The sequence below is a fragment of the Edwardsiella tarda ATCC 15947 = NBRC 105688 genome (assembly GCF_003113495.2).
GTDB classification, from domain to species: Bacteria; Pseudomonadota; Gammaproteobacteria; order Enterobacterales; family Enterobacteriaceae; genus Edwardsiella; species Edwardsiella tarda.
This window is the reverse complement of the sequence record NZ_CP084506.1, coordinates 3,450,655-3,508,150: the sequence shown is the minus strand read 5'-3', so window position 1 is coordinate 3,508,150 and position 57,496 is coordinate 3,450,655. Positions and strand designations below refer to the sequence as shown.

General features: G+C 55.6%; 52 protein-coding genes and 4 tRNA genes (2 of these 56 running past the window's edge). 34 read left to right on the top strand and 22 right to left on the bottom strand.

Features of this window, described 5'->3' with window-relative positions:
- On the bottom strand, positions 1-1,156 hold the 5' portion of the coding sequence (coaBC, locus tag DCL27_RS16240) for a bifunctional phosphopantothenoylcysteine decarboxylase/phosphopantothenate--cysteine ligase CoaBC (RefSeq protein WP_035597614.1). 62 nt of this gene lie to the left of the window's left edge; 1,156 of the gene's 1,218 nt are visible here — the first part of the coding sequence; it begins with the start codon at positions 1,154-1,156; the stop codon falls past the left edge of the window.
- Positions 1,157-1,341: 185 nt separating this feature from the next.
- Between coaBC and radC the strand changes: the two genes are divergently transcribed.
- From radC to mutM, 4 genes are all read left to right on the top strand, one after another.
- A complete protein-coding gene (gene radC / locus DCL27_RS16235) occupies positions 1,342-2,025 on the top strand; it encodes a RadC family protein (RefSeq protein WP_005290057.1) in 684 nt (227 codons plus the stop codon).
- A gap of 239 nt (positions 2,026-2,264) precedes the next feature.
- Positions 2,265-2,501, top strand: a complete 237-nt coding sequence (gene rpmB, locus DCL27_RS16230) for a 50S ribosomal protein L28 (RefSeq protein WP_005290060.1) — start codon at positions 2,265-2,267, stop codon at positions 2,499-2,501.
- A gap of 11 nt (positions 2,502-2,512) precedes the next feature.
- Complete coding sequence (gene rpmG, locus DCL27_RS16225) at positions 2,513-2,680, top strand: 50S ribosomal protein L33 (RefSeq protein WP_005290066.1); 168 nt, start codon at positions 2,513-2,515, stop codon at positions 2,678-2,680.
- Positions 2,681-2,778: 98 nt separating this feature from the next.
- Entirely contained in the window at positions 2,779-3,588 is an 810-nt protein-coding gene (gene mutM, locus DCL27_RS16220) for a bifunctional DNA-formamidopyrimidine glycosylase/DNA-(apurinic or apyrimidinic site) lyase (protein ID WP_035597612.1), read from the top strand.
- On the opposite strand, the gene coaD is transcribed toward mutM, so the two are convergent.
- From coaD to rfaQ, 6 genes are all read right to left on the bottom strand, one after another.
- On the bottom strand, positions 3,585-4,070 hold the full coding sequence (gene coaD, locus DCL27_RS16215; RefSeq protein ID WP_005290070.1) for a pantetheine-phosphate adenylyltransferase: 486 nt from the start codon (positions 4,068-4,070) through the stop codon (positions 3,585-3,587). The two genes, mutM and coaD, sit on opposite strands and share 4 nt — an antisense overlap.
- Entirely contained in the window at positions 4,067-4,843 is a 777-nt protein-coding gene (locus tag DCL27_RS16210) for a glycosyltransferase family 2 protein (protein WP_005290072.1), read from the bottom strand. The genes coaD and DCL27_RS16210 overlap by 4 nt, the downstream gene beginning before the upstream one ends.
- 3 nt (positions 4,844-4,846) lie before the next feature.
- Positions 4,847-6,121, bottom strand: coding sequence for a lipid IV(A) 3-deoxy-D-manno-octulosonic acid transferase (gene waaA, locus DCL27_RS16205; protein ID WP_035597610.1), 1,275 nt, complete (start codon positions 6,119-6,121; stop codon positions 4,847-4,849).
- Between the two features lie 174 nt (positions 6,122-6,295).
- Positions 6,296-7,390: a glycosyltransferase gene (locus DCL27_RS16200; protein ID WP_035597607.1), complete on the bottom strand. Its 1,095-nt coding sequence runs from the start codon at positions 7,388-7,390 to the stop codon at positions 6,296-6,298.
- Entirely contained in the window at positions 7,391-8,518 is a 1,128-nt protein-coding gene (locus DCL27_RS16195; protein WP_047060678.1) for a glycosyltransferase family 4 protein, read from the bottom strand. It lies immediately after the preceding gene.
- Complete coding sequence (gene rfaQ, locus DCL27_RS16190) at positions 8,515-9,591, bottom strand: putative lipopolysaccharide heptosyltransferase III (protein WP_005290080.1); 1,077 nt, start codon at positions 9,589-9,591, stop codon at positions 8,515-8,517. Before rfaQ ends, DCL27_RS16195 begins: the two co-directional genes overlap by 4 nt.
- Positions 9,592-9,721: 130 nt before the next feature.
- On the opposite strand from rfaQ, the gene DCL27_RS16185 reads away from it, so the two are divergent.
- Positions 9,722-10,693 (top strand): polysaccharide deacetylase family protein, encoded by a 972-nt coding sequence (locus DCL27_RS16185; protein ID WP_005290082.1) that lies wholly within the window; start codon positions 9,722-9,724, stop codon positions 10,691-10,693.
- A 61-nt stretch (positions 10,694-10,754) separates the two neighbouring features.
- On the opposite strand, the gene DCL27_RS16180 is transcribed toward DCL27_RS16185, so the two are convergent.
- From DCL27_RS16180 to rfaD, 7 genes are all read right to left on the bottom strand, one after another.
- On the bottom strand, positions 10,755-11,999 hold the full coding sequence (locus tag DCL27_RS16180; RefSeq protein ID WP_223931165.1) for a glycosyltransferase: 1,245 nt from the start codon (positions 11,997-11,999) through the stop codon (positions 10,755-10,757).
- A gap of 161 nt (positions 12,000-12,160) precedes the next feature.
- Positions 12,161-13,267 carry a glycosyltransferase family 4 protein gene (locus DCL27_RS16175; protein ID WP_005290087.1) on the bottom strand — a complete coding sequence of 369 codons (1,107 nt, stop codon included), beginning with the start codon at positions 13,265-13,267 and terminating at the stop codon, positions 12,161-12,163.
- Positions 13,248-14,501 carry an O-antigen ligase family protein gene (locus DCL27_RS16170; RefSeq protein WP_035597601.1) on the bottom strand — a complete coding sequence of 418 codons (1,254 nt, stop codon included), beginning with the start codon at positions 14,499-14,501 and terminating at the stop codon, positions 13,248-13,250. Before DCL27_RS16170 ends, DCL27_RS16175 begins: the two co-directional genes overlap by 20 nt.
- Entirely contained in the window at positions 14,498-15,436 is a 939-nt protein-coding gene (locus DCL27_RS16165) for a glycosyltransferase family 2 protein (RefSeq protein ID WP_035597598.1), read from the bottom strand. Before DCL27_RS16165 ends, DCL27_RS16170 begins: the two co-directional genes overlap by 4 nt.
- 7 nt (positions 15,437-15,443) lie before the next feature.
- Entirely contained in the window at positions 15,444-16,406 is a 963-nt protein-coding gene (gene rfaC / locus DCL27_RS16160) for a lipopolysaccharide heptosyltransferase RfaC (protein WP_005297088.1), read from the bottom strand.
- On the bottom strand, positions 16,394-17,470 hold the full coding sequence (gene rfaF, locus DCL27_RS16155) for an ADP-heptose--LPS heptosyltransferase RfaF (RefSeq protein ID WP_035597595.1): 1,077 nt from the start codon (positions 17,468-17,470) through the stop codon (positions 16,394-16,396). Before rfaF ends, rfaC begins: the two co-directional genes overlap by 13 nt.
- A 23-nt stretch (positions 17,471-17,493) precedes the next feature.
- Entirely contained in the window at positions 17,494-18,423 is a 930-nt protein-coding gene (gene rfaD / locus DCL27_RS16150; RefSeq protein ID WP_035597592.1) for an ADP-glyceromanno-heptose 6-epimerase, read from the bottom strand.
- A gap of 306 nt (positions 18,424-18,729) precedes the next feature.
- Here rfaD and DCL27_RS16145 point away from each other — a divergent pair, with 306 nt between their 5' ends.
- Together DCL27_RS16145 and tdh are read left to right on the top strand one after the other, a co-directional pair.
- Positions 18,730-19,926 carry a glycine C-acetyltransferase gene (locus tag DCL27_RS16145; RefSeq protein ID WP_005290100.1) on the top strand — a complete coding sequence of 399 codons (1,197 nt, stop codon included), beginning with the start codon at positions 18,730-18,732 and terminating at the stop codon, positions 19,924-19,926.
- A gap of 9 nt (positions 19,927-19,935) precedes the next feature.
- The gene (gene tdh / locus DCL27_RS16140; protein ID WP_035597589.1) at positions 19,936-20,961 is read left to right on the top strand and encodes an L-threonine 3-dehydrogenase; all 1,026 of its coding nucleotides are present in this window, start codon (positions 19,936-19,938) and stop codon (positions 20,959-20,961) included.
- A 65-nt stretch (positions 20,962-21,026) separates the two neighbouring features.
- Here the strand turns inward: tdh and DCL27_RS16135 are convergent, their stop codons facing one another.
- Positions 21,027-22,547, bottom strand: a complete 1,521-nt coding sequence (locus DCL27_RS16135) for a YifB family Mg chelatase-like AAA ATPase (RefSeq protein ID WP_035597586.1) — start codon at positions 22,545-22,547, stop codon at positions 21,027-21,029.
- Positions 22,548-22,835: 288 nt separating this feature from the next.
- On the opposite strand from DCL27_RS16135, the gene DCL27_RS16130 reads away from it, so the two are divergent.
- From DCL27_RS16130 to ilvA, 7 genes are all read left to right on the top strand, one after another.
- Positions 22,836-24,050 (top strand): MFS transporter, encoded by a 1,215-nt coding sequence (locus DCL27_RS16130; protein WP_035597583.1) that lies wholly within the window; start codon positions 22,836-22,838, stop codon positions 24,048-24,050.
- Between the two features lie 150 nt (positions 24,051-24,200).
- Positions 24,201-24,299 carry an ilv operon leader peptide gene (gene ilvL, locus DCL27_RS16125; RefSeq protein ID WP_071526333.1) on the top strand — a complete coding sequence of 33 codons (99 nt, stop codon included), beginning with the start codon at positions 24,201-24,203 and terminating at the stop codon, positions 24,297-24,299.
- Between the two features lie 139 nt (positions 24,300-24,438).
- Positions 24,439-26,088 (top strand): acetolactate synthase 2 catalytic subunit, encoded by a 1,650-nt coding sequence (gene ilvG / locus DCL27_RS16120; protein ID WP_035597580.1) that lies wholly within the window; start codon positions 24,439-24,441, stop codon positions 26,086-26,088.
- Positions 26,085-26,375, top strand: a complete 291-nt coding sequence (gene ilvM / locus DCL27_RS16115) for an acetolactate synthase 2 small subunit (RefSeq protein WP_005290111.1) — start codon at positions 26,085-26,087, stop codon at positions 26,373-26,375. Before ilvG ends, ilvM begins: the two co-directional genes overlap by 4 nt.
- A gap of 49 nt (positions 26,376-26,424) precedes the next feature.
- Entirely contained in the window at positions 26,425-27,354 is a 930-nt protein-coding gene (locus tag DCL27_RS16110; protein WP_005290114.1) for a branched-chain amino acid transaminase, read from the top strand.
- Positions 27,355-27,471: 117 nt separating this feature from the next.
- Positions 27,472-29,325 carry a dihydroxy-acid dehydratase gene (gene ilvD / locus DCL27_RS16105; RefSeq protein ID WP_035597577.1) on the top strand — a complete coding sequence of 618 codons (1,854 nt, stop codon included), beginning with the start codon at positions 27,472-27,474 and terminating at the stop codon, positions 29,323-29,325.
- Entirely contained in the window at positions 29,325-30,869 is a 1,545-nt protein-coding gene (gene ilvA / locus DCL27_RS16100) for a threonine ammonia-lyase, biosynthetic (protein WP_035597574.1), read from the top strand. Before ilvD ends, ilvA begins: the two co-directional genes overlap by 1 nt.
- Positions 30,870-30,900: 31 nt before the next feature.
- Here ilvA and ilvY read toward each other — a convergent pair whose 3' ends face one another.
- Entirely contained in the window at positions 30,901-31,800 is a 900-nt protein-coding gene (gene ilvY, locus DCL27_RS16095) for an HTH-type transcriptional activator IlvY (protein WP_005290129.1), read from the bottom strand.
- A gap of 53 nt (positions 31,801-31,853) precedes the next feature.
- Entirely contained in the window at positions 31,854-31,997 is a 144-nt protein-coding gene (locus tag DCL27_RS16090; RefSeq protein ID WP_005290131.1) for a hypothetical protein, read from the bottom strand.
- Between DCL27_RS16090 and ilvC the strand changes: the two genes are divergently transcribed.
- A complete protein-coding gene (gene ilvC, locus DCL27_RS16085) occupies positions 31,996-33,474 on the top strand; it encodes a ketol-acid reductoisomerase (protein ID WP_035597571.1) in 1,479 nt (492 codons plus the stop codon). The genes DCL27_RS16090 and ilvC overlap by 2 nt on opposite strands.
- A gap of 28 nt (positions 33,475-33,502) precedes the next feature.
- On the opposite strand, the gene ppiC is transcribed toward ilvC, so the two are convergent.
- Positions 33,503-33,784, bottom strand: a complete 282-nt coding sequence (gene ppiC, locus DCL27_RS16080) for a peptidylprolyl isomerase PpiC (protein WP_005290135.1) — start codon at positions 33,782-33,784, stop codon at positions 33,503-33,505.
- Positions 33,785-33,982: 198 nt separating this feature from the next.
- Here ppiC and rep point away from each other — a divergent pair, with 198 nt between their 5' ends.
- Positions 33,983-36,004, top strand: a complete 2,022-nt coding sequence (rep, locus tag DCL27_RS16075) for a DNA helicase Rep (RefSeq protein WP_035597567.1) — start codon at positions 33,983-33,985, stop codon at positions 36,002-36,004.
- A gap of 38 nt (positions 36,005-36,042) precedes the next feature.
- Here the strand turns inward: rep and gppA are convergent, their stop codons facing one another.
- Positions 36,043-37,545: a guanosine-5'-triphosphate,3'-diphosphate diphosphatase gene (gppA, locus tag DCL27_RS16070; RefSeq protein ID WP_005290140.1), complete on the bottom strand. Its 1,503-nt coding sequence runs from the start codon at positions 37,543-37,545 to the stop codon at positions 36,043-36,045.
- A 5-nt stretch (positions 37,546-37,550) separates the two neighbouring features.
- Positions 37,551-38,840: an ATP-dependent RNA helicase RhlB gene (gene rhlB / locus DCL27_RS16065; protein WP_005290142.1), complete on the bottom strand. Its 1,290-nt coding sequence runs from the start codon at positions 38,838-38,840 to the stop codon at positions 37,551-37,553.
- 146 nt (positions 38,841-38,986) lie between these two features.
- On the opposite strand from rhlB, the gene trxA reads away from it, so the two are divergent.
- From trxA to DCL27_RS15975, 18 genes are all read left to right on the top strand, one after another.
- On the top strand, positions 38,987-39,313 hold the full coding sequence (trxA, locus tag DCL27_RS16060; protein ID WP_005290144.1) for a thioredoxin TrxA: 327 nt from the start codon (positions 38,987-38,989) through the stop codon (positions 39,311-39,313).
- 431 nt (positions 39,314-39,744) lie between these two features.
- Complete coding sequence (gene rho / locus DCL27_RS16055; RefSeq protein WP_005297111.1) at positions 39,745-41,004, top strand: transcription termination factor Rho; 1,260 nt, start codon at positions 39,745-39,747, stop codon at positions 41,002-41,004.
- 280 nt (positions 41,005-41,284) lie between these two features.
- On the top strand, positions 41,285-42,373 hold the full coding sequence (wecA, locus tag DCL27_RS16050; protein ID WP_035597564.1) for a UDP-N-acetylglucosamine--undecaprenyl-phosphate N-acetylglucosaminephosphotransferase: 1,089 nt from the start codon (positions 41,285-41,287) through the stop codon (positions 42,371-42,373).
- 30 nt (positions 42,374-42,403) lie between these two features.
- Positions 42,404-43,444: an ECA polysaccharide chain length modulation protein gene (wzzE, locus tag DCL27_RS16045; RefSeq protein ID WP_005297114.1), complete on the top strand. Its 1,041-nt coding sequence runs from the start codon at positions 42,404-42,406 to the stop codon at positions 43,442-43,444.
- 80 nt (positions 43,445-43,524) lie between these two features.
- Positions 43,525-44,655 (top strand): non-hydrolyzing UDP-N-acetylglucosamine 2-epimerase, encoded by a 1,131-nt coding sequence (wecB, locus tag DCL27_RS16040; protein ID WP_035597561.1) that lies wholly within the window; start codon positions 43,525-43,527, stop codon positions 44,653-44,655.
- On the top strand, positions 44,652-45,914 hold the full coding sequence (gene wecC, locus DCL27_RS16035; protein ID WP_005297118.1) for a UDP-N-acetyl-D-mannosamine dehydrogenase: 1,263 nt from the start codon (positions 44,652-44,654) through the stop codon (positions 45,912-45,914). The genes wecB and wecC overlap by 4 nt, the downstream gene beginning before the upstream one ends.
- Positions 45,911-46,975: a dTDP-glucose 4,6-dehydratase gene (gene rffG, locus DCL27_RS16030; protein ID WP_035595384.1), complete on the top strand. Its 1,065-nt coding sequence runs from the start codon at positions 45,911-45,913 to the stop codon at positions 46,973-46,975. Before wecC ends, rffG begins: the two co-directional genes overlap by 4 nt.
- A 268-nt stretch (positions 46,976-47,243) precedes the next feature.
- Complete coding sequence (gene rfbA / locus DCL27_RS16025) at positions 47,244-48,125, top strand: glucose-1-phosphate thymidylyltransferase RfbA (RefSeq protein ID WP_035600429.1); 882 nt, start codon at positions 47,244-47,246, stop codon at positions 48,123-48,125.
- Positions 48,103-48,798, top strand: coding sequence for a dTDP-4-amino-4,6-dideoxy-D-galactose acyltransferase (gene rffC, locus DCL27_RS16020; protein WP_005290169.1), 696 nt, complete (start codon positions 48,103-48,105; stop codon positions 48,796-48,798). Before rfbA ends, rffC begins: the two co-directional genes overlap by 23 nt.
- Before the next feature lie 19 nt (positions 48,799-48,817).
- Positions 48,818-49,948: a dTDP-4-amino-4,6-dideoxygalactose transaminase gene (gene rffA / locus DCL27_RS16015; RefSeq protein WP_035600427.1), complete on the top strand. Its 1,131-nt coding sequence runs from the start codon at positions 48,818-48,820 to the stop codon at positions 49,946-49,948.
- Positions 49,948-51,198 carry a lipid III flippase WzxE gene (gene wzxE, locus DCL27_RS16010; protein ID WP_035600425.1) on the top strand — a complete coding sequence of 417 codons (1,251 nt, stop codon included), beginning with the start codon at positions 49,948-49,950 and terminating at the stop codon, positions 51,196-51,198. Before rffA ends, wzxE begins: the two co-directional genes overlap by 1 nt.
- A complete protein-coding gene (locus tag DCL27_RS16005) occupies positions 51,195-52,274 on the top strand; it encodes a TDP-N-acetylfucosamine:lipid II N-acetylfucosaminyltransferase (RefSeq protein ID WP_035600423.1) in 1,080 nt (359 codons plus the stop codon). Before wzxE ends, DCL27_RS16005 begins: the two co-directional genes overlap by 4 nt.
- Positions 52,271-53,650: an ECA oligosaccharide polymerase gene (wzyE, locus tag DCL27_RS16000; protein WP_005290177.1), complete on the top strand. Its 1,380-nt coding sequence runs from the start codon at positions 52,271-52,273 to the stop codon at positions 53,648-53,650. The genes DCL27_RS16005 and wzyE overlap by 4 nt, the downstream gene beginning before the upstream one ends.
- On the top strand, positions 53,640-54,380 hold the full coding sequence (wecG, locus tag DCL27_RS15995) for a lipopolysaccharide N-acetylmannosaminouronosyltransferase (protein WP_005290179.1): 741 nt from the start codon (positions 53,640-53,642) through the stop codon (positions 54,378-54,380). Before wzyE ends, wecG begins: the two co-directional genes overlap by 11 nt.
- Before the next feature lie 162 nt (positions 54,381-54,542).
- Positions 54,543-54,619: transfer RNA gene (locus tag DCL27_RS15990), tRNA-Arg, on the top strand.
- A gap of 57 nt (positions 54,620-54,676) precedes the next feature.
- Positions 54,677-54,752: transfer RNA gene (locus tag DCL27_RS15985), tRNA-His, on the top strand.
- A 14-nt stretch (positions 54,753-54,766) separates the two neighbouring features.
- Positions 54,767-54,853 (top strand) — tRNA-Leu (locus DCL27_RS15980).
- A 24-nt stretch (positions 54,854-54,877) separates the two neighbouring features.
- Positions 54,878-54,954 (top strand) — tRNA-Pro (locus DCL27_RS15975).
- Between the two features lie 622 nt (positions 54,955-55,576).
- On the opposite strand, the gene hemY is transcribed toward DCL27_RS15975, so the two are convergent.
- The gene (gene hemY / locus DCL27_RS15970) at positions 55,577-56,776 is read right to left on the bottom strand and encodes a protoheme IX biogenesis protein HemY (protein ID WP_005290184.1); all 1,200 of its coding nucleotides are present in this window, start codon (positions 56,774-56,776) and stop codon (positions 55,577-55,579) included.
- 2 nt (positions 56,777-56,778) lie between these two features.
- Positions 56,779-57,496 carry the 3' portion of a uroporphyrinogen-III C-methyltransferase gene (gene hemX / locus DCL27_RS15965; protein ID WP_035598209.1) on the bottom strand. The gene runs 449 nt beyond the window's last position, so 718 of the gene's 1,167 nt are visible here — the last part of the coding sequence; its start codon lies beyond the right edge, outside the window; its stop codon occupies positions 56,779-56,781.

Here is a 57,496-nt window from a genome sequence, read left to right as displayed (position 1 = left end):
GGGATTTGCTGCTGAGCGGTAACCGTTTGTCACCCTGGGGCCAAAAAAGATGTAAGGCATTGGTATCACTATTGAAACCTTGGCCATCTTGTGAAACATCGTTGGCACAGATCAGGTCTAGTCCTTTACGCGCCAGTTTTTGTTTGGCGTATTCTTCCACATTCTGGGTTTCGGCGGCAAATCCTACCACAAATGGACGAGCGGTGGTCATGGCTGCAACGCCGGCGACGATATCCGGATTTTTCACCAAGGTCAGCGTTAATGTATCGCCTTGCTGCTTTTTCATTTTCTCTGGAGCGACCTGCTGAGCTCGGTAATCGGCGACGGCGGCACAGGCGATGAAGATATCACTTTCAGCGGCATGCTGCGTGACGGCGGCCTGCATTTCCAGGGCGCTCTGTACATCGATACGTATTACGCCCGCGGGGGTTGGTAGAGTGACCGGTCCACTGACTAGCGTGACCTGTGCACCGCGCCGTGCCGCGGCCTCGGCGATGGCGAACCCCATCTTGCCAGAGCTGTGGTTGCTAATGAAGCGCACCGGATCCAGCGCCTCACGCGTCGGTCCGGCGGTGATCAGTACACGGTAAGCCGCCAGATCGTGGGTTGGATGGAAGTGAGCCTCGGTACGCTCGACCAATGCTAATGGATCGAGCATCCGTCCTGGGCCGACATCGCCACATGCTTGCTCTCCACTATCTGGTCCCCAGATCGCGATGCCACGTCGGGCTAAGATCGCGAGATTATCTTGGGTAGCGGCGGCGCGGTACATCTGTTGATTCATGGCGGGGGCAAGCGCGATGGGGGCGGCACTGGCTAAGCATAGGGTGGCCAGCAGATCGTTGGCCATTCCCGCAGCCAGGCGCGCGATCAGATCGGCGGTAGCGGGAGCCAGCAGGATCAGATCGGCCCACTTTGCCAACTCGATATGCCCCATGGAGGCCTCGGCCGCAGGATCGAAGAGATCGTCCGCGACAGGGTGTCCAGAGACCGCCTGTAGGGTCAGAGGCGTAATAAAAGCCTGTGCCCCTTGAGTCATGACTACGCGCACTTCTGCGCCCCGTTCACGCAAGCGGCGCACGATTTCCGGGCACTTATAGGCGGCGATCCCGCCGCTGATGCCTAATAGGATACGTTTACCGTGAAGTCCCGTCATGGTGTTGGTTCCGTGTGAAGCCCAAAGTGGCAAGATCTTACCATATCTCATCTTTTCTCGCCGATCCTGCAACCATCTTTGAAGCCATGCGCACAGTTGCGCGGTTTTTAGATATATTTATTGATGCTGTTTTTTTATACAGTTATTTTTCTTGCGTCCGTTGGCGCTGTCGGGAGGAGAGCTCGATGCAAGAAGATAAGCCATTTGTTTGGCCACAGGGATTGCCACCCAGAGAGAAGCTGTTGCTATTAGGTGCGGCCTCGCTCAGCGATCAGGAGTTATTAGCGCTATTTTTGCGTACTGGCGTGCCAGGCATGCATGTGTTTCAGCTAGCGCAACAGCTACTGATACGCTTTGGTTCGCTCCAGGGGATCTTGCAGGCGGATGTCGATACCTTCTGTGCTACACCAGGCCTCGGTGTGGCGAAGTTTGCTCAATTGCAGGCGGTGCTGGAGTTGTCGCGGCGGGTGTTGCAGCATCGAATGAGTGAGGTCAGCGCGATGACGAGCCCCGATTTGACCGCACTTTTTCTCCAAAATCTGTTTGCTGCGCTAGAGCGTGAGGCTTTCGTCGTGTTGTTTTTGGACAATCAGCATCGTGTTATTCGATCTGAGCAGATGTTTTCGGGTACTATAAACTGTGTGGATGTATATCCACGGGAAATCGTCCGGGAGGCGCTCAAGCTAAATGCTGTGGCGCTTATCCTGGCGCATAACCACCCGTCCGGTAATCCCGAGCCCAGTGTGGCGGACCGTTTGCTAACAGCCCGCGTGGCTAAGGCCTGTGCACTGGTGGATATTCAGGTTCTCGATCATATGGTCATCGGCTGCGGTCAGCGGGTTTCTTTTGCTGAACGTGGGTGGATTTAATCATATTTTTTCGCGATCCTGAGGGATCTTTAGCTGTTCGGGTCTTGAGCACATGCGCTCTAGAGCGTATACTACGCCACCTTTGAGAATCTAGGTTGTGGCGTTAAGAGCCTATCTCAGCAGGTTTCGACCTGACTCAGAGTCTACTCGGCGGAGTTTGCCGGGATGGGCTCTAAAGCCTGACGAGGCGGCCACTACCTATACGAAGCTCGAGCTGATTTGATTTTTGGAGAATAGACATGTCCCGAGTCTGCCAAGTTACTGGCAAGCGTCCGGTGACCGGTAACAACCGTTCCCATGCGCTGAATGCGACCAAACGCCGTTTTCTGCCGAACCTGCACTCACACCGTTTTTGGGTTGAAGGTGAGAAGCGCTTTGTAACTCTGCGTGTATCTGCTAAAGGTATGCGTATCATTGATAAGAAGGGTATCGAAGCGGTTCTGGCCGATCTGCGTGCCCGTGGTGAGAAGTATTAAGGATCTGAATCATGGCTAAAGGTATTCGCGAGAAGATCAAGCTGGTTTCGTCTGCTGGTACTGGTCACTACTACACCACTACCAAGAACAAACGTACTAAGCCGGAAAAATTGGAACTGAAAAAGTTCGATCCGGTTGTACGCCAGCACGTGATCTACAAAGAAGCTAAGATTAAATAATTTTAGTGGAATTGGAAAAACCCGGCTCTGCCGGGTTTTTTTTTGCCTATTTGCCCCTATCTATAATGGCATGCTGTCAATGTATTGAGTGAGGGGTCATGCCGGAATTACCCGAAGTTGAAACCAGTCGCCGTGGTATTGCACCACACCTGACAGGTAAAATGATCGATCGCCTGGTGGTACGCCAGTCGCGTCTACGTTGGCCGGTTCCTGAGGCATTGTTGGCACTGCATGATCGTCCGATACTCAGCGTCCAGCGACGTGTAAAATACTTGTTACTCGAGCTGCCTGAGGGCTGGATCGTCATCCATTTAGGCATGTCTGGCAGCGTACGCATATTGTCTGCCTCGACGCCGGCACAGAAGCATGACCATATTGATCTCCGACTCACGGACGGTATGTGCTTGCGTTATACCGATCCCCGTCGTTTCGGTGCCTGGCTCTGGTATGAAGATTTAGCAACAGCGAGTGTATTAGCACACTTGGGGCCCGAGCCGCTAAGCGATGCGTTCAATGCCGCGTATTTGTTGGAGAAGGCACGAGGGCGTCGTACCGCGGTTAAACCTTGGCTGATGGACAATAAGCTGGTGGTTGGCGTGGGCAATATCTATGCCAGCGAATCCTTGTTCAGCGCGCAGATCCACCCGGATCGTCTCGCGGGCTCATTGAGTCGCGACGAGATTGCGCTCTTAGTTCAGACGATCAAAGCGGTGTTACAGCGTTCTATCGATCAGGGTGGAACCACGCTACGTGATTTCTTACAGGCGGATGGTAAGCCAGGTTATTTTGCTCAGCAGTTACAGGTCTATGGCCGCGCCGGAGAGGCTTGTTTGACTTGCGGCACGACGATTAAGAGCAGTAAACACGGGCAGCGTACTACCTATTACTGCCCGCATTGCCAGCGTTAGGCGTCGTGCAGACGCGCGAGGAGTGCTTGTGCGACAGGTGGAGGCAGGAAGGCGTCAACGTCACCACCGTGACGTGCGACCTCCTTCACCAGGGAAGAGGAGATGAAGGACCACGCCTCCGCCGGCATCAGGAAGACGCTCTCAAGAGAGGGCATCAGATGGCGATTCATGTTAGCCAATTGTAATTCATACTCAAAGTCAGAGACAGCGCGTAGGCCGCGTACCAAAATGTCGGCCTGTTGGCGCTGAGCAAAGTGCGCCATCAATTCGCTGAAGCCTTGAACTTCGACGTTAGGGAGATGTGCCGTGACGTCGCGCGCCATCGCCACTCGTTCCTCTAAGGTGAACAGTGGGTGCTTGCTCGGGCTGGCGGCGATAGCTAGGATTACGCGCTCAAACATATGTGCGGCGCGTGTGACGATATCGAGATGACCATTGGTGAGTGGGTCGAAAGTACCCGGGTAGATTGCGGTGCGGCTCATGGCAACCTCTTTTCTGTATAGCCGTGCTGTAGTGCCCACAGCTCGGTGTATTTGTTGAACGTGTATTGTGCATTCACCATGGCTAACAGCCAACCTTGCTTGCCATCCAGAACCCCACCACGCAGTAGCAATGTCTTCAGTAGGGCTCCGAGCGTATGGCTGAAGATCCCCCAGAGCGAGGTGATCTTGCCCTGGGCATACCGTTCATGTGCCCAGGTGGTGGCATAGTGTAGCTGTTTCTGTTGAAAGCTGGCGAAGTCGCGGCAGGTTAAATGCAATAGATCGCCCGGCAAAGGATGGATCTGGGCGCCGTTGCAATCTAAAGACTCATGGACCTGATTGGCGTTATACCGGTAGTGCTGGCGGGGATAGAGACGGATCACGCGATCGGGGTACCAGCCACTATGACGCATAAAGCGTCCAAGGAAGAGATTGCGCCGGGCGATGCTGTATACCCGTTCACTTGCTGGTTGGGCGAGGACTTGCTGGATAGCGTCACGCAGTTCCGCGCTGACGCGCTCATCACTGTCGAGCATCAGGATATAGTCGCCGTTAGCATAATCTTGAGCCCGTTGGCGCTGAATACCGAATCCTTGCCAGTCACGATTCTCATAGACCTTGGCGCCGGCCGCGCGTGCGATTGCCTGCGTTTCATCGCTACTGCCCGCATCCAGAACGACGATCTCGTCTGCCCAGTCGATGGACGCCAGGCAGTCGGGTAATAACTCGGCAGCATTTTTGCAAATGAGGACGACGGAGAGACGTGGTGACATGGTTTAGTGACTCCGTAACGGCAGATAGGGTAATAGCAGCTGTAACAATCGCTGCAGCGCGCCCTGATTCTGGTGCAAGACTTCGACGGCGTGGCGGCCATACCACAAACGGTAATCTTCATCCGTCAGCAGGGTGGTGATCTCTCCAACTAACGCCTCGCCATCAGCGACAGAGATCAAGCCATCGGCCTGCTGTAGTTTGGCGCAAATATCCTTGAAGTTAAAGGTATGGGGTCCCATCAGTACTGGAATAGCGTGTGCTGCCGGCTCGAGGGGATTGTGCCCACCCCGCTCGACCAGACTCCCACCAACGAAGGCTAAATCGGCGATGCCATACAGTAACATCAGCTCCCCCATACTATCGCCGATGACCACCTGCGTCTGGGGCGTGGGGATCTGACCGCTACTGCGCATTAGGTAGTTGAAGCCCCCTTTTTGGGTCAGCTGCTCTGTCTCTTTAAAACGTTCAGGGTGACGTGGTACGAGGATCAACAGTAAGTCGGGGAACTGGGCGAGCAAGCGGCGGTGTGCTTGCAGCATGATGGCCTCTTCCCCTTGATGCGTACTAGCGGCGATCCAGACTTTACGGTGCGGAGCCCATTGGCGGCGTAGGGTAACGGCTCGGGCTGCCAGTTCGGGGGTAACGGAAATATCGAATTTGATGCTGCCTGTTACCGCCAGTTGACTTCGCTTGAGTCCGAGATCGATAAAGCGCTCGCCATCCTCTTGGTTCTGTGCCGCGATCAGGGTGATTTTCCCCAGCAGACGACGCATGAAGCCACCCAGTTTGCTATACCCCTGAGCCGAGCGTGCGGAAAGACGAGCATTGGCGATGACGAGCGGAATCTGGCGTTGATGCAGCGCGGCGATCATGTTGGGCCATAGCTCGGTTTCCATCACGATGACCAGCTTGGGACGCACGGTATTTAAGAAACGTCGCATGGCACCCGGCAGATCATAGGGAAGATAGACGTGATGGACATCCTTGCCAAAGGCCGACATCACTCGCTCCGAGCCTGTCGGGGTCATGGTCGTGACGGTGATCGGTAGGGTTGGATAACGGTGGCGCAGCGCGCGCACCAATGGAATCGCGGCCAGCGTTTCCCCGACCGAGACCGAATGCAGCAAGATCCCGCCCGGTACAACCTTGTTACGGCAGAAGCCATAGCGTTCGCCCCAGCGTTTGCGGTAAGCCGGTGATTTTCGGCTACGCAGCAGGAGTCTAAGCCAGATTAGAGGCTGAATGAGATAGAGCAGTACGGTATATAACGATTCCAAGCTTGTATCCGTTATCTTTATAGTATTGGCGGGCAAATTCTAAGCATTTACCTACTTTAATGCCATTATTTTACCGATTTTCCCCGGATTTCCATATTGCGAGCAATGGGGGAAGAGACACGATCACATGTATACGGTGTGCGAGATCATACCGTATAAGACACGGCTTGTTTTTCATGGTGCACCGAGGCGGCGGTAATGCATACAGACACTGTCAACATCGTATTTCAGTAGTGCATTGTTATCGATAGTTTGAGGATGGTAATAAATATCCAATAAAGTCTTGGCTAAAGCATGAACATCAGGGGAGCAGAGCCCTCGAGCTAGTTCACCTGTTAGAATTTCGGCCGGCCCACCAGGACACCGAGTACTGACAACGGCGGTGCCTAGCGCGAGTGCCTCAACAAGTACATTACCGAATCCCTCACTATCAGAACTGACGACCAGTAATCTTGCGTGACGGATCCAGGGATAAGGATTCGCCTGAAAGCCTTGAAATAATACGCGCTGCTCTAATCCTAATTTTTTAACCAGAGCGCGGAGCCGAGACTCTTGTTCGTGAGTCCCCTGCCCGAGTAAAACGAGTGGATCGGTGATGCCACTTTCTGCATAGGCTTCTAACAGCCGATCGTGACGTTTAGCCTGATGGAATCGTCCGACATGGATCAGGTAATCTTGTCCCAAAAGAGGGCAAGGCGCTTCACTAGCTTGGCGAATAGCCGCGAGATCGAATGGGTTGGGGATGACTTGTAGTTGCGCAGGCGTAATGTTGAATTGTGCGCATAGGTCATGCCCAACGGCTTGTGATACAGCGACGATACGACGATTTTGGTAAACTTGGCGGATCTTTTTCTGCTTTAGCCAACGGTCAAAACCATGACGGTGGCCAAGATAGGAGGTGGAGAAAACACCATGCAGACAAAACCATAGGTTATGGTTTCGTAGCGCCTCACTCCGTGCGACGATACGATCGGTTTTATGCAGATTAGATAAGACTAAATCGTAATGGCCATCTTGCTCGGCTCGGTAGATCTCCGCATCTAGTTGGCGTGCGCGACGCGATAGCTCCGTCAATTTTCGCCAAGGGAAGCGGCAATGATCATGGATCACTCGGTAATCGATATTGGCAGGCAGTGAATACTGACAAATGTCGCGTAAGGAAAACAGGGAGACCTTATCACCTTGGGTAAGAAACTGCTGGGCTAAGGTGAGTACTACCTTTTCCGCGCCGCCACCGGGTAGGCCGTCGATAATAAATAAAATACGCATTTACTTCACCAGCTGTTGATACAGCGTAATCAGTTGGGCAGAGAGATGTTCGGCGCTACAAGACATAATCTGTGAGCGAGCCTGTTTGCTTGCGTGAGAGCCTAGCGCTTGTGTGGGTAACGCCATGATCGCTTCACGTAGCGCGACAATGTCCAAGGCATCGCAGACATAGCCATTCTCACCATTACGGATAAACTCAGCGCCGCCACAGCCTGTGCTAGTGATCACGGGTAGACCGCAAGCCATTGCTTCTAAAATGACGTTAGGAAACGGGTCGTAGAGTGTAGGCAACAATAAACCATCGGCCATTTGGTAGAAGGGCAGCGTTTCTGTTTGTACCCCTAAGAAGCGTACACGTTCGGCGCAGCCTAAGGTACGCGCCAGTGCTTGATAACGCGCCTCTTCTTTATCCTTGCCGACCACCAGTAAGTAACGTGGCGTGGGAGCGAGTGCCTCAATTGCCGCCCGTAGCCCCTTGCGTTCAAAACCGGAACCGACATAGATCAGACAAGTGGCTTCCTGTGGGATCTGCCACTGGCGACGCAGTGTTGCCCGTAGCGTCTCATCAGGCGGCAGAAAACGCTGATGATCGATAGCATTATAGATGACATGGATCTTTTCATCCGGGAGGCCGAAATCCTCCATAATCTCCCGCTTAATCATCGCGGCGTTACAGATGACGGCGCGCAGTTCCGGTGCCTGATACATGGCGCGCTCTGCCTCCATCACATAACGGTGGTAGCGATCATGCCACAGGAGGCGGGCCTTCCATCCCGGTAGGATCCGCGCTCGCTGCATTAACCAGCGTTGGTGGACGCCATCCCCGGCACGATAGAGGTCACAGCCGGGAATACGCTCATGGCTTTGTACCAGATCGAAGCGCTGGTGTTGCCAGAGGGCGCGAGCGGCATGGGCGAAACCACGCTCCCGACTGATTCGTCCCCATTTCCTCGGATCGCAGAGATGAATATGCCAATCAGGTTTGATCGGGCCTTGCCATTGACGAGTGATAACATTTAGCTCGATGTCATGACTATCCAATGCCTCAAGCGCGCGAGAGACAAAACGTTCAGCACCGCCATCTGGACGATACTTCTGCCGTACGAGGGCCAGTCGAAATTGGGTCATGCGAGTAATCTCTTGGCCGCGCTAATGACGGCATCGCTGGGGATTAAGTCCAAATAGCGCTCCTCGGTTTGAGTATCGATGGCATCCGGGTCGGGCAATGCGCCAAAATCACCGGCCCAGATGACCTCACCTTGAGCTTGCCAAGGTCGCCAGAAGGTAAGTTTCGAGGGGCCGAACAAAGCGACTAGTGGTGTTTGCAACGCCGCTGCCATATGCATAGGAACTGAATCGACGCCGATAAACAAGCGGGCGTGGTCGATAGCCGCCGCTAATTGACGTAGTGTGAGTCGCCCCGCTAGGCTCGTGATATTGGCGCCGGGACAGCCCTGTATGATCCGCGCAATCATTGCTAATTCGCGTTCATCGGGGCCCGAGGTGAGTAGAATGTGTTGTCCGGACTGTGATAGCGCGTTAATGACCTCACTCATCCGCGACTCTTGCCAGCATTTAAAGAACCAGCGAGAGGTCGGTTGGATGACGATGTAACTTGTGGGCCACTCCTTGGGAAGAAGCGCTTGCACCTGTTGCCAGTCCTGTTGCGTATAGCCCATGGTGACGCGCGGATCGATGTCAGGTAGTGCTAGAGGCGCGAGGATCGTCAGATTCTGCTCGACGGTATGCAACCGCCCATGATCTGCTGTACTGATCAGGTGGGTATGGCTACGTCGCCATAGTGGATGGCGGCGCTTGGTAAAATCGAAGCCGAGACGCACGGGTGCCGCGCTAAGCCTGGTGACGATGGCGCTGCGCCATTGATCGGCCAGGTTGACCACCAGATCATACTGCTGTGCACGCAGTGTGCGCAGTAATCGCCACTCTTGGCCGAGTTGATAACGTATCCCCTGTCTTTTCCACTGGCGATCGATGCAATAGATCTGGTGGATGTCGGGGTTGGCAGAGAGCATTTCCCGTGTTTCTGCATACAGTAAAACATCTATCTCGGCGGCTGGATAGTGCTGCTTTAGCGTATTAATGACAGGTGTAATCAATAGCATATCGCCATGATGACGCAGCTTGATAACCAGAATACGCTGAGGAGAAAATGCGACGGGAAGCGTCGGGTTCGATGCCATGCTTTTGCCTTTTCCTGCGGTTTGACCTTTGATTTTAGTGGATAAGGTCGGTGGGGAGAAGTGTTGTGGCGGTTTTAAAGCAATTGTTCTACCATGGGCGAAAGATTAGGCTTGAGGAAGACGTATTAATATGAGCCAGCCTGCATTTATCATTACCATCGATACTGAGGGTGATAATCTGTGGCAGAACCACGATCGGATCACGACAGAGAATGCCCGTTATTTACCTCGCTTTCAGCAGCTATGCGAAAAATATGGCTTTAAGCCGGTTTATCTGACCAATTATGAAATGGCCAGCGATCCTACCTATGTTGCGTTTGCCCGTGATGTGATTGCACGCGGGTGCGGCGAGGTGGGTATGCATTTACACGCCTGGAATAGCCCTCCAGAAATTCCACTTACCGATAACGATTGGGCTAATAAACCCTATCTAATTGAATATCCTGATGATGTAATGCGGCAAAAAGTCGATTATATGACCCATTTATTGGAGGAGACGTTCCAAACGAAAATGGTCAGTCATCGTGCGGGACGTTGGGCGATGAATGCCTTCTATCTACAGTTGCTGCTGGAGTATGGCTATCGGGTGGATTGTTCGGTTACGCCACGCGTCGACTGGCGTGGTGCTAAAGGCGCACCGCAAGGGGATGGTGGGAGTGACTATCGGCACTATCCAGATAAAGCCTATTTTGTCGATACCCGTGATTTGCGCCTAGAGGGTGACTCTTCATTACTTGAAGTACCGATGAGTACGCGTCTCAAGCACTCGCCATTCTTTAATCAATTGCGTACAAGTTATGATCGCCTGCGTGGCAAGCGTCGTCCGCCGTCGGTTCAGTGGGTACGTCCTCGAGGCGGGAACCTGCCAGAGATGCAGCGCGTGGTGGATTACCATCTCGAGCAAGGTCGGGACTATGTCGAATTTATGCTGCATTCATCGGAGTTTATGCCGGGAGGAAGTCCGACCTTCCGCAATGCGCAGGATATTGAACAGCTGTATCACGATCTCGAGGCCTTGTTTACTTGGTTGGCGCCACGCGTACAAGGGGCGACCTTAGCTGAGTATTATCAGATGAAATGCGCACAGCGAGCGCCTGCGTAGTCATATTCACGTAGGTCGCTCATCACGTATGACAAGGGAGGCGAAAGCCTCCCTTAGTCGTTTAGCGACGGGTAGGATCCGTAGCCTCTTGTGCCCATGTCATCAGATGTTGGCAGAGGGCTTCGGCCAGTGCGTTGAAGTCTCTACTGGCTGCGGCATGCTCTTGGGCACCTTGGCTAAGACGCTGGTAGACTTCAGGATGGTGATAGAGATATTCGATGCTGTCGGCGAGTTGTACGGGCGATAGCATGAGTGGTGGCGTCAACCGATCGTGTTGTGGGTCGTATACTAAGGGAGCAAAGTGGGTTGAGGCACCACAAAGATCAGCATACTGTTGTACCGAGAGTTCGGGGGTTAGACACAGCCCAGTATGCTGGTGGCGTACCGTCTCTGGTAATCCATCGATATTGCTGGTGATCGTCGGGACACCATAGGTTCCTGCCTCGAGCGCGGCTAACGATGCGGTCTCATGCATGGATGGGCAGAGATAGAGATCGAGTCGTTCATAAAATGCTCCCATATCACTGACAAACCCCATTAGGGTCGTATTTTGTTCAACGTGTAGTGTTTCTCTCAGACGAGAGAGGTAGTCGGCTTCATTACCGACACCGGCGATATAACAGTGGTGCGGAATATTACGTCGCGCTAGCTCTTGGGAGGCCAGTAATAGGAGTCCAAGGCATTTCAGCGGCACCAGACGTCCGGCGCTGCCGAAGATGATGGGTTGACCGGTTACCCGTGGTGGTTTGATGGTGTGAGTGTGCGCTAAGCGGCGTGGCGCATTGGGTTCGATCGTGATCGGTTGAGTAATGTGATGTTTCAGCTCTAGCATCCGTTTACAGGCATGGGAGACGGCTAGGCAGTGGGTGACGTGAGCAAAGAAGCGTGTCGGTAGTGAAGGCGTGTGCTGATACCATGACATTCCATGCTCATAATAGACGATTGGGACGTTGGCAAGATAGCGCGCGGTACGCGCGTTAGAAAGATGCCACTCAGTAAACTGATTCCAGATTATGATGACGTCAGGATGGATCTGGCGAATGATACGTAGGCGGTTCCAGGCGCGAAAAATTTTGGGGCGGTTCGGTAGACTGAGCTGACCATAGCGCTTGATCGGGCGCAGATGTACCTGGGATAGGCCCTGTAATCGAGGACGTAATGCTGAGGCAATGCCTTGGTGCTCCATCACCAGTGTGTGCTGCATGTGCGGGTAGGCTTGCACAGCGTAGTGTAGAAAATCGCAAAACATTGTTTCGACACCACCGACATTGCGCAGATCGATCAGATGAATGAGATGGTAGGTCATATTCGAGTCATTATTCATATAATAATTTTTTTATAAAAATAAACTATGATAATAAATTACCATATAAATCTTAGCAGTAGATCTGCTTAGATACTATTTATCTATTCATCCTCTTATTTTATCGTATTATTCCCCCTCAGTATTAGCCTGAGGGGGGCAGATTATTTCGCTAATATCGCTTGGTAGAACGTGATCATTTCCTTCATCATGTGGTCAAAGGTCATATATTTCTGCGCATACTCATAGGCATTTTCGCGTAGAGTCGCGCGTAATTGGGGCTGTTCGATCAAACGACGGATGGCGTTAGCTAATGCCTGAGCATCATGAGCCGGGCAGAGGAGGCCAGTGTGCTCATTACTAATCATTTCCGGTAATCCGCCCGTGGTGGTGGCGACAATATTTTTCTTCATCAGGAAGGCCTGAGAGACTAAACGTGTCTGGGCCTCTGTTGCGACGGAGGCAATAACGACAATGTCAGCGATAGCCAGATAGTTTTCGATATCGTTGTGGTAGCCGAGAAAGCGGATCTGTTGACCGAGGTAGGGTTGAGCGAGATTAAGCACATGCTGTTTGAACTCTACCGTTTGACTGGTTGACTCTCCTACTTGGATACAAGTAAGTGGTAAGCCTTGATCCAGCAGTTTTTTGCAGGCTTCGATATAATAATTTTGCCCTTTATCTGGGCGGATCATCCCGATGTTGGCCACGACGATATCATCCGTGGCGATCCCCAGCTGTTGGCGTAGCGTCTGTACGTCATGAGATGGTGAGAAGCGGAGCGGATCGACGCCAGCGGGAGCGACCAGTGTCTTATCTTGGTTAGGGATGCCTAGCGTCTCCAGCATATCCTGAATCTTCTTGGCGGTCGTGATGATGCCGTGGTTGCCATGTTTCCATACCAGTCCATGCAGCCCGCTGATTTTTATCGGATCGGTCACATGGCGTGAACGGATCACCTTGACCCCTGTCAACAGCTTGACCAACGCACCATAGACCGCATCACGACTGCCATGACAATCCAAGATAGCAATCCGTTGTGTACGGATAAACCTCAGTAGCGGTGCAAGGGTCTTTGGGTGTATCGACCCGCGCACGCGAATAGCGAAGGTCGGTAAGTTTTTCTCCTGAGCCTTGGCGAGGATTGCCGAGCCAGGTCGAGCAATAATCCAGGTCGGGTAGCCATGCTGGTTGAGCCATTCGGCTTGCTCAACGATGCGTAACTCCTGGCCTCCCCAATCCATCGAGGTTTCAAAGTGGGCGATATTCATATTCAGCTCTCTGGCTTCCTAGTACTAATGATAGTGCGATGCAGATTAAATATAGTGTCGTTGCCTCTTGACTAAAAAATAGGACATCGCTGAGACCAAATCCGATGAGGCTGACGGTACATAAAAATAGCAATGGGTTTCGTTGTATCAGGCTGGTTAGAAGGAGTGATAGATAGACTATCATTAGCAGTAGAGTACCCCATAGCCCCTGTAATGAGAGAGTCTCAATGATCTCATTATGGAGATGTACGCCCAGGAATTGCATGATAAATGAGCTTATCTGTTTGTGCTCGACAGCGTTTTGAACAAGTGTATAGCGGCTTTCCGCTGATTGTCCTAGGGGGTGGTGTTTAAATACATAGATCCCAGCATGCCACATGGCGAAGCGGGAGCTAAACGAGCCAGAGGCGGTGGTAATGTTATAGCTTTTCGCCTCTTGGATTGCGGAGGCCATACGCGGCTCGATTATCGGTCGATAACTTAGTGCCATAATCCCTATCAGGACACCAAGGATGAGAGCGATAGCTTTCCAGCTAACTCGCTTACGTAACATCCAAAATGTCGTGGTTAACGCTAAGACTAAGTAGACTAAGATAGCAGCGCGTGTTTGTGTTAATAGAATGGTTATGGCTGAAGCACATAGATTAAATAATGCTAATAATAGACCTGTTGACCGACTTACCTGCTCCAGACATAAGTAAAGGCTAATTAAGAAAATAGGAGTGATGATATATGCGGTAGCGGTCGCCCTATTCGTTGATAGCTCAATCCGTCCCATGCCAAGAATAGAAAATTGATAAAGGGCATAGCCGAGTATTATGATCGGTAATACTTTAAGTAGAGTCAGGATGAATCGTGATTGTGAAAGTATTTTTAACGGTTCACGTAGCAAGAATACCGCATATATAATAAAAGCGCCGATAATCAACCTCTTACTTGTTGATTTGTAGGCATAATAGATACCATCCAACGTATGGTCATGATGCTGAAAATAGCAGGCCCAGAGGAGACGCGCGATACCAAATACGAGCAGGCTACCAGGAATGAGAAGGTTAATATAGCTGTTGCTATTTCCTTTATTATTAAATAGATTTAATATGATATAGATTATACATAGATAACCACAGATATAGAAAATATCTCTTGTCCAAGGGCTAGAGAACGAGGCGAGACAAAACCCAAGTATTAACATAAAAAAAATAATAGTAGAGATATATTTATTTTTCGTTATCATAAGAATGATCTCAATTTTAAAGCAAGGTACATTTTTTTTCTGCTAAATCTTACCTTAGGACATAGTAAATAATTAATACCATTGATTTTAACTAACTTTTCCGTAAGGTAAGGTGGTATTTTATGACTTCTTGTCCTGGAGATAAAGTCTGAAATTGATTTAACTAGGAGTGCTTCGAATAGATAACGTTGTGTCGAGTTTTCGATAAAAAAAGGTTCTATTCTATCGAATGCGTTAAATATTAGGAGAATTTTCTCTCCATACTTATCATCAGATAAACTATTCTCTCTTTTTCTATATTGATAGCAAATAGTGTCGCTATAGATGATCTTCTTGGCATTATGAATAGCGTAAGCAACGGTGACGATATCTTCATAGCAGACTAAATCAGGAAACATATCATTATCTAATAATGACCGGCGAATAAATTTGCCAGCAATATGTCCTTCGATAATCTTATGATTAAGGTAGAGTTCTTTGGCTGAAGACTTATCAATATGCTTTTCGTTATTGTTTATTTCTACATTTTTTAGGTTGAGCTCGCCTCTGACTTCCTCGATCGGCGTGATAAGCAAATCAAAGTTAATTTCTGTTACTTTTTCGAGTAGCCATGTCAAAGCGTTTTGCTTCAGTGCATCATCACTGTCAAGGATCGTGATATATTCGCCCTGACAATGGGTGAAAGCAAATTTCTTTACTTTACCAACATTATGAAAATTAACCGAGAATACTTTCTTGGTAAAGTTTTTCGCTGGGAAATTATTAATGATGTCTAAAGAGTTATCGGTGGAACCATCATTAACAATGATCGCCTCGACGCACTCAGGGCGACAATCTTTATCTAATGCCTGTTCGAGGCTTTGTAAACAGGTCAATATATAGTCGGCCGAGTTATGTACGGCAATAATGATGGATAATATCGGGTTAGCTATCACGTTTTTCTCAATTTATTTTGATTTGTTGACTCACGCGCACAGCGGTTAAATCCTGTAGGCGCCCGCTGGGCGAGATAAGCGATACCTGCTCCATCCCATAACCCCCGATCAGCCCCGGATCGGTAGGGCCATACAGCGTGATATTCGGCCGATCCAGCGCGGCGGCCAGATGACTGAGGCCGGTATCGACGGAGACTACTTGGCTGGCACCGGCCAGTACGCTGGCTACCTCGGCCAGAGTCATCTTCGGCAGTACCTCGACATGCGCAAACCCGGCGGCCAGACGTAGGGCGCGCTGACGCTCATGCTCTGCTCCCCATGGCAGCTTAATCCGTTGCGAAGTATGCTGGCCAACCCAGGCGATCAGCGCTCGCCAGTGTGTCTCCGGCCAATGTTTTTCATCGCGGGTCGTGGCGTGCAGAAACACCATATACTGGCCGGCATCGCCGGGTAGTTGCTGAGTAAAGTGCTGGGCTATGGCATAGTCACCATGCGGTGACGGCAACGAGTAACCTAGGCTTTGTGCCACGAGCTGGCGGGTACGCTCGACGGCATGTTGCTGACGAGGAACGGCATGACGGCGATCATAAAACAGGCTCGCCAGTGGCTCGCGAGCACTGGCGCGATCGAAGCCGTGTTTGATGCCGTATGCTTGGCGCGTGACCAGCAGCGCGCTTTTTAGCAAGCCTTGGGCGTCGATGATCGCATCGTAGCGTTCCTGACGCAGTAGGTGCTTAAATGTCCGCCACTCATGACGAGTTTGGGCGCTGAACGGCGCCTTGCGCCAGCGTCGAATGGCGACCGGGATCACGCGTTCGACCGCCGCATGCCAGCTAGGAATTTGGGCAAACCCCTCTTCGACCACCCAGTCGACCTGTAAGTCGGGGATCGCCCGTTGAGCGTCAGTCAGCGCAGGCAAGGTGTGAATGACATCTCCCATCGAGGAGGTTTTTACCATCAGGATGCGCACTGGACTTCCCCACTATTTGCCTGTGCGGCGTCGCGTAGCAAAGCGAGCAGCGTTTGTTCGACGCGATCTGGTGTGATATCGATCAGGCTCTGGTGGTAGCCGGTTTCGCCCTTCCCGCGTCGGACTTTATGATAGCCGGAGATCAGCCGGATCACTTGGGCATGTGGGCTCAACGGTGGCGTGAAATCTGGGCTACTGGGCCCATAGAGTGCCACTAGCGGTTTATCAAGGGCCGCGGCAACATGCATCAATCCAGAGTCATTGCTGACGATGGCTTGGCAGGCGGCGATCAGCGTCACGGCCTGGTCTAGCGTAGTATGTCCCGCCAGATTTAAACAGTACTCGCGACTCTCCTCCGCCAACGCTTGGCGAATGTCCTCACCAGCCGAGTGATCCTTGGCGGAGCCAAACAGAGCGATCTGATAGCCCTGGGTGATAAGTCGTTGTGCGAGTACGGCATAGTGATAGTGAGGCCAGCGTTTTGCTGGCCCAAATTCGGCGCCTGGGCAGAAGCCGATCACTGGACGATGATCGGTCAGATTGAAGGCGGCGGCGGTTTCGGCGATCTCTTCATCGCGTACCTGGAGAGCAGGATAGCGCAAGGGCTGGGGTAGATCGCTGGCGCGTCGTACGCGCGTGGCGGGGTAGGCCAGCGCTACATAACGTTCGACCATCCGTGGAAAGGCCGACTTATCGAGTGGACGCAGATCATTCAAGAGGCCATAACGCATCTCTCCCTTCCAACCGATACGCAAAGGAATACGAGCGAAGAAGGGAATCAATGCCGATTTGAATGAGTTGGGTAGCACATAAGCGCGATCATATTCTCGCTCACGCAGTTGGTGCCCCAGACGGTAGCGCTCAGCGAGCCCTAGGCTACCATGCCCCAGAGGCATGGGGATCGCGTCATGCACCTCAGGCATGCGCTCAAGGAGCGGACGGCACCAGTTGGGTGCCATCACATCGATTTCTGCCTCGGGGTACTCCGCCTTCAGGGTACGGTATAGACTCTGCGACATCATCATATCACCGACCCAAGACGGTCCGATCACCAGTATTTTCATACTGTTAGAAATTCCTTACGCTATTAGGGCTTACGGTTTAGCCATTCCATGTATTCGCGTACACCCTGGGCGACGGTTTTAAACGGTTGAGTATAACCGGCCGCGCGCAACTGAGTAGTATCCGCCTGAGTAAAGGCCTGATAATGTCCCTTTAGTTTATCTGGGAAGGGGATATAGACCACATTCCCCTTCTGGTGATAATCAACGACGGCATCGGCGACGGCCTGGAAGGATTCGGCGTTGCCGGTACCACAGTTGAAGATCCCAGAGACGCCGTTCTCCCAGAACCACAGGTTAACGTCTGCGACGTCGCCGACATAGATGAAGTCACGGCGGAAGTTTTCACTGCCTTCGAATAGCTTCGGCTCTTCACCATTATTGATCTGAGTATTCAGATGGAAAGCGACACTCGCCATGCCGCCCTTGTGGCCCTCACGTGGCCCATAAACGTTGAAATAGCGAAAGCCACAGATCTGCGATTCGACGTGCGGTAGGATGCGGCGCACATACTGGTCGAAGAGAAACTTAGAATAGCCGTAGACGTTCAACGGCCCCTCGTAGCGGCGATCCTCCACGAACTTATCGGTCATGCCGTAGGTGGCGGCAGAGGAGGCATACAGGAAGGGGATCTGGCGCTCTAGGCAGTAGTGCAACAGCTCTTTCGAGTACTGGTAGTTATTGTCCATCACATACTTGCCATCCCACTCGGTGGTGGAGGAGCAGGCGCCTTCATGGAATACCGCTTCGATATCACCGAAATCATCACCCGCAACGATCCCGGCAATGAAATCCTCTTTGTCCATATAGTCGGTGATATCCAGGTCGACCAGGTTAACAAACTTGGTACCATCCTTGAGGTTATCCACCACCAGAATATCGGTATAGCCTTTATCGTTCAATGCCTTAACGATGTTGCTGCCGATCATGCCGGCGCCGCCAGTGACAATAATCATGAGGTTTACCTTTCAATGAGCTAACGAGAGCGCGCGCAGCGCTGATAGATGGTGCCATCATAACATTTCATGGCTTGGCAATCAGCGCCGAGGGCACGCTTGTTAAGCAAAAAGCGTGTTAAGGAGACGGATTACGTCCCGTCAGCGGAATCACTTTGTGACCTATTCTCGCTTGCCCCGTCACGTGACGTGATAGATGCTGCATTTTTACCATTATAGAAGTTACGAACTCGTTTCAATACTGTTTCAGCAGTAAGATGCTGCTACGTACGCGGAAGCTAGCATATCGAACCCAGGAGAGACCCCATGTCTGCGGATTTTTACCAGCAACTTACACAGCAGCTCGAGACGACACGAGCTGACGGGTTGTACAAGAATGAGCGCATCATTACCTCAGCCCAACAAGCGGAGATCGCCGTGGCTGATGGTAGCCATGTCTTAAACTTCTGTGCCAATAACTACCTAGGGTTAGCGAATCACCCTGCGCTGATCGCTGCCGCTAAGGCGGGCATGGACAGTCATGGCTTCGGTATGGCGTCGGTGCGTTTTATCTGTGGCACTCAGGATAGTCATAAGGCGTTGGAGCAGCAAATTGCCACCTTCTTAGGCATGGAAGACGCCATCCTTTATTCCTCTTGCTTCGATGCTAACGGTGGTTTATTTGAGACCCTGTTAGGGCCGGAGGATGCGATTATCTCCGATGCGTTGAATCATGCCTCCATTATCGATGGCGTGCGTCTGTGTAAGGCACGACGCTATCGCTATGCAAACAACGATATGGCCGAACTGAAATCGCGGTTGACGCAGGCTCGCGCCGAGGGCGCCCGCCATATCCTGATCGCCACCGATGGGGTGTTCTCCATGGATGGCGTGATCGCCGATCTGAAGTCGATTTGTGATCTGGCGGATGAGTATGGTGCCTTGGTGATGGTGGATGACTCGCATGCGGTTGGATTCGTCGGCTCCCACGGGCGCGGTACTCATGAATACTGCGGAGTGATGGGGCGAGTCGATATTATCACAGGCACTTTGGGTAAAGCGCTGGGGGGAGCCTCTGGCGGCTACACCGCCGCGCGTAAAGAGGTGGTCGAATGGCTGCGTCAACGCTCACGCCCCTATCTGTTTTCTAACTCACTGGCTCCCTCGATCGTTGCCGCCTCGATGCAGGTGCTGACCCTCTTAGCTCAGGGAGATGCGCTGCGTGCTCGGCTGTGGGATAACGCCCGCCTGTTCCGTGAGAAGATGACCGCAGCCGGTTTTACCTTAGCGGGTGCCGATCATGCCATTATTCCGGTGATGCTGGGGGACGCTAAGTTGGCACAGCGTTTCGCCGACCTGCTATTACAAGAAGGGATTTATGTGACGGGTTTCTTCTATCCGGTGGTACCGCAGGGGCAGGCGCGTATCCGTACCCAAATGTCGGCGGCGCATACGCCAGCACAGATCGAGCAGGCCGTAGACGCCTTTATTCGTGTCGGTAAACAACTTGGCGTGATCGCCTAAGGAGGCATGATGAAAGCTTTATCCAAATTATATGCGGAAGAAGGTATCTGGATGACCGATGTCCCATTGCCGCAATTGGGGCATAACGACATCATGATCAAGATCCGTAAGACGGCGATCTGTGGCACCGATGTGCATATCTATAACTGGGATGACTGGTCGCAGAAGACGATCCCGGTACCGATGGTAGTTGGTCATGAGTATGTGGGTGAAGTGGTCGCTGTTGGCCAAGAGGTTAGCGGTTTTCGCATCGGCGATCGCGTCTCTGGCGAGGGGCATATCACCTGTGGGCACTGTCGCAATTGCCGTGCCGGTCGCACCCATCTGTGCCGTAATACCATTGGGGTCGGTGTCAATCGCCAGGGCGCATTCGCCGAGTATCTGGTGATCCCGGCCTTCAATGCTTTCAAAATTCCAGACAATATCTCTGACGAGTTGGCGGCGATTTTCGATCCTTTCGGCAATGCGGTGCATACGGCGCTCTCTTTCGACCTGGTTGGCGAGGATGTCTTGGTCTCCGGTGCGGGGCCGATCGGCATCATGGCGGCGGCGGTGTGCCGTCATGTGGGGGCGCGTCATGTGGTGATCACCGACGTGAATGACTATCGCCTCGATTTGGCGCGTAAAATGGGGGTCACGCGGGCAGTTAACGTCAGTCGCGACGCCTTAGCGGACGTGATGCAGGAGTTGGGCATGACGGAGGGCTTCGATGTGGGGCTAGAAATGTCCGGTGCGCCGGCGGCTTTCCGTACCATGTTGGAGACCATGAACCATGGCGGTAAGATCGCCATGTTAGGTATCCCACCGGGCAATATGGCCATCGATTGGAACCAGGTGATCTTTAAGGGACTGGTGATCAAAGGGATCTATGGACGGGAGATGTTTGAAACGTGGTACAAGATGGCGGCGTTGCTACAATCGGGTCTCGATCTAACCCCGATCATTACTCATCGTTACGCGATCGACGACTTTCAGCAAGGGTTTGCCGCGATGCGCTCGGGTCACTCTGGCAAGGTGATCCTCGACTGGGCATGAGTCCCGTGTAGTTTCTCCTTTTCATCATGTATTCCCCACCGTCTGCGACTTGCGGCGGTGGGCCATTACCCCCGTTGCAATGTCTGTAAGAGCCGATCGACGGCGCGATAGCTCAGCGCTTCAGCCAGATGGCGTTGGGCGATAGTCTCGACGCCCTCCATGTCCGCGAGTGTACGAGCGACCTTGAGCAGCCGGTGCCAAGCGCGTACCGATAAACCGAGGCGTGTCAGGGCCTGTTCTAGAAATTGTGCATCGTGTGTACTCAGGCGGCAGACACGATCGCGCTCTGCGCCCTCGAGATGAGCATTCAACTGACCACTGCGAGCATACTGCCGATCACGGACAGCGGTAACGCGTTGGCGTAGTGTGGCACTGTCTTCGCCCGTCGCTCGTTGGCTGGCCAATACTCCCGCGGGTAATAGGGGGACATCAATCGAGAGATCGAAGCGGTCGAGCAGCGGCCCAGAAAGGCGAGAGAGGTAGCGCAGTACCTGATTCGGTGTGGTGCGTCCTCCCGCACTGCTCCCAAATCCCGCATTGCTGGGATTCATCGCCGCAACCAATTGTACGCGGGCGGGAAAGCTGACTTTGATCTGGGCACGGGAGAGGTGGACAACACCTGACTCTAACGGCTCGCGCAGTGCATCTAAGGTACGTCGATCGAACTCGGCTAATTCATCAAGGAAGAGTACGCCGTGATGCGCCAGAGAGATCTCTCCAGGACGCGGCAAGGATCCGCCGCCGATCAGCGCTGCCATCGAGGCGCTATGGTGCGGTGCGCGAAAGGGGCGTACGCCATAGCGTGTCTGCGTCGAACCTGGATATGCCAGGCTGCTGATGGCGGCCTGCGCTAACGCCTCATCGCTGGTCATCGGTGGCAGGATCCCCGGTAGGCGATAGGCCAGCATCGTTTTACCGGTACCCGGTGGCCCAAGCAGTAGCAGATTATGCCCTCCGGCGGCGGCGATCTCCAGGGCGCGCCGCGCCTGCGCTTGACCGATGATATCAGCCATGTCCCCCTGCTGTGCATAGTCGTTACTGGGTAGACAGCGCGCTGGTCTTTCCAATGTGGCGTTTTCACTGAGGAAGGCGCAGACGGCAAGTAGGGATGGGGCGATGAAGGGACGCGGTGCAGGCAACAGCCCGAGCTCACCGGCGTTGCCACTGGGGGCGATTAAGGTTCGTCCCGCCTGTGTGGCTCTCAGTGCGGCCGGTAGAATACCGGGTACTGGGCGGAGTTCACCGGAGAGGGCGAGCTCACCCATAAACTCATATTGATGCTCGGCGTGCACGCTGGAGAGTTGCCCTGCAGCGAGCAATAGGGCCAGTGCCATGGGAAGATCGTAACGACCACCCTCCTTCGGTAGGTCGGCGGGAGCCAGGTTGAGGGTGATGCGCTTAGCCGGAAACTGGAATCCGCTGTTTAGGATGGCACAACGCACACGATCTTTTGCCTCACGCACCGCCGTCTCTGGGAGGCCAACCAGAGTAAAACCCGGCAATCCATTGCCGATATGTGCCTCGATCCTGACTTCGGGTGCTTGCATGCCGAGGGCGGCACGGGTGTATACGCTGGCCAGTGTCATGGTGACTCTCCTTATCGCTCCTATCATGGCGCAAGGGGATCGGCTGTGTGTGACTATCCAGTGAGGCTGTGCACCGTTACGCAAAAAGAGTTACGTAAACGTAACAAGTTTTCACACTTCAACACCAAAAATAACCCATTGCTGATTTACTCGGCACTCCCTCTCGCTTACTTTAACAAAAGTAATACAAAAAGCTGACACTCGGCCAACAATATAGACAATGATTCATGGCGCAGGGTGTGACAACAGCAGATATCACCTCACTACCCTACTGAAAGGAAACACATTATGTTTGCTTGGTCTCCCCAGCAACGGCACGTTGCTATCGCCAGTTTTTTAAGCTGGACACTGGATGCATTCGATTTTTTTATCTTGGTTTTTCTATTAAGCGACATCGCTAGCGCCTTCCATGTCGACGTAGAGCAGGTGACGCTGGCCATCTTGTTGACGCTGGCCGTGCGGCCGATTGGGGCGTTGATCTTTGGTCGAGCCGCTGAGAAGTATGGGCGTCGTCCTATCCTGATGTTGAATATCATCTGTTTTTCAGTCTTTGAATTGTTGTCGGCGGCGGCACCATCGCTGAGGATTTTCCTGTTGTTGCGGGTACTGTATGGCGTGGCGATGGGGGGGATCTGGGGGGTTGCCTCGTCATTGACCATGGAGACGATACCCGATCGCTCGCGTGGCTTGATGTCGGGTATTTTTCAGGCGGGTTATCCCTTTGGATATTTATTAGCGGCGGTGATCTATGGGTTATTCGCTCAGTGGTTAGGATGGCGCGGCATGTTTGTGATTGGCGCGATTCCGATCGTGTTGTTGCCCTATATTTACTTCTATGTGCCGGAATCGCCGGTCTGGCTAGCGGCGAAGGCGCACCGTCAGAGTGGCATGCCGTTATGGCCGGTGTTGCGACACAACTGGAAGCTGTGTATTTACCTGGTCGTGTTGATGGCAGCCTTCAATTTCTTCAGTCACGGCACGCAGGATCTCTATCCGACTTTCCTCAAAGTTCAGCATGGTTTCTCGGCTAATGTCATCAGTATCATCGCGGTTAGCTACAATATCGCCTCTATCGCCGGTGGGATTTTCTTCGGTACGCTCTCGGAGCGTATCGGCCGTAAGCGTGCCATCATGTTGGCTGCCTTACTGGCATTGCCGGTGATCCCGTTGTGGGCTTTCTCTGGCGGTTCACTGATGTTGGGGATCGGTGCCTTTCTGATGCAGTTTATGGTACAGGGTGCGTGGGGCGTTATCCCAACCTACCTGAATGAACTGGTGCCAGCGAGTGCGCGAGCGGTTTTACCGGGTTTTGTCTACCAATTGGGCAATCTTCTGGCCTCAGTGAATGCGACCCTTCAAGCTTCGATTGCCGCCCATCATGGGCAAAATTATGCGTTGGCGATGGCGATTACGGCGGGGAGTGTCGCCGTGATTATCGCTATTCTGATCTCCTTCGGGCGAGATACCCGTGGGGTAGCGATGGCGGAGAAAAGCTCCGAGTAAAATTAATCTTGAACCTACTGATAACTCAACGGTTTGTTCAAAATTGTGCCAGAAGTGGCGTAATCGGTGTACAAAAAAAGGTTGTCAGTGCGTGAACTTCTATGATAACTGTTTAAACACTGAGTAACGAAACAACAGATTTCACTATTTATGAGCCTACTTGTCCAAGTGATTAGCCTAGTCGTGATTAGCGTGGTGGTGATTATTATTCCACCGTGCGGGGCTGCACTTGGACGAATAAAGGCTTAGTAATCAGGCCTGAGTCAAAAAAGAGCCCCCGCACCATCCGGTTCGGGGGCTCTTTTTTTTTACGCTGTAACCGTTCGGGCAGGGATGTCAGGATTCAGAATAAAATTCTGTGATTTAGGGTTATATCGGAGAGTTAATCATGAATGGAGCGCAGTGGGTAGTACAAGCGTTGCGTGCTCAAGGGGTGAGTCAGGTATTTGGCTATCCCGGTGGTGCCATCATGCCGTTATACGATGCGCTGTACGATGGCGGCGTGGCGCACTTACTGTGTCGACATGAACAAGGAGCGGTGATGGCCGCGATCGGTTATGCCCGAGCCAGTGGCCGTGTCGGTGTTTGTATCGCGACCTCTGGCCCCGGCGCGACCAATCTGATCACTGGCTTGGCCGATGCCATGATGGATTCGGTTCCGCTGGTTGCGATTACCGGTCAGGTTGCTTCGAGCTTGATCGGTACCGATGCTTTTCAGGAGATGGATGTCCTGGGGTTATCGTTGGCATGTACCAAACATAGCTTTATGGTGACGTCACTGGCCGAGTTACCCGAGATCATGGAGCAGGCGTTTGCCATCGCCACCCAGGGGCGCCCGGGCCCGGTGTTAATCGATATTCCCAAGGATATTCAACTGGCGCAGGGCGAGCCTGCTGCGTCATTACGCAGCGTCGATGTGATACCGGATGCGTGTCCGTCGGAAGAGGTCGCACAAGCGCGCGCGCTATTGGCCGCCGCCCAGCGCCCGGTGTTATATGTGGGAGGCGGTGTGGGGATGGCCAATGCGGTCCCTGCGTTACGGGCATTGGTCGCATGTAGTGGCTTGCCCGTGGCGGCGACGCTGAAGGGATTGGGCGCGGCAGACGATGCGCATCCCGGCTATCTGGGGATGCTGGGCATGCACGGTAGTAAGGCGGCTAATTTAGCGGTGCAGCAGTGCGATCTGTTGTTGGCCGTCGGAGCCCGCTTCGACGATCGCGTCACTGGACGCTTGAATGCCTTTGCGCCACAGGCCCGTGTGATCCACCTGGACATCGATCCGGCAGAGTTGAATAAGCTGCGTCAGGCGCACGTAACCCTGTGTGGCGAGTTGACGCCGCTCCTGTCGGCGTTGACGATGCCGCTTTCCATCGCCCCCTGGCTGCAACACGTCGCACAATTAAAGGCGCAACACGTCTGGCGTTACGATCACCCAGGCGAGGCCATTTATGCCCCCTTGTTTTTACGCCAGCTCTCCGAGCGTAAGCCAGCACGGGCGGTGGTGACCACCGATGTGGGCCAACACCAGATGTGGAGCGCTCAACATATGCGTTTCGCGCAGCCGCACGACTTCATCACCTCCAGCGGACTGGGCACGATGGGATTCGGTATTCCTGCCGCCGTCGGTGCGCAGATGGCTCGTCCTGACGATTGTGTGATCTGCGTTTCTGGCGATGGTTCATTCATGATGAATGTGCAGGAGTTGGGCACCATCAAGCGGGCACAGTTGCCGCTGAAGATCGTCTTGCTGGATAACCAGCGGCTGGGAATGGTGCGCCAGTGGCAGCAACTGTTCTTCGATGCGCGCTACAGCGAAACCGATCTCTCTGATAACCCCGATTTTCTCACCCTGGCACAGGCGTTTGGCATTCCCGGGCAACGTATCAGCCGTAAGGCGCAGGTCGCGGATGCGCTGGAGGCCTTGCTGACGACACCGGGTCCGTACCTGTTACAGGTCACTATCGATGAATTCGAAAATGTCTGGCCGCTGGTGCCGCCGGGCGCTGGCAATGAATCCATGCTGGAGAGCGTATCATGATGCAGAACCCTTCATCCCAACACTATCTGGCGATCCAGGCGCGTCGTCGTCCGGAGATCTTAGAACGCGTGCTGCGTGTGGTTCGCCACCGCGGTTTTGAGATCTGTGCCATGCATATGGCCCAAGATGGCGAGTGCGACAGCGTCAATATTGAGCTGACCGTTGCCAGCGCTCGTCCCGTCAGCCTGCTGTCGTCTCAGTTGAGCAAATTGCTGGATGTGGCACAGGTTGAGGTGCGCGCCCTCGCTCCCCGGCCCATGATGCCTTGTCGTCAGGCGTTAGGCTGAGTTATCCCCCTTATTACATCAGGCGCAGGTCGCCACAAGGAATAGCACAATGACCACCAAGAAAGCGGATTACATCTGGTTTAACGGCGAAATGGTGCCCTGGGGCGAGGCCCGGGTTCATGTGATGTCTCACGCGTTGCATTACGGTACTTCGGTCTTTGAGGGGGTACGTTGTTATGACACGCATCGCGGTCCAGCCGTCTTCCGCCATCGGGAACATATGCAGCGTTTACACGACTCGGCACGCATCTATCGTATGCCGCTCGCCTACAGTGTCGATGAGTTGATGGCTGCCTGCCGAGAGACCTTACGCCGTAATCAACTGACCAGCGCCTATATTCGCCCGTTGGTCTTTATCGGCGATGTGGGCATGGGAGTGAATCCCCCGGATGGCTATCAGACGGATGTCATCATCGCCGCCTTCCCTTGGGGGGCTTATCTGGGTGAGGAGGCGTTAGATCAGGGTATCGATGCGATGGTCTCCTCTTGGCATCGTGCGGCACCGAATACCATTCCGACCGCCGCCAAGGCGGGTGGCAACTACCTCTCTTCATTGTTGGTAGGCTCAGAGGCGCGTCGTCATGGTTATCAGGAGGGGATCGCGCTGGATGTTCACGGTTACGTTTCCGAAGGGGCGGGCGAAAATCTGTTTGTGGTCAAAAACGGCGTGATTTTTACCCCGCCGTTTACGTCGGCGGCCTTACCGGGGATCACCCGTGACGCCATCATCACCCTGGCCAAGGCGCAGGGGCTGGAGGTTCGTGAGCAGGTGCTGTCGCGCGAGGCGCTATACCTGGCCGATGAGATCTTTATGTCGGGAACGGCGGCAGAGATCACCCCGGTGCGTAGTGTCGATGGCATTCAGGTGGGGATCGGACGTTGTGGCCCGATTACCAAGCGGGTACAGCAAGCTTTCTTCGGCCTGTTCAACGGCCAAACCGAGGATCGTTTCGGCTGGTTGGACGCGGTCAACTCCTAAACCCGGCGTGAGGCCGGATGAGGTAAACCCGATAGACAGGTAGGGCGCCGAGTGAGTGCGCGCCCATGGATTGATCTTTGCCCGCCGGATGCGGGCAACACTGGGAGTGAATTGTGCATGGCTAAGTATCGTTCAGCGACTACCACCCATGGCCGCAATATGGCCGGTGCCCGCGCGTTGTGGCGCGCGACCGGGATGACCGATGCGGATTTTGGTAAGCCGATTATCGCGGTGGTGAACTCGTTCACCCAGTTTGTGCCGGGTCATGTGCATCTGCGCGATCTCGGGCGGCTGGTGGCCACACAGATCGAGGCGGCTGGTGGCGTGGCCAAGGAGTTTAATACCATCGCGGTGGATGATGGTATCGCCATGGGGCATGGTGGCATGCTCTATTCACTCCCCTCGCGCGAGCTGATCGCCGATTCGGTGGAGTATATGGTCAACGCCCACTGCGCTGACGCCATGGTCTGTATCTCAAACTGCGACAAGATCACGCCGGGGATGATGATGGCGGCGTTGCGCCTGAATATTCCGGTGATCTTCGTCTCTGGTGGGCCGATGGAGGCGGGTAAGACGCGTCTCTCGGATCAACTGATCAAGTTAGATTTGGTCGATGCCATGATCCAGGGCGCGAATCCCCAGGTGAGCGATGAGGAGAGCGCGCAGATTGAACGTGCCGCCTGTCCGACGTGCGGATCCTGTTCCGGGATGTTTACCGCCAACTCGATGAACTGCCTGATGGAGGCCTTAGGATTAGCGCTACCGGGCAATGGTTCCCTGCTGGCAACCCATGCCGATCGCCGGACATTGTTTGAGGAGGCCGGGCAGCGAATCGTCGCATTAACGCGGCGTTATTATGAGCACGATGATGCCTCGGTATTGCCGCGTAGTATCGCCAACAAGGCAGCCTTCGAGAATGCCATGACGCTGGATATCGCCATGGGCGGATCGACCAATACGGTGCTGCATTTGCTGGCGGCGGCTCAAGAGGCCGAGGCCGACTTCACCCTGGCGGATATCGATCGTCTGTCGCGTCAGGTTCCCCATCTGTGCAAGGTCGCGCCCAGCACCCAGCGTTACCACATGGAGGATGTTCACCGCGCCGGCGGGGTGATGGGGATCCTCGGTGAGTTGGAGCGGGCAGGGCTCTTGAATCGCGGTGTCGTCAACGTGTTGGGATTGGATCTGACAGAGACGCTGGCGCGTTATGACATCATGCGCAGTGAGGATGAGGCGGTACAACGCTTGTATCGCGCCGGTCCCGCCGGACTGCGGACGACTGAACCCTTCGGCCAGTCATGCCGTTGGGAGACGCTGGACCGTGATCGCCAGACGGGGTGTATTCGGACTCGGGAGTTTGCCTATAGCCAGGATGGTGGGTTGGCAGTCTTGGCGGGTAATCTGGCGCCGGATGGTTGCATCGTTAAGACCGCCGGGGTCGACGATGACAGTCTGCTCTTCCGTGGCCCGGCACGGGTCTTCGAAAGCCAAGAGGCGGCGGTTGAGGCAATCCTCGGTAGTCAGATCCAGGCCGGTGATGTGGTGGTGATCCGCTATGAGGGCCCGAAGGGGGGGCCGGGGATGCAGGAGATGCTCTATCCCACCTCTTATCTGAAGTCGATGGGATTGGGTAAACAGTGTGCCCTGATCACCGACGGGCGTTTCTCCGGCGGAACCTCGGGATTGTCGATCGGCCATGTCTCACCAGAGGCGGCCAGCGGCGGTGCCATCGCCTTAGTCTGCGACGGTGATCTGATCGAGATCGATATTCCGGCGCGTCATATTCGCCTCGCGATCCCCGAAAGCGAGCTGGCGCAGCGGCGTCAGCAGGAGCTGGCGCGTGGTGATCGAGCCTGGACGCCGCGTAGCCGCCAGCGTCCTGTCTCTCTGGCCTTACGCGCTTATGCCAGCCTAGCGACGAGCGCCGATCGCGGCGCAGTACGTGATCGAAGCAAACTGGGAGAGTACTGATGAGTGAGACACAACCGCTATCCTCGGCACCGGATGGCGCCGAGTATCTCCGTGCGGTGCTGCGCGCCCCGGTGTATGAGGTGGCACAGGTGACACCACTGCAGGCGATGGAAAAACTCTCTGCCCGCCTGGATAACCACATTCTCGTGAAGCGCGAAGATCGCCAGCCGGTGCATAGCTTCAAGTTACGCGGTGCCTACGCGATGATCGCCGGGTTGAGCGCGGCGCAGCGTGAACGCGGGGTGATCACCGCATCGGCCGGGAATCATGCCCAGGGGGTGGCGCTGTCGGCGGCCAAATTGGGCATGGCGGCTACCATCGTCATGCCGCGGGCGACGGCGGATATCAAGGTGGATGCGGTGCGTGGTTTTGGTGGCCGAGTGGTGTTACACGGTGCCAACTTTGACGAGGCTAAGGCGCATGCGCTGCAGTTAGCGCAGGAGAGTGGACTGACCTTTATTCCCCCCTTCGACCATCCGGCGGTGATCGCTGGCCAGGGCACGCTGGCGCTTGAGCTACTGCAGCAGGATGCCCACCTTGACCGCATCTTCGTTCCGGTGGGCGGCGGGGGACTGGCTGCCGGGGTGGCGGTGCTGATTAAACAGCTGATGCCGCAAGTGCAGGTGATCGGTGTGGAGGCGCGTGATTCTGCTTGCCTACGAGCGGCATTGGATGCGGGTCGACCGGTCGAGCTGGAACGGGTTGGCCTATTCGCCGAAGGCGTGGCGGTGAAGCGTATCGGTGATGAGACATTCCGCCTGTGTCAGCGCTACTTGGATGATGTGATCACGGTGGATAGCGACGCGATTTGTGCCGCGGTGAAGGATCTGTTTGAGGATGTCAGGGCGGTAGCGGAACCCTCCGGTGCGTTGGCGTTGGCTGGCCTGAAGCAGTATGTCCAGCGTCACGCTATTCGTGGCGAGCACCTGGCTCATGTGCTGTCTGGTGCCAATCTGAACTTTCACGGCCTGCGCTATGTCTCCGAGCGCTGTGAGTTAGGCGAGCAGCGTGAGGCCTTGCTGGCGGTGACCATCCCCGAGCGTAAGGGGAGCTTCTTGGCCTTCTGCCAGTTATTGGGCGGGCGCGCGGTGACCGAGTTCAACTACCGCTATGCCGATGCCGATCAGGCCTGCATCTTTGTCGGGGTGCGATTGACCAACGGCCAACGCGAGCGCGAGGAGATCGTGGCTTCACTGCGCGGCGGCGGTTACCAGGTGATGGATCTCTCCGATGATGAGATGGCCAAGCTGCATGTGCGCTATATGGTTGGCGGCCGGCCGAGTAAACCGTTGCAGGAGCGGCTCTACAGCTTCGAGTTCCCCGAGGCACCGGGTGCGTTGCTCAAGTTTCTGCAAACTCTGGGCACCCACTGGAATATCTCGCTGTTTCACTATCGTAGCCACGGCACCGACTTCGGACGGGTATTGGCGGCCTTCGAGTGCTCGGACCGTGACGCCAGCTTCGCGGCGCGTCTCATGGAATTAGGCTACGAGTGCCACGACGAGAGCGCTAATCCGGCCTTTCGTTTCTTCTTGCAAGGCTAGGTGGCGTTCCAGTCTAGTGTCTCGGTGGCGTTCAGCGGCTCGCCGTCTCGGCCAGCAATGACCAGAAGGCGGCGATCGGCGGTTCGCGTAGGCGTTTGTGTTGCACACAGACGCCCAGCTCGAAGGGATCGATGGCGACGCGATTCTCTAGCGTGATGATGCGCGCACGCATGCTCTCCGGGCTGTTAGCGATCACCACCTCGGGTAGCAGGGCGATGCCGCAGCCCAGGGCGACCATGGAGACAATGGCCTCGTGACCGGCCACCGTAGCGTAGATGCGCGGGGTATGGATGCGTCGGCGGCGAAACCATTGATCGATGCGCTGCCGCGCCGGGCCATGTTGCGGCAGGATAAACGGAATCTGCGCCCAGTCGGGCTGCGTGCATTGTACATCGTCGCGTACCGGGCAGGGCAACGCGGGTGCGATAAGACGCAGTGGGATCTCGCCGATGGGGTAGAACGCCAGGCTATTGGGTAGCGTTTGTGGCCGCCCGGCAATAGCCAGATCTGCCGCGCCGCCTTGCACCTTATCGACGGCGTCGGCGGCATCACCGGTAGTCAGGCGGATATCGACCTGAGGGTGATGGGCGCGAAAACGGTCGAGGATCGGTGGAAAATGGCTGTAGGCGGCGGTGACCGAGCAGAACAGATGCAGCTCGCCACTCAAGGCGAGACCGTGACGATCGAGTCCGCTGCGTAGCTGGCGGTAGTGCAGCAGGGTCTGACGGGCAAAGTCTTGCAGTTGCTCCCCGGCCGCCGTCAGGCGGACATCACGGTTATCGCGCAACAACAGCGGTTGTCCCAGCTCTTCCTCCAGACGTTGTATCTGGCGTGACAGCGTCGAGGGACTGACGTGCATCGTCGCGGCGGTACGGGCGAAGTGACGGCTATCGGCCAGTTGCAGAAATAATTTGAGATCGCGGATATCCATGGTTGTCCTCGGCGATTTCATTGCAAAAAATGCAATAACATCTTCTCAATATATCAATTTAAGCAACGCTCGTCCTGGCCTATGATGGTCTTATCGCCGTCGAGCAGCAGGCGGACGGGCAGGGACATCACCATTAGGGTAGCGGCGGCGGATCGCCGGATGCATACCCCATCACCGAACAGGACGGAGTGCAGCATGACGAACTATTTCAATACGCTGAATCTGCGCCAACAGCTGGCGCAACTGGGTAAATGTCGTTTCATGGCGCGAGAGGAGTTCGCCGATGGTGTCGCGGCACTGCGTGGTAAGAAGGTGGTGATCGTCGGTTGCGGCGCGCAGGGGTTGAATCAGGGCCTAAACATGCGCGATTCGGGGCTGGATGTCGCCTATGCCTTACGTAATGAGGCGATCGCCGAGCGGCGTGACTCTTATCGCCGCGCCAGCGAGCATGGCTTTGTCGTCGGCGACTATCAGACACTGATCCCGCAGGCCGACTTGGTGATTAACCTGACGCCGGATAAGCAGCACTCTGCCGTGGTGCGAGCGGTACAACCGTTGATGAAGCAGGGAGCGGCATTGGGGTATTCGCATGGCTTCAATATCGTCGAGGTGGGCGAGCAGATCCGCCCGGATATCACCGTGGTGATGGTGGCGCCTAAATGTCCAGGCACCGAGGTGCGTGAGGAGTATAAGCGCGGCTTCGGGGTACCGACCCTGATCGCGGTGCATCCAGAGAACGATCCGCGCGGGGAGGGGATGGCGATCGCCAAGGCGTGGGCGGTGGCGACCGGTGGTGATCGCGCCGGGGTACTGGAGTCGTCATTCGTGGCGGAGGTGAAGTCCGATCTGATGGGGGAGCAGACCATCCTGTGTGGCATGCTGCAAACCGGTTCGCTGTTGTGCTATGAGCGTCTGGTGGCGGATGGAGCCGATCCGGCCTGGGCGGGTAAGCTGATCCAGTTTGGCTGGGAGACCATTACCGAGGCCCTGAAGCAGGGGGGGATCACCCTGATGATGGATCGCCTCTCCAATCCGGCGAAGCTGCGTGCCCATGAGTTGGCCGAACAACTCAAGGTTCTGCTGGCGCCCCTGTTCGCCAAGCATATGGATGACATTATCTCCGGTGAGTTCTCCCGAGGCATGATGGCCGATTGGGCCGAGGATGACCGACATCTGCTGACCTGGCGGGCACAGACCGGCAAGAGTGCCTTCGAGAACGCCCCGCCGTTCAGCGGCAAGATTGATGAGCAGAGCTATTTTGATCACGGGGTGTTGCTGGTGGCGATGGTGAAGGCAGGCGTCGAACTGGCCTTTGAGACCATGGTGGCCTCCGGGATCGTCGCCGAGTCGGCTTATTATGAATCACTGCATGAGCTGCCGCTGATCGCCAACACCATCGCGCGTAAGCGTCTGTATGAAATGAATGTGGTGATTTCCGATACCGCCGAGTATGGCAATTACCTGTTCGCTAACGCGGCGGTTCCGCTGCTGCGCCAGCATGTTATGACGACGCTGCAGGCGGGTGATCTGGGTCAGGCGCTACCCGTCAGCGCGGTGGATAACGCCACCCTGCGTGACGTTAATCAGGCCATCCGTCAACATCCCATCGAGATCGTCGGAGAGCGTCTGCGCGGTTATATGACGGCAATGAAGCGCATTGCCGTGGCGGAGTGAGGCATTAGCGTAGTCTGTAGCGCGCTGTTTAGTTGCGATACAGCACCTTGATGATGTGGTAGCCGAAACGGGTCTTGACCGGGCCGACTGGCGTCAGCAGTGGGCTGCTGAAGACGGCGCGGTCAAACTCGGGCACCATGCTCCCCCGACGAAATTCACCGAGATCGCCCCCCTGGCGCTTCGAGGGGCAGCGCGAATGACGGCGTGCCAGCGCCTGGAAGTTCGCTCCTCGCCGTAATTTTTGCAGCAGGGCCTCGGCCTCGGTCTGGCTATCGACCAGGATGTGCAGGGCGGCGGCGCTTCGGGCCATGGTAACTCCTTACTCTTTACTCTACGCTTGGCGATGCGCCTGGCCGTGTGTGTGCCGGGCGATGGAAGCGCTAGTGTACGGTGGCGTGCGTCATCAGGCAATGTGCCCCCTCCCGCGATGAGCCGCGTTTTTTTTCCCCAGTCGCTTTCTGCTACAATCGCCCCGCTCCTCGATGTCATCATTAGCAGGTATACCGTCATGCGTTTAAATCCCGGTCAGCAGCAGGCCGTCGAATATGTTACAGGCCCCTGTCTGGTCCTCGCCGGTGCCGGATCCGGTAAGACGCGAGTGATCACCAATAAGATCGCTCATCTGATCCGGGTGTGTGGCTATCCCGCCCGCCAGATCGCCGCCGTTACCTTTACCAATAAGGCGGCGCGCGAGATGAAGGAGCGTGTGGCGCAGACTCTGGGGCGCAAAGAGGCGCGCGGTCTGATGATCTCGACCTTCCATACCCTGGGGCTGGAGATCATCAAGCGTGAATATAAGGCGCTGGCGATGAAGCCCAACTTCTCGCTCTTCGACGATCAGGACCAACTGGCGCTGTTGAGCGATTTGACCGAGCGTTGGCTGGAGAAGGATAAGACCCAGCTACAACAACTGATCGCCACGATCTCCAACTGGAAGAATGATCTGATCGATCCGAGTCAGGCGGCCGCACTGGCGCGTTCACCGCGAGATCGCCTATTCGCCGACTGCTATGCGTTGTATGACGCGCAACTGAAGTCTTGCAATGTGCTCGACTTCGATGATCTGATCCTGTTGCCGACGCTGCTATTACGGCGTGACCAGACGGTGCGGGAGCGTTGGCAGCAGCGTATCCGCTACCTGCTGGTTGATGAATATCAGGATACGAACACCAGTCAATATGAGTTGGTCAAGCTGCTGGTCGGCAGCCGCGCCCGCTTTACTGTGGTCGGTGACGACGACCAATCTATCTACTCCTGGCGCGGCGCCCGTCCACAGAATCTGGTGTTGCTGAAGGAGGACTTCCCGGCGTTACGGGTGGTCAAGCTGGAGCAGAACTATCGCTCCTCGCAACGCATCCTCAAGGCGGCCAATATTTTGATCGCCAATAACCCGCATGTGTTTGAGAAAAGGCTTTTTTCCGAGCTTGGTTATGGGGAACCGCTTAAGGTGATCACGGCCAACAACGAGGAGCACGAGGCGGAGCGGGTCGTCGGCGAGCTGATCGCTCACCACTTTATTAATAAGACCGCCTATAGCGACTACGCCATCCTTTACCGTGGTAACCATCAGTCGCGGGTGTTTGAAAAGATGCTGATGCAAAACCGCATCCCTTACAAGATTTCCGGCGGTACCTCCTTCTTCTCCCGGGCAGAGATTAAGGATCTGCTCTCCTATCTGCGGGTGCTCACCAACCCAGACGATGACAGCGCCTTCCTGCGCATCGTCAATACGCCTCGGCGTGAGATCGGTCCGGCAACCCTACAAAAGCTGGGCGAGTGGGCGAATCAGCGTGGTATCAGCTTGTTTCGTGCCAGCTTCGATGTCGGGCTGGAGCAGACTCTGAAGGGGCCGCGGTTGGCATCGTTACAACATTTCACCCATTGGTTGGCGGAGATTGCCGCGTTGTGCGAACGTGACGCGACGGCGGCGGTACGCGATCTGATCCATGGCATTGACTACGAAAGCTGGCTGTTTGAGACCTCGGCTAGCCCGCGGGCGGCCGAGATGCGGATGAAGAACGTCAATCAGTTATTCAGTTGGATGACCGAGATGTTGCAAGGCAACGATCTGGATGAGCCGATGACCCTGACGCAAGTCGTCAACCGCTTTACCTTGCGTGACATGATGGAGCGGGGAGAGTCTGAAGAGGAGGCCGATCAGGTGCAATTGATGACACTGCACGCCTCTAAGGGATTGGAGTTTCCCTACGTCTACCTGGTTGGCATGGAGGAAGGGATACTACCGCATCAGAGTAGCATCGATGAGGAGAATGTCGATGAAGAGCGGCGTCTGGCCTACGTCGGCATCACTCGGGCGCAGAGGGAGCTGGTATTCACGTTGTGTCGCGAACGGCGCCAGTATGGCGAGTTGGTGCGTCCAGAGCCGAGCCGCTTCCTACTGGAGCTGCCGCAGGATGATCTGCTGTGGGAGAGCGCACGTAAGGTGGTGAGCCCCGAGGAGCGAATGCAGCGAGGGAAGTCGCATTTAGCCAATCTGAAAGCGCAGTTGGCGCGAGCGAAGTCATCCTAAGCTGCAAAGAATCAGGGCGCCCATCGGGCGCCCATGGCTTAGTGGTGTGGTGCTTCCGCGATCGTTAGCGACCAGTGGACATACCCCTGCCACAGACTCTCCTGCTGTAAGCTCTCGGCGCGTAGCGGATGCTCGGCCAGCCAGCCTACGGGCAGAGTGAGTCGTAACGCCTCATCCGCCTCCAGATCGATCTGGGGAGAGGGGAGTGTGCCATCGTTACGCTGACTGGCGAAGATAATCGCTAGACGTAACAGGCGGCACAGTCGCTGGGCGGTGGGGAGGGGGACGGCATTCTGCTGGCCGAATAGGGCCAGGTTGAGCGGGCCGCTTTGGTTAGCCAGCAGCGTAGACAGGAGCTTCTTCTGCGCCGGCGTGAAACCGGGGAGATCCAGATGACGCACCAGGTAGGCGGCATGCTGTGCCGCCTGACGCACATCGACGCTAAGTCCTAACTCATGTAGCAGACAGGCCGCGTGTAGCAGCGTCTTGGCGCAGCTATCCAGAGGCCATGCCTGACTCAGCGGTTGAGCCAGGCGCTCGGCTAACTGCCAGACCCGATCGGCTTGGCGCTCGTCGACCTGAAAGCGGCGTTGGATGTTATGCAGCGTCCGGGTGCGCACATCACTGTCGACCGGCAGGGCCAGCATGCCATAGACCAACCCTTCGCGCAGCGCGCCACCGGAGAGGGTCATGCTGTCGATGTTCAGCGCCTCGAATAGGGCAATCAAGATAGCGAGCCCGCTGGGGAAAACCAGGGCACGCTCTAAGGTTAGCCCCTCGATCTCCAGCTCCTCCAGCTTGCCGCACTCAATGGCGCGATCACGCAGTTGGCACAGTTTGCTTAGGGTAATGCGCTCATCCATTCCCTGAGCGACCATGATCTCTTGCAATGCCTGTACCGTACCGGAGGCCCCGACACACGCCTGCCAGCCATGGCGCAATAGCGTATCGCGTACCGGGGCGATCATGGCGTGTGCCGCCTCGCCGGCACGGGCGAAGTTCTCCCGCGTCAGATGGCGATCGCTAAAGTAACGTTCCAGCCAGGTAACACAGCCCATCGGTAGGCTGAATAGCACATCGGCCTTGGCGCCTTCGCCACAAGCCAGCTCGGTGCTACCGCCACCGATATCGACTACCAGACGTTGCCGAGCCCCACCGGTGGTATGAGCGACCCCCTGATAGATCAGTCGGGCCTCTTCCTCACCACTGATGATGCGCACCGGCCTGCCGAGGATTGCCTGCGCCTGTTCGACGAAGACGTCGGCATTGCGTGCGATGCGTAGCGTGGCCGTCGCGACCACACGAATATGGTCGACCGGAATATCCTGTAGGCGTTCGGCGAACAGACGGAGGCATTGCCAGCCCCGCTGCATGGCCTCGAGCGATAGATCATTGTCGGCGTTTAACCCGGCGGCCAGACGTACCTTACGCTTGATGCGTGCCAGTGTCTGGATACCGCCCGCCATCTCCCGTACCACCAGCATGTGGAAGCTGTTGGATCCTAAGTCGATGGCGGCGTACAACGAGGCGCAGTTGCCCATCTGGATTAACCCGTGCGTTTACGGTTAGGGCGCGGAGCGCCATTGCCACGACGCGGCGCACCAGGGCGACGAGCGCCGCCAGCGTTACGGCTACGGCTCAGGCGTTTCGGCGCTGGCAGATCCGTGAGCAGGGCTTCGCTGTTGTATTTGCTGACGGGGATCGAGTGACCGATATAGTTCTCGATAGCCGGCAGATTCAAAACATACTCTTCGCAGGCCAGGCTGATGGAGTTACCGCTGGCGCCTGCGCGACCCGTACGGCCAATGCGATGTACATAGTCCTCGCAATCGTCCGGTAGATCGTAGTTAAACACATGAGTCACGGCTGGAATATGGAGACCACGCGCGGCGACATCGGTTGCGACCAGAATATCGATGTGCCCTTTGGTGAAGTCATCCAGAATACGCAGGCGCTTCTTCTGTGGCACATCGCCGGTCAACAGGCCGACACGGTGACCGTCGGCGGCCAGATGGCCCCAAATATCTTCACAACGGTGTTTGGTGTTGGCGAAAATGATGCAACGATCCGGCCACTCCTCCTCCAACAGCGTTTGCAGCAGACGCATCTTCTCTTCGTTGGAGGGGTAGAACAGCTCTTCTTTAATACGATGGCCGGTCTTCTGCTCCGGTTCGACCTCGACGTATTCGGCATTATTCATGTGCTCGAACGCCAGCTCACGAACTCGGTAAGAGAGCGTTGCCGAGAACAGCATATTAAGACGCTGGGCGACCGGTGGCATGCGGCGGAACAGCCAACGAATATCTTTAATGAAGCCCAGATCGAACATCCGGTCGGCCTCATCAAGCACCACAACCTGAATGGCTCCGAGATCGACATGACCCTGTTTGGCATAGTCGATCAGACGCCCCGTCGTTCCGATCAGGATATCGACACCCTGCTCGAGCACCTTTAGCTGCTTGTCATAACCATCACCACCGTAGGCTAGCCCCAGACGGAGGCCGGTCTCGCGGGCTAACGGCTCGGCATCGGAGTGGATCTGGACGGCCAACTCACGTGTCGGCGCCATGATCAGCGCGCGTGGCTGATTGGTTTTGCGCTCGGCAATGGCTGGATGTGTCAGGAGATAATGAAAAGTAGACGCTAAAAATGCTAGCGTCTTGCCGGTGCCGGTTTGCGCCTGTCCCGCGACATCACGCCCGGCGATCGCCAGGGGCAATGCCAGTGCTTGAATGGGCGTGCAGCTGTGAAAGCCTTTAGATTCAAGGGCTTTAATCACCATCGGGTGCAGGGCGAAGTCGGCAAACTTCTGTTCAGTCAAGTGTGTTTTGCTCATAATGGCGTAGGATAACAGTTAACCTCATCTTCACGAAAGTATTGCTTTACGAAAGCGTATCCGTTGAAATAAAGTCAACCCTTTGTTGGGGGAAGTAGGCTATTACTATAAACCAACAAGGCAGACTTAATCCTGTGGAGTAGAACATGAGCGATAAAATTGTTCACCTGAGCGACAGTGGCTTCGAAGCTGATGTACTGAAGGCAGAAGGTCCGATTCTGGTTGATTTTTGGGCTGAATGGTGCGGTCCGTGCAAGATGATTGCTCCGATCCTGGATGAAATCGCCGCCGAGTACGCGGGCAAGTTGACCATTGCTAAGCTGAATATCGATGAGAACCCGGCGACTGCGCCGAAGTATGGCATTCGCGGTATTCCGACCCTGCTGTTGTTCAAAGATGGAGCGGTTGCCGCCACTAAAGTGGGCGCCCTGTCCAAGACTCAACTGAAAGAGTTCCTGGACGCTAACCTGTAAGGTTGGCCGTCATTTGTGATGGCGTCCGGCGGTTAATGGATTCTTGCTGTTGACCGCTAGACGTCTGCCCATAAGCGTGTTAAGTTTAACCACGCTGCCAGTCAGTGCTTACCTGTAGTTTGAATCATCTGGTTTGAACCAAAAGTTAGAATCTAAGTTTTACTCTGTTTGAAACCTCTGTATCACAAGCGTTTTTCCTGTTGGTGAGACTGCTCTAGCGGGATAAACACGTAAATCAGCAAGTTAAAACATAGGTTTTAAATCGTTAACGCCTCTTTTCGTCCCATCAGCGAGAATCGTCCGCTGGATCTATTGCACCGTTAGTCGTCATGGGGCAGGGGAGGGAAAGTTCGCAAACAGGCATGGGTGACCCCGTCACACCATTCACTATACAGTTCGAGATATACCCCGAGTTTAAAGAACCCACCACTATGAATCTTACCGAATTAAAGAATACGCCAGTTTCTGAGTTGATTACGCTTGGCGAGAGCATGGGGCTGGAAAACCTGGCGCGCATGCGGAAGCAGGATATTATCTTTGCCATCCTTAAGCAGCATGCCAAAAGTGGCGAAGATATTTTTGGCGATGGTGTGCTGGAGATCCTCCAGGATGGATTTGGTTTCCTCCGCTCCGCAGACAGTTCCTACCTCGCCGGTCCCGATGATATCTACGTTTCTCCTAGCCAAATCCGTCGTTTTAACCTCCGTACAGGCGATACCATTTCCGGTAAAATTCGTCCGCCGAAAGAGGGTGAGCGTTATTTTGCGTTGTTGAAGGTTAACGAAGTTAACTACGATAAGCCGGAGAATGCTCGCAGCAAGATCCTGTTTGAAAACTTGACTCCGTTGCATGCCAACTCTCGTCTGCGCATGGAGCGTGGTAACGGCTCTACCGAAGACTTGACCGCACGCGTGCTGGATCTGGCCTCGCCGATCGGTCGTGGTCAGCGTGGCTTGATCGTGGCGCCGCCGAAAGCCGGTAAGACCATGTTGCTGCAAAACATCGCCCAGAGCATCGCTTACAACCATCCAGACTGCGTGCTGATGGTGCTGTTGATCGACGAACGCCCGGAAGAGGTGACGGAGATGCAGCGTCTGGTGAAGGGCGAAGTGGTCGCCTCTACCTTCGATGAGCCGGCTTCGCGTCACGTGCAGGTTGCCGAGATGGTGATCGAAAAGGCGAAGCGCTTAGTCGAGCACAAGAAAGACGTTATCATTCTATTGGACTCCATCACTCGTCTGGCGCGTGCCTATAACACCGTGGTTCCGGCCTCAGGTAAGGTCTTGACCGGTGGTGTGGATGCCAATGCGTTGCATCGTCCGAAGCGTTTCTTTGGCGCGGCTCGTAACGTGGAAGAGGGCGGGAGCCTGACCATTATCGCTACGGCGCTGATCGATACCGGTTCTAAGATGGACGAAGTGATCTACGAAGAGTTTAAGGGCACCGGTAACATGGAGTTACATCTGTCCCGTAAGATCGCGGAAAAACGTGTCTTCCCGGCGATCGATTACAACCGCTCCGGTACCCGTAAGGAAGAGCTGCTGACCACACCAGAAGAACTGCAGAAAATGTGGATCCTGCGCAAGATTATTCACCCGATGGGGGAAATCGATGCGATGGAGTTTCTCATTAATAAGTTGGCAATGACGAAAACCAACGATGAATTCTTCGATATGATGAAACGCTCTTAATTATTGCGCCATCAGCGCGGGAAGCAGACGCCACGTTAGTAATAACGTGGCGTTTTTTTCATTGAGCGGATAGGATTAGTCAAATAGGTTGTGGCACAAAATGTGTGAAAATGATGCGTGCGGTGAGGCTATACCGATAGAGTACCGATAATGTTCAGCTCGGTGGCATGGTCGCGTCTTGGTGATGACGTTGATCACAGTGGGTGTTGAGTTACTGGTGTTGTTACAGGGATATCACCGCGGGGCGTTGTTGTGGTGATCAGACAGAGAGCAGTTAACCGTGAATTTACTCACTCTGAGTAGTAAACTTTTTCTTATCTTCCTCTTCTCCATGGTTTTTTTATTCCTTGCTCGCAAGGTGGCGAAGCGGATAGGTCTGGTGGATAAACCCAATTACCGTAAGCGACATCAAGGGTTGATCCCGTTGGTTGGGGGAATCTCGGTGTATGCCGGGATCTGTTTTACCTTCTTGGTCTTCCGGCCCTATATTCCCCATGCCAATCTCTATCTGATCTGTGCCGGGATATTGGTATTTGTCGGCGCGTTGGATGATCGTTTCGATATCAGCGTGAAGTTTCGCGCCACGGTACAGGCGTTGATCGCTATCGCCATGATAGTTGGCGCGGGGCTCTATCTACGTAGCCTGGGTGGGGTACTAGGACCGTGGGAGTTAATTCTCGGGCCATTCGGCTACCTGGTGACGCTATTCGCGGTGTGGGCGGCGATCAACGCCTTCAATATGGTGGATGGTATCGATGGCCTGCTCGGCGGCCTCTCCTGCGTGACCTTTGCAGCCATGGGTATCCTGTTACTGTGGGATGGGCAGCGTGATTTAGCGCTGTGGTGTTTCGCTATCATCGCGGCGATATTACCCTATATCCTATTGAATTTAGGCGCTTTTGGGCGACGTTTCAAAGTGTTTATGGGGGATGCGGGGAGTACCTTGATCGGTTTTACGGTGATCTGGATCTTATTGCAGAGCACCCAGGAGCACAGTCATCCGATGAATCCGGTAACGGCGTTGTGGGTGATCGCTATTCCCTTGATGGATATGATCGCCATCATGTATCGGCGTTTACGTAAGGGCATGAGTCCCTTCGCACCGGATCGGCAACATATCCACCATCTGATCATGCGGGCGGGATTCACCTCGCGTCAGGCATTCGTCTTAATCACCCTGGCGGCTGCCCTATTGGCAGCCATCGGGGTGATGGGGGAATATTGGTTGCCGGAATATGTCATGATGGCACTCTTCTTGCTTGCTTTTTTCCTGTACGGCTACTGTATCAAACGCGCCTGGCGTGTGGCACGACTGGTGAAACGAATAAAGCGTCGCTGGCGCCGTAAGTCGGCAAGTCTGCATGTGTAACGGCCCGCGCTGGTTATAAAGGGAAAATCGATGGTGAGTCAAAGTCCGATGCCCGTAGAAAACGAACTGGATATTCGGGGATTGTGTCGCGTGTTATGGCGCGGTAAGTCATGGATCGTGGGGATGGCGGTGTTATGCGCCGCGTTAGCCTTTGGGGTATCGTTATTGATGCCGCAGAAGTGGAGTGCAACGGCGATTACTGCGAGTCCGACGATCAATACGCTGGGCGGATACTATTCGCAGCAGCAGTTTTTACGTAATCTGGCTCAACTGAGCGCGCCGAATGGCACGCTGGCCGAGGGGAGTATCGCCGACGAGGCCTATGCGGAGTTTATTACTCAACTGGCATCCTACGATACCCGGCGTGAGTTCTGGCTACGCAGCTCATATTATCAGGACAATAAAGAGGGGAGTGCGCGTGCCGATGCGGCTCTCCTAGATGAACTGATTAATCAGATTGTTTTTCTACCGGGTGAGGCGGCGAAGAAAACCTCGGATAGTATTCGCCTCACCGCCGATAGCGCCGCGCAGGCTAACCAGTTGTTACGCCAATATGTGGCGTTTGCCGCCAAGCGTGCCCGCGCCAATTTGGATGCCGGGTTACAAGGGGCTTGGGCGGCGCGTACCGTCTCCATGAAGGCACAAGTGAAGCGCCAGGAAGAGGTAGCGCAGGCGATCTATCAACGCGAGTTGGCTGGCCTGGAGCAGGGATTGAAGATCGCGGCCCAGCAGGGGATCACCCGGAATCAGCGCCAAGCTACGCAGGCCGACTTGCCTGACTCCGAACTGTTTATGCTGGGTGAGCCGATGCTACGCGCTCGGCTTACGGCATTGCGCGCCGTCGGTCCCTCTTATGATATCGACTATGATCGTAATCGTGCGATGCTCAATACGTTGAATGTCGGGCCGGTTGTCGATGCGGCCTTCCAACCTTACCGTTATCTGCGTACGCCGGAGGAGCCGGTGAAGCGTGATAGCCCACGGCGGATCTTTATTCTGGTGATGTGGGGTGTCATCGGGGCGTTGGTCGGTGCTGGCGTTGCGTTGGTTCGTCGTCCGCGTCACGGATGATCGATGTTAGCGCTTAACAGGGAATGCGCCGCCTCCATGCTGCGTGTGGGGCGCGGCGGTAACGAAAGAAGAATGATACAGTGAAAGTGTTAACTGTTTTTGGCACGCGCCCCGAGGCCATCAAAATGGCGCCGTTGGTGCAAGCCCTTGCCGCCGATGCGGCGTTCGAGGCGCGCGTCTGTGTCACCGCCCAGCATCGGGAAATGCTGGATCAGGTGCTTGGCTTGTTCCACATTACCCCCGACTATGATCTGAATATCATGCAGCCGGGGCAGGATTTGAGCGATATTACCTGCCGTATTCTCAGTGGCCTTAAGCCGGTACTGGCCGATTTTCGCCCTGACCTGGTGATGGTCCATGGTGATACCACTACGACTCTGGCGGCCAGCTTGGCCGCCTTTTACCAACGTATCCCTGTCGCCCATGTGGAGGCAGGATTACGTACGGGTAACCTCTATTCTCCCTGGCCTGAGGAGGCTAATCGCACGCTGACCGGCCATTTAGCTCGGTTTCATTTTGCACCGACCTCGACGGCTCGCGCGAACCTATTGCGTGAAGGGGTCGATGCACAGCATGTCTATCTGACGGGAAACAGTGTGGTAGACGCCTTGCTATGGGTGCGCGACAAGATCCAAAGCGATGCCGTCTTACAGGCGCGCCTGGCGGCGAATTACCCCTTTCTGCAGGCGGATCGTCCCTTGCTATTAGTGACTGGCCATCGTCGGGAGAGTTTCGGTGGGGGATTCGAACGTATCTGTACGGCCTTAGCGCAGATTGCGCATCGTCACCCGCAGTTACAGGTGGTCTATCCCGTGCACCTGAATCCCAATGTCAGCGAGCCGGTTAATCGCATTCTGCGTGATATCGCGAACGTCTTCTTGATTCCGCCGCAAGATTATCTGCCGTTTGTCTATCTGATGGAGCGTGCCCGGATGATCCTCACGGACTCGGGTGGCATTCAGGAGGAGGCGCCTTCGCTAGGTAAGCCGGTGCTGGTGATGCGCGATACCACCGAACGGCCGGAGGCAGTGGAGGCGGGAACGGTACGCCTGGTAGGGACGGATGCGGCAACGATCGTCACACAGGTGGGTCAACTGCTGAATGATGAGCAGCAATATCGGGCGATGAGCCATGCCACCAATCCTTACGGCGATGGACACGCCTGCCAGCGTATTTTGGACGTATTGAAAAATTATCGGGCAACATTATGAGTTTTAATACTATCTCCGTTATTGGCCTGGGTTATATCGGTTTACCGACGGCGGTGGCATTCGCCGGCTGCCAAAAGCAGGTTATCGGCGTCGACGTCAATCAGCACGCGGTCGAGACCATCAATCGCGGCGAGATCCATATCGTCGAGCCCGATCTGGATCGGGCGGTGAAACGGGCGGTGGAGGGGGGCTTCCTGCGCGCAGTGCTGCGTCCCGAGCCCGCCGATGCCTTTCTGATTGCTGTCCCGACGCCGTTTAAGGGCGAGCATGAGCCGGATCTGTGTTATGTCGAGGCGGCGGTGCGCTCGATTGCACCGGTATTGAAGCCTGGCGATCTGGTGATCCTCGAGTCGACGTCACCGGTAGGTACCACCGAGCAAATGTGTACGTGGTTGGCCGAATGCCGACCAGATCTGCGCTTTCCTCATCAGGCGGGTGAACAGGCGGATATCCGTGTTGCCTACTGCCCCGAGCGTGTGCTGCCGGGGAAGATCATGCTGGAGTTGCTGCGTAATGATCGGGTGATCGGTGGCATGACGCCCGCCTGTTCGACACAGGCCAGCGAGCTATATAAGCTGTTTCTCGAAGGCGAATGCGTGGAGACGAATGCCCGTACCGCCGAGATGTGCAAACTGACCGAAAACAGCTTTCGCGACGTCAATATCGCCTTCGCTAATGAACTGTCCCTGATCTGTGATGCCCAAGGGATCGATGTCTGGCAATTGATTGCCTTGGCGAACCGCCATCCGCGCGTCAACATTCTGCAACCGGGGCCGGGCGTCGGTGGCCACTGTATCGCCGTCGACCCGTGGTTTATCGTGGCGCAAAATCCGCAGTTGGCGCGGCTAATCCATACGGCGCGTCTGGTGAATGACGGTAAACCCCTGTGGGTGGTCGATCGGGTCAAGGCGGCGTTGGCCGATTGCCTGGCGACCGAGGACAAGCGAGCCTCGGAGGTGACCATCGCCTGCTTCGGTCTGGCCTTCAAGCCCGACATCGATGATCTGCGAGAGAGTCCGGCGATGGAGATCGCCGAGATGGTGGCGCAATGGCACAGCGGCCGCACCCTGGTGGTCGAGCCTAACATTCAGCAGTTACCGGCGCGTCTGGCCGGTCTGGCGCAGTTAGTCGATGGCAGCACGGCGTTAGCCCAGGCGGACGTCGTGGTGTTGTTGGTAGATCATCAGCCGTTCCGTGCGTTGGCGCCGCAGGCGGCGAGCCAACGCTTCGTGGTCGATACCAAGGGGGTATGGCGGTGAGACGCATTCTGGTTACCGGTGGTGCCGGTTTCATCGGCTCTGCCGTGGTTCGTCATATCATCGCGCAGACGAGCGACAGCGTGGTGGTGGTCGATAAGCTGACCTACGCCGGTAATCTGGCCTCGTTGGCACCGGTGGCACAGAGCGATCGTTATGCATTCGAACGGGCCGACATTGGCGATCGCGCGGCGATGGATCGGATCTTGGCGCAGTATCAGCCGGACGCGATCATGCACCTGGCCGCGGAGAGCCATGTCGATCGTTCAATCGATGGGCCGGCCGCGTTCATCCAGACCAATATCGTGGGTACTTATACCCTATTGGAGGCGGCACGGGCCTACTGGATCACCCTGCCGGCGACACGGCGCGCAGCTTTCCGCTTTCACCATATCTCGACCGACGAGGTGTACGGCGATCTGCAGGGGCCGCAGGATCTGTTTCGTGAGGATACCCCTTATGCGCCGAGCAGTCCCTACTCTGCCTCGAAGGCATCCAGCGATCATCTGGTGCGAGCCTGGCTGCGTACCTATGGGTTACCGGTGCTGGTCACCAACTGCTCCAACAATTACGGTCCCTACCATTTCCCCGAGAAGCTGATCCCATTGACCATTATCAATGCCTTGGCGGGTAAGCCTCTGCCGGTATATGGCAATGGGTTACAGGTGCGCGACTGGCTGTATGTCGAGGATCACGCTCGCGCCCTCTACCGTGTGGTGACGGCAGGCAAGGTGGGCGAGACTTACAACATCGGTGGGCATAACGAGCGACGCAATATTGATGTGGTGACGACGTTATGCGCGTTATTACAAGAGATGGTGCCGCAGACGCCTGCCGGTGTGGCGCGTTACGCCGATCTGATCACCTATGTGACGGATCGTCCCGGGCATGATCTGCGTTATGCGATCGATGCCAGTAAGATCGAGCGCGAGTTAGGCTGGCGCCCCGAGGAGACCTTTGAGAGCGGCATTCGCAAGACGGTGGCCTGGTATCTGGCGAACGTCCCCTGGTGGCGCGCGGTGATGGATGGCTCCTATGCCGGAGAGCGGCTGGGGCTGGTCTAATAGCCTGTGCCATTAGGCTATTTTATTTGCCATTTTGGTCTTGGGCCGTGCTCACCAAAAACGTAACAACGTGTTGAACGCCCTTCAGGGCGGCGTGATGGGTGAGCGAAGCGAATAATCCTCACGTACTGCGTGTACGCTCCGGTTGTTGCGCGCTGTCCGTGTCTAAACTGGCGGCAACACTATACGCCTACTGGGATAGGCTCTAAGACTCCCGCGCGTCGTCGCCGTGATGGCGCGCGGTCGCACGCGAAGAGAAGGATCAGGCATGAAAGGCATTATTCTGGCGGGAGGATCGGGTACCCGCCTCTATCCCATAACGCGCGGCGTCTCTAAGCAGCTGCTGCCGATCTACGATAAACCGATGATCTATTATCCGCTATCGGTGCTGATGTTGGCGGGGATCCGGGAGATCCTGCTGATCAGTACCCCTCAGGATCTGCCGGCATTTCAACGTTTGTTGGGGGACGGTCGCGATTTCGGTATTCACTTGCAGTATGCCGAGCAGCCACGCCCCGAAGGGTTGGCTCAGGCCTTCTTAATCGGTGAGTCGTTTCTGGCCGGAGACAGCTGTTGCCTGGTGTTGGGAGACAATATCTTCTTTGGGCAGGGCTTCAGCCCCAAGCTGCGCCAGGTGGCGCAGCGTCAACAGGGAGCGACGGTATTCGGTTACCAGGTGATGGATCCAGAGCGTTTCGGTGTGGTCGAGTTTGACGAGGATTTCCGTGCGCGCTCCATCGAGGAGAAGCCGGTTCAGCCACGCTCTAACTGGGCCGTGACCGGGCTGTATTTCTACGATGCTCAGGTGGTGGAGTTCGCGCGTCAGGTGACGCCATCACCGCGTGGCGAGCTGGAGATCACCAGCATTAACCAGATGTATCTGCAACGCGATGCGCTCAGCGTCGAGTTGTTAGGGCGAGGCTTCGCCTGGCTGGATACGGGGACTCACGATAGCTTGCTGGAGGCCAGCGCCTTCGTCCAGACGGTAGAGAAGCGTCAGGGGTTCAAGATTGCCTGCCTCGAGGAGATCGCCTGGCGTAACGGTTGGCTGGATGATCAGGGGGTGGCGCGCGCCGCCGACGCCTTGGCTAAGACCGCCTATGGCACCTATCTACGGGAGTTGTTGCATGTCCGTCCACGCCAATATTGAGCCGTTGGCGTGGGAAAGCGCCTTCTTCGCCCTACACACCGGGCGGCTGAGTTTCTGTGATCAGGCGCCCCCGTTACAGGCGGCGGCGTGCGATGCCTACCAGTTGGTACAGGCTAAGGTGCCTGCCGACGATCTGGCGTGTTGCGATGCACTGTATGCCCTGGGGTTTCGCCTCGCGGAGGGCGAGGTGGATTTTGTGTTGTCGCCGCAGGCGGCAGCACCGTCCGGCCGGCAGCGTCCGGCGCAAGCCGACGATTGCCTGTGGCTGCGCGCCTTGGCGCGCGAGGCCTTTGCCTTGAGCCGCTTTCGCACCCCTTGGTATCAACCACAGGATAGCGGCCGCTTCTATGCCGAATGGGTGGAGAAGGCGGTGTATGGCACCTTTGACCACGCATGCCTATTGGCATTAGATGATACGGGTGCCCCGCAGGGTTTCGTGACGTTACGGGCACTGGACGCGGGCGAGGCTCGCATCGGTTTACTGGCGGTCGATCGCGCGGCATCACGGCGTGGCGTTGGGCGACGCCTGGTGGCGCAGGCGCAGGCTTGGTGCCATGCACAGCAGTTGTCGCGGTTGTCTGTTGCCACCCAGGTCGGCAACCTCGCGGCGCAACGTCTCTACCTTGGTTGCGGTGCGCGCGTGGACGCGACCGCCTATTGGTTGTACCGATAACTTTCTCTAGGTGAACACAATGATCCCATTTAATGCGCCTCCGGTCACCGGTAGCGAGTCCGATTATATGCAGGCGGCGATGGCCAGCGGCAAGTTGTGCGGCGACGGTGGTTTTACGCGGCGTTGCCAGCAGTGGATGGAACAGCGCTTCGCGAGCGCTAAGGTGTTGTTGACGCCCTCCTGCACCGCGTCATTGGAGATGGCGGCGCTGCTGTTGGATATCCAACCCGGCGATGAGGTGATCATGCCGAGCTTCACCTTCGTCTCGACGGCGAATGCCTTCGTATTGCGTGGCGCGCGTATCGTCTTCGTCGACATACGCCCCGATACGATGAACATCGATGAGACGCTGATCGAGGCGGCGATCACGGAGAAAACCCGTGCCATCGTGCCGGTACATTACGCCGGCGTCGCTTGCGAGATGGATACCATCATGGCGCTGGCGCAGCAGTACGGCCTGTATGTGGTCGAGGATGCGGCGCAAGGGGTGATGGCGACCTATAAGGGCCGGGCGTTGGGTACCATCGGCCATATCGGCTGTTATAGTTTCCACGAGACCAAGAACTACACCGCTGGCGGCGAAGGTGGGGCGACGCTGATCAACGATGCGACGCTGATCGAGCGGGCGGAGATCATTCGTGAGAAGGGCACCAACCGTAGTCAGTTCTTTCGTGGTCAGGTCGATAAGTACACTTGGCGCGATATCGGTTCCAGTTACCTGATGTCCGATTTACAGGCCGCCTATCTGTGGGCGCAACTGGAGGTCGCCGAGCGTATTAATCAGCGGCGCTTGCAACTCTGGCAGAACTATCATGATGCCTTGGCGCCGTTGGCTGCCGCGGGGCGCTTAACCCTGCCGACCATCCCGGCGGAGTGTCAGCATAACGCCCATATGTTCTATCTCAAGCTGCGCGACGAGGCGCAACGTGGCGCACTGATCGACTTCCTGAAAGAGGCGGAGATCATGGCGGTATTCCACTATATCCCCTTGCATAGCAGCCCTGGTGGGGCGCGCTTTGGCCGTTTCACCGGTGAGGATCGTTACACTACGCGTGAGAGCGAGCGCCTGGTGCGTCTGCCGCTGTTTTATAACCTGCCGGAGGTTAACCAGCGTACCGTGATCAACAGTATTTTGAGCTTCTTCCGCTGATGTCTCTGGCACGCGCATCGTTGTGGACTGCCGGTTCGACGCTGATCAAGATCGGTGCCGGGCTGGTGGTGGTGAAGCTGTTGGCCGTGGCCTTCGGTCCGGTTGGGGTCGGGCAGGCAGCGAACTTTCGTCAAGTGATCACCGTACTGGGGGTCTTGTCCGGCGCCGGTATCTTCAACGGTATCACCAAGTATGTGGCGGAGTATCGTCAGCAGCCCGAGAAGCTCCATCCGCTGCTGGGTACGGCCTCGACGATGATCCTCGCGTTCTCCTTGCTGCTGGCCTTGATCTTCGTGGCGGCAGCCCGGCCGATCAGCGAGGCGCTGTTCGGCGATGGACGTTATCAGGCGGTGATCCGTCTGCTGGCTCTGCTACAGATGGGTATCGCTTGCAGTAACTACGGCTTGGCGGTGATCAAAGGGTATCGCGATGCGCGTGGTAATGCCCTGGCGGTGGCGGGTGGCAGCCTACTCGGCGTCGCCGCTTACGCGCTGAGCTACCTGCTGGGGGGGTATCGTGGAGCGCTGGCCGGCTTAGCCTTGGTCCCTGCCGTCGCCATGCTGCCAGCCCTATGGGTGCTGTGGCGACGACGCCATATCCCCTGGCACTATTTCCGTCCTGCTTGGGATCGTGCGTTGGCGACGAGTCTGGGTAAGTTTACCCTGATGGCGTTAATGACGGCGGTGACCATGCCGGTGGCCTATGTCATGATGCGTAACCAGCTGGCGACGCTGTATGGCTGGCAAGCGGTTGGGTTGTGGCAGGGCGTGAGCGGGATCTCCGATGCTTACCTCCAGTTCATCACCGCGTCGTTTAGCGTCTATCTGTTGCCGACCTTGGCCGGCCTACACAGCCGCCAGGCCATCGGACGCGAGATCGGGCGCGCGCTACGCTTCGTCTTGCCGGCCGTCGCCGCGGTCAGCTTTACCGTCTGGTTGCTGCGTGATCTGGTGATCTGGCTGTTGTTATCCGGCCAGTTCAGCGCAATGCGCGATTTGTTCGCCTGGCAGCTAGTCGGTGACGTGTTTAAGGTCGGTGCTTATGTCTTCGGCTATCTGGTGATCGCCAAGGCTTCGCTACGCTTTTACCTACTGTGTGAGCTCAGTCAGTTCCTGTTGTTGACGCTATTCTCGCGTCTGCTGATCCCGCTACATGGGGCGCAGGGCGCCGCACAGGCGTATATGGCGACCTATATTATTTATTTCCTGCTGTGTGGCAGCGTATTCTGGATTTATCGTAAGCGCGCATGACGACATTGATTCACGTATTGGGTGCGGATATTCCCCACCATAACCTGACGCTGTTGCGTTTCTTTGACGAGGTGTTGGCCACAACAGCGGGGGATGCCCCTCGCCGACGCTTTATGGTGGTGGCTCGAGATGCCACGCCGTTCGCGGGGTTGACGCATCTGTCGATCGAGGTCTGGCCTGATAAGCGTGCGTTGGCGCGGGCGCTGGTGGCGCGCGCGCGCGCTGATCGTATGCAGCGTTTCTTCTTGCATGGCCAGTTCAATCCTTGGTTGTGGCTGGCGTTATTGACCGGGGGACTGCAGGCACAGCAGGTGTTGTGGCATGTGTGGGGCGCCGATCTGTATGAAGATGCCGCCGGTTGGAAGTATCGTCTATTCTATCGCATGCGTCGCCTGGCGCAGGGACGGGTGGGGCATCTCTTCGCCACTCTGGGTGATCTGGCGTACTATCGTCAGCGCTACCCGCAGGTAGCCACCTCGCCACTCTATTTCCCCACACGTATGGATCCGGCATTGACCCGTCCACGAGGTGTTCCGCGCACGACGAGCGGACCGTTAACGGTGTTGCTGGGGAACTCGGGCGATCGCAGCAATCGCCATCTGGCGGCGTTACGGTCGTTACATGCCGCCTTCGGCGAGCGGATCCGGGTGATTATCCCATTGGGCTACCCGGCGAATAACCGGGAGTATGTGGGGCAGGTGTGTGCCGAGGCGCAGCGTCTATTCGGCGCTCATGCTACCCCATTGACGTCGCAGCTGGCTTTTGCCGACTATCTAGCGTTGTTGGCAGAGTGCGATCTGGGTTATTTCATCTTTGAACGGCAGCAGGGCATCGGTACGTTGTGTCTGTTGCTACAGCAGGGTATCCCGGTAGTATTGAGTCGGAATAACCCCTTCTGGCACGATCTGGCTGAGCAACAGCTCCCGTTGTTGTTTGACGGTGAGGCGCTGGATGAGGCGGCGGTTCGGGCGGCGCAGCATCAGTTGGCGCAGTGTGACCTGCAACGCGTCGCCTTTTTTAATCCCAATTATATCGAGGGCTGGCAGCAGGCGCTGGCGCTGGGAGAGCGCACATGACGCTGATGCAATTTGCCGGCTTGGCGCTGGTCTACTTCTTCTCACTGCTGTTCGTCGCGTTTTTGACCTACAAAGAGTTTCGCCGGGTACGTTTTAATTTTAACGTATTCTTTTCTTTGCTATTTCTGCTTACTTTCTACTTCGGCTTCCCGTTAACCTGTGCGCTGGTGTTCCGCTTTGAAGTACAGACGGTGCCTACGGAGGATCTGCTGTACGCGTTGCTGTCGGCGACGGCCTTCTACGCCATTTACTACGTTAGCTACAAGACGCGACTGCGTGCCGCGGAGCCTACGATGATACGACAGCGCGCGCCTTGGCTACAGGTCAACCGGGTCGAAGCGCAGTTGATCTGGCTGTTGCTGGCACTGCTGGCTTTAGTAACCGTGACCATCTTCTTTCTTAACAACGGTTTTCTGTTATTCAAACTGCACTCCTATAGTCAGATTTTTTCCAGCAGCGTCTCCGGCGTGGCATTGAAGCGCTTCTTTTACTTTTTTATCCCGGCGATGTTGGTGGTTTACTTCCTGCGTCAAACGCCGCGAGCCTGGTTTTTCTTCCTGGCGAGTACCGTCGCCTTCGGTCTACTGACCTATGTGATTGTCGGCGGGACACGCGCCAATATCATCATCGCTTTCGCCCTGTTCCTGTTTATCGGCATTCAGCGTGGTTGGATCACCCTGTGGATGTTGGCGTTGGCCGGCGTCGTCGGTGTGGTCGGGATGTTCTGGCTGGCGTTGAAACGCTATGGCCTGGCGGTGAGTGGTGATGAGGCGTTGTATACGTTTCTGTACCTGACGCGCGATACCTTCTCCCCCTGGGAAAACCTGGCATTGCTGCTTCAGCACTATAGCCAGATCGACTTTCAGGGGCTGGCACCGATCGCCCGTGATTTCTATGTTTTCATCCCCAGCTGGCTGTGGCCAGATCGTCCCCATTTGGTGCTGAATAGCGCCAACTACTTCACCTGGGAGGTGTTGGATAACCACTCCGGATTGGCTATCTCGCCGACGTTGATCGGCTCGTTAGTCGTGATGGGCGGCGTGGCGTTTATTCCGCTGGGGGCGGTGGCGGTTGGGCTGATCATCAAGTGGTTTGATTGGCTGTACGCGCGCGGACGGGTGGAGGCGAATCGCTATCGTGCGGCGGTGATCCAGGCCTTCTGTTTCGGTGCGGTATTCAACATTATCGTGTTGGCGCGCGAGGGATTGGATGCCTTTGTCTCGCGCGTGGTGTTCTTCTGTATCATTTTTGGCTGCTGCTTATTGTTGGCTAAGCTGTTGTATTGGCTATTCGATGTGGCGGGATTGATCCGTCCGCGTAGGCTAACTGCGAGCGAGGAATGGGCTGCCGTTAAGGGAAAAAACGATGGAGAGTAATCAGGCGATTCCACACTATGACATCCGCGGCATCGATATCTGGGGATTTCGCGACAGCGAGCAGTTTTTACAGCATCTGTTTGCCGAAGGGCGAGTACGGCCGGGGACGTTGGTGGCGATCAATGCCGAGAAGGTGATCACCGCCGAGCAGGATAAGGCGCTCCAGGCGTTGATCGCGGCGGCAGAGTATAAGTATGCCGATGGTATTAGCATCGTGCGGGCGATACGCCGTAAGTATCCGGCGGCACAGGTGAGCCGTATCGCGGGCGCGGATCTCTGGGAGGCGTTGATGCAGCGTGCCGGGGAGTTAGGTGTCCCGGTGTTTCTGGTGGGAGGTCAGCCCGAGGTATTGGCGCAGACCGAAGAGAAGTTGCGCCGTCAGTGGGGGGTTAATATCGTCGGGTCGCAGGATGGTTACTTTCCTGCGGATCAGCGTGAGGCACTGTTTGAGCGCATTCGTACCAGTGGGGCGCAGATCGTGACGGTGGCGATGGGCTCTCCACGCCAGGAGATGGTGATGCGCGATTGTCGGGCTCACTATCCTCAGGCGTTATACATGGGGGTAGGGGGAACCTACGATGTCTTTACCGGGCGGGTGCGCCGAGCGCCACTATTGTGGCGTCGCCTGGGCGTAGAGTGGTTGTATCGTCTGCTCTCCCAACCGACACGCTGGCGCCGTCAGGCGAAGCTGTTGCGTTTCGTCAGCTATTACTATCGCGGTAAGCTCTAGTCTTCCGTGGGGGATGGTGTAGCACCAATAGGGGGAGTGGCCTGTGTAGTGAGGTTTTTTGCGTCAGAATGGGCAAACTGTAATCAAACGCGTTTTTTCTGCAAAAAAGCACTGGACAGGATCGCCTGAAGCCCGTAGTATCCACCCCCGCAACGGCGCTGAGCGCCCGTAGCTCAGCTGGATAGAGCGCTGCCCTCCGGAGGCAGAGGTCTCAGGTTCGAATCCTGTCGGGCGCGCCATTATTTTTTACGGCGTCGGAGCTGCGGTGGTATCATTACCGCGTTAGAAGTACATTGGTGGCTATAGCTCAGTTGGTAGAGCCCTGGATTGTGATTCCAGTTGTCGTGGGTTCGAGTCCCATTAGCCACCCCAGATTAAAGTGGCATGCGAAGGTGGCGGAATTGGTAGACGCGCTAGCTTCAGGTGTTAGTGTCTTAACGGACGTGAGGGTTCAAGTCCCTCTCTTCGCACCACACCCTACTGGGGTATTATAAAATCGGCGAGTAGCGCAGCTTGGTAGCGCAACTGGTTTGGGGCCAGTGGGTCGGAGGTTCGAATCCTCTCTCGCCGACCACCCTCTCTCCTCGCATTGTCGAGGTTTTTTTGTATCTGCGTTTTCTCCTCTTCTCTTTCTACTATCATTTTGTGTTGCCTGCCGTACGTGCGTATGACTCTGCGCGTGTTGGTGATGTGCTGTCATCAAGGCAAAGCGCATCTGATTAACAGATTGATTCTAAATGTTTTTATTCTCAATGGTGCTGTTAGGTGACCATTTTTACACTAGATGTCTCTAATTGGCGACACTTATTCTTTTGTATTTAAATGAAATTTTATTAAGACACCGATAGATGTCGTCATCTGGAGACGACATTGGCGCTGAGCGGCGATGGAGCAATGACCAGTGCTGGCTTTAAATATTGGCATGGTTTATGCAATACTTGGTCTGTAGATGCTCATTCGCCTCCTTATGTTTGCGTAAGCTTCATAAAACTGAGAATGATGCAGAGCCGACTTGTGGTGCCTATGGTCCGAATCATGCTGTCTTTGATCAGCACGCCGCGGACACGTCGTTGAGTGAGGCACCGATCAGTTGTCTTAAGATCTGATTGTCCTTTTTCAACACTTGCCTGCTGGCAGGTGTTTTTTTTGCCAAAAAAAGGCCCGCAATGCGGGCCGAGTTGTGTAACCGTGATGAGTTAGTGCGTGGCATGGTCCTGCTGCAATGTCAGCAATAGGCCATCACGTCGCATCTGAGCCGCTTCCTCGGGGCGATGCAGTTTTTCTAATACATCTGCCAGCCAGGCGTAGTCGTAGGCATCTGGGCGCTGCTTGAGGGCGGCACGTAGTGCATCGGCTGCCGCTTGCCACTCTCCGTGACGCATCAGCAGTTGCCCTAAGGTGCTGTTGAGCAGTGCGCTGGCACCATGCTGGCGGATCTGCTGTTGCAGTAATTTCTCCAATTGCTCCGGTTGGCTCGATTTTAGGCGAGGCATCAGGCGTACCAGACGCTCGTCAAAGCGTCGCTTCAGGCCGTCAACCACCATCTGCTGGGCAGCCAGGTGGTCGTCGCATTCGATCAGGTGTTCGGCCAGCGCGACCTGGAGCGCCGTCTCATGACGGGTCTTACGTCCCTGCGCCTTCCACCACTGTTTCAACCCCTCACTGCCACCATTGGCCATGGCTTGGTCCATCAGGCCGATATAGGCGCGTAGCTGGAGCTTTTCGATCTGTTCATCGCTGTGCTCACCCGCCTTAGCCAGTGCCGGCAGGATCTCCAATAACGGCTCAAAGGCATCGGTGTGTAGATACGCTTGTTCCGCTAAACGTAACACTTGTGGGTGACGCGGAGCATAATTGAGCAGTGCATCCACGCCGTGACGCGCGGCATGGTACTCCTTGCGTGCAAGCTGTAGGCGAACTCGGGTGATGTCGACCGGCAGTTGATCGCTGCCGGCCACTTCGGCAGCCCGCTCCAGATACTGATTGGCGCGCAGTTCATCGCCACGCTGTTGCGCGGCCTCGGCCGCCAACAGATAGTTGACCAGCGGTTGATCGGCATGGTCGGCGTTACGTGCTAGGAGCTTTTCGACTTGGCCGTAGTCGCCTTCGGTCAGTTTGAGTAACCCTTCGCGCGTCTGACGACGGGCGCGACTACGCTTGCGGCCAATAAACCAGCCACGCGTACGGGCACCGGTGCGTAACAGACGACGTAGCAGCCATTCCAGGGCGAACAGTACGACCATCAGTAGCACTAACATGATCACCAGCGAGGTGACGCTCGTCTCGATATTGTAGTTGTCGGTCTGGATCAGCACATACCCCTGATGACCCGCAAACATCGGACCGAGCACGATGCCTGCAATCAGGATGATAAACAGCAACAGAACCTTGAGCATGGTTATTCCCCCTGTGTCGCAGGCGTGGCCGGCGCCGCCATCGGGGCGTTGCTACGGGAGTGTAATAGCTTGTCCAGCAGAGGCTGGCTCTTGAGGGCATCGGGCAATACCATGCTGACGGATTGCTGGCTGAGGGCATCGATCTGATTAAGAAATGCCTTGGTGCTCGGATCGTTGACGTCGAAATAGGCACGTACCCAAGCCGATACGCTCTCTAGCGATTGCTGATAGATTTGGTTCTGGTGGCGCGGCACCGCTTGGGCCGCGATCAGCAGGCGCGAGCGAATGTTCTCACGGAGATAAACATCTTGGTTGGGCGCCAGTAGTGGCTCGTCATTGCTGTCTCGTCGGCGGATGGTAATAAACTCGGAGATAAAGGTGTGCCAGCTTTTCGCCAAGTTTTGTCGCCATTGGCTCAATGAGGCGCTTAGTTCACCGTCATCCTGATCCATCGGCGCTTCGTCGCTGTCGTTGTCGGCCAGGCGTAGATCGTCGACCTGATTGGCTAACTGGTTAAGTTGTAGAATGATGCCGTCAAAGTCGATTTGACCGAGTGCCGATAAGGTGGCGATATCCTCGGTGATCGCCCGGCGGACGCTCAGTAGGCTGGGGTCGTTCATACCAGCCAAGGTGGCATCCGCATTTTTTAGCAGGGCGATGGCGGTGGTCACGTCTTGGTCGCTCCACAGCTTACGTTCGGCCAATTTCACCAGGAAATCA

Excerpts from the sequence above, each read along its gene's own strand:
- wzzE (WP_005297114.1), top strand. The coding sequence starts at position 42,404 with ATGGTGAGTCAAAGTCCGATGCCCGTAGAAAACGAACTGGATATTCGG.
- DCL27_RS16135 (WP_035597586.1), bottom strand. The coding sequence starts at position 22,547 with ATGACACTGGCCAGCGTATACACCCGTGCCGCCCTCGGCATGCAAGCA.
- hemY (WP_005290184.1), bottom strand. The coding sequence starts at position 56,776 with ATGCTCAAGGTTCTGTTGCTGTTTATCATCCTGATTGCAGGCATCGTG.
- ilvA (WP_035597574.1), top strand. The coding sequence starts at position 29,325 with ATGAGTGAGACACAACCGCTATCCTCGGCACCGGATGGCGCCGAGTAT.
- rep (WP_035597567.1), top strand. The coding sequence starts at position 33,983 with ATGCGTTTAAATCCCGGTCAGCAGCAGGCCGTCGAATATGTTACAGGC.
- rhlB (WP_005290142.1), bottom strand. The coding sequence starts at position 38,840 with ATGAGCAAAACACACTTGACTGAACAGAAGTTTGCCGACTTCGCCCTG.
- rho (WP_005297111.1), top strand. The coding sequence starts at position 39,745 with ATGAATCTTACCGAATTAAAGAATACGCCAGTTTCTGAGTTGATTACG.
- ilvL (WP_071526333.1), top strand. The coding sequence starts at position 24,201 with ATGAGCCTACTTGTCCAAGTGATTAGCCTAGTCGTGATTAGCGTGGTG.
- DCL27_RS16200 (WP_035597607.1), bottom strand. The coding sequence starts at position 7,390 with ATGCGTATTTTATTTATTATCGACGGCCTACCCGGTGGCGGCGCGGAA.
- rfaF (WP_035597595.1), bottom strand. The coding sequence starts at position 17,470 with ATGAAAATACTGGTGATCGGACCGTCTTGGGTCGGTGATATGATGATG.
- wecG (WP_005290179.1), top strand. The coding sequence starts at position 53,640 with ATGGAGAGTAATCAGGCGATTCCACACTATGACATCCGCGGCATCGAT.
- DCL27_RS16180 (WP_223931165.1), bottom strand. The coding sequence starts at position 11,999 with ATGACCTACCATCTCATTCATCTGATCGATCTGCGCAATGTCGGTGGT.
- DCL27_RS16130 (WP_035597583.1), top strand. The coding sequence starts at position 22,836 with ATGTTTGCTTGGTCTCCCCAGCAACGGCACGTTGCTATCGCCAGTTTT.
- DCL27_RS16175 (WP_005290087.1), bottom strand. The coding sequence starts at position 13,267 with ATGAATATCGCCCACTTTGAAACCTCGATGGATTGGGGAGGCCAGGAG.
- coaD (WP_005290070.1), bottom strand. The coding sequence starts at position 4,070 with ATGAGCCGCACCGCAATCTACCCGGGTACTTTCGACCCACTCACCAAT.
- ilvD (WP_035597577.1), top strand. The coding sequence starts at position 27,472 with ATGGCTAAGTATCGTTCAGCGACTACCACCCATGGCCGCAATATGGCC.
- DCL27_RS16210 (WP_005290072.1), bottom strand. The coding sequence starts at position 4,843 with ATGTCACCACGTCTCTCCGTCGTCCTCATTTGCAAAAATGCTGCCGAG.
- wzxE (WP_035600425.1), top strand. The coding sequence starts at position 49,948 with ATGTCTCTGGCACGCGCATCGTTGTGGACTGCCGGTTCGACGCTGATC.
- rffC (WP_005290169.1), top strand. The coding sequence starts at position 48,103 with ATGTCCGTCCACGCCAATATTGAGCCGTTGGCGTGGGAAAGCGCCTTC.
- rfaQ (WP_005290080.1), bottom strand. The coding sequence starts at position 9,591 with ATGGCATCGAACCCGACGCTTCCCGTCGCATTTTCTCCTCAGCGTATT.
- rfbA (WP_035600429.1), top strand. The coding sequence starts at position 47,244 with ATGAAAGGCATTATTCTGGCGGGAGGATCGGGTACCCGCCTCTATCCC.
- DCL27_RS16005 (WP_035600423.1), top strand. The coding sequence starts at position 51,195 with ATGACGACATTGATTCACGTATTGGGTGCGGATATTCCCCACCATAAC.
- ilvG (WP_035597580.1), top strand. The coding sequence starts at position 24,439 with ATGAATGGAGCGCAGTGGGTAGTACAAGCGTTGCGTGCTCAAGGGGTG.
- wecC (WP_005297118.1), top strand. The coding sequence starts at position 44,652 with ATGAGTTTTAATACTATCTCCGTTATTGGCCTGGGTTATATCGGTTTA.
- ilvM (WP_005290111.1), top strand. The coding sequence starts at position 26,085 with ATGATGCAGAACCCTTCATCCCAACACTATCTGGCGATCCAGGCGCGT.
- wzyE (WP_005290177.1), top strand. The coding sequence starts at position 52,271 with ATGACGCTGATGCAATTTGCCGGCTTGGCGCTGGTCTACTTCTTCTCA.
- rffA (WP_035600427.1), top strand. The coding sequence starts at position 48,818 with ATGATCCCATTTAATGCGCCTCCGGTCACCGGTAGCGAGTCCGATTAT.
- DCL27_RS16170 (WP_035597601.1), bottom strand. The coding sequence starts at position 14,501 with ATGATAACGAAAAATAAATATATCTCTACTATTATTTTTTTTATGTTA.
- ilvC (WP_035597571.1), top strand. The coding sequence starts at position 31,996 with ATGACGAACTATTTCAATACGCTGAATCTGCGCCAACAGCTGGCGCAA.
- tdh (WP_035597589.1), top strand. The coding sequence starts at position 19,936 with ATGAAAGCTTTATCCAAATTATATGCGGAAGAAGGTATCTGGATGACC.
- DCL27_RS16195 (WP_047060678.1), bottom strand. The coding sequence starts at position 8,518 with ATGACCCAATTTCGACTGGCCCTCGTACGGCAGAAGTATCGTCCAGAT.
- rfaD (WP_035597592.1), bottom strand. The coding sequence starts at position 18,423 with ATGATTATTGTCACTGGCGGCGCCGGCATGATCGGCAGCAACATCGTT.
- DCL27_RS16185 (WP_005290082.1), top strand. The coding sequence starts at position 9,722 with ATGAGCCAGCCTGCATTTATCATTACCATCGATACTGAGGGTGATAAT.
- rpmB (WP_005290060.1), top strand. The coding sequence starts at position 2,265 with ATGTCCCGAGTCTGCCAAGTTACTGGCAAGCGTCCGGTGACCGGTAAC.
- radC (WP_005290057.1), top strand. The coding sequence starts at position 1,342 with ATGCAAGAAGATAAGCCATTTGTTTGGCCACAGGGATTGCCACCCAGA.
- mutM (WP_035597612.1), top strand. The coding sequence starts at position 2,779 with ATGCCGGAATTACCCGAAGTTGAAACCAGTCGCCGTGGTATTGCACCA.
- gppA (WP_005290140.1), bottom strand. The coding sequence starts at position 37,545 with ATGGGCAACTGCGCCTCGTTGTACGCCGCCATCGACTTAGGATCCAAC.
- ppiC (WP_005290135.1), bottom strand. The coding sequence starts at position 33,784 with ATGGCCCGAAGCGCCGCCGCCCTGCACATCCTGGTCGATAGCCAGACC.
- ilvY (WP_005290129.1), bottom strand. The coding sequence starts at position 31,800 with ATGGATATCCGCGATCTCAAATTATTTCTGCAACTGGCCGATAGCCGT.
- DCL27_RS16110 (WP_005290114.1), top strand. The coding sequence starts at position 26,425 with ATGACCACCAAGAAAGCGGATTACATCTGGTTTAACGGCGAAATGGTG.
- trxA (WP_005290144.1), top strand. The coding sequence starts at position 38,987 with ATGAGCGATAAAATTGTTCACCTGAGCGACAGTGGCTTCGAAGCTGAT.
- DCL27_RS16145 (WP_005290100.1), top strand. The coding sequence starts at position 18,730 with ATGTCTGCGGATTTTTACCAGCAACTTACACAGCAGCTCGAGACGACA.
- DCL27_RS16090 (WP_005290131.1), bottom strand. The coding sequence starts at position 31,997 with ATGCTGCACTCCGTCCTGTTCGGTGATGGGGTATGCATCCGGCGATCC.
- rpmG (WP_005290066.1), top strand. The coding sequence starts at position 2,513 with ATGGCTAAAGGTATTCGCGAGAAGATCAAGCTGGTTTCGTCTGCTGGT.